The 57,671-nt window shown below is 69.3% G+C and carries 46 protein-coding genes and 2 tRNA genes (2 of these 48 cut by a window edge); 20 read left to right on the plus strand and 28 right to left on the minus strand.

From position 1 onward, the window contains the following. Positions 1-427 carry the 5' portion of a helix-turn-helix domain-containing protein gene (locus OG885_RS22835; protein WP_405734503.1) on the minus strand. The gene continues 1,553 nt to the left of window position 1, outside the view, so 427 of the gene's 1,980 nt are visible here — the first part of the coding sequence; its start codon is at positions 425-427; the stop codon falls past the left edge of the window. Positions 428-684: 257 nt separating this feature from the next. Here OG885_RS22835 and OG885_RS22840 point away from each other — a divergent pair, with 257 nt between their 5' ends. Both OG885_RS22840 and pabB read left to right on the plus strand, forming a co-directional pair. Continuing rightward, positions 685-1,416: a methyltransferase domain-containing protein gene (locus OG885_RS22840; RefSeq protein WP_405734505.1), complete on the plus strand. Its 732-nt coding sequence runs from the start codon at positions 685-687 to the stop codon at positions 1,414-1,416. A 51-nt stretch (positions 1,417-1,467) separates the two neighbouring features. Continuing rightward, the gene (pabB, locus tag OG885_RS22845) at positions 1,468-3,603 is read left to right on the plus strand and encodes an aminodeoxychorismate synthase component I (RefSeq protein WP_405734507.1); all 2,136 of its coding nucleotides are present in this window, start codon (positions 1,468-1,470) and stop codon (positions 3,601-3,603) included. Here pabB and OG885_RS22850 read toward each other — a convergent pair. Then, complete coding sequence (locus tag OG885_RS22850; protein WP_405734509.1) at positions 3,535-4,527, minus strand: transaldolase family protein; 993 nt, start codon at positions 4,525-4,527, stop codon at positions 3,535-3,537. The two genes, pabB and OG885_RS22850, sit on opposite strands and share 69 nt — an antisense overlap. Positions 4,528-4,677: 150 nt before the next feature. Further along, positions 4,678-4,750, minus strand: a tRNA-Ala gene (locus tag OG885_RS22855). A gap of 183 nt (positions 4,751-4,933) precedes the next feature. Here OG885_RS22855 and OG885_RS22860 point away from each other — a divergent pair. After that, positions 4,934-5,482 carry a DNA-binding protein gene (locus OG885_RS22860; protein WP_079312260.1) on the plus strand — a complete coding sequence of 183 codons (549 nt, stop codon included), beginning with the start codon at positions 4,934-4,936 and terminating at the stop codon, positions 5,480-5,482. 199 nt (positions 5,483-5,681) lie between these two features. After that, a complete protein-coding gene (locus tag OG885_RS22865) occupies positions 5,682-7,184 on the plus strand; it encodes a serine/threonine-protein kinase (RefSeq protein ID WP_405734511.1) in 1,503 nt (500 codons plus the stop codon). A gap of 28 nt (positions 7,185-7,212) precedes the next feature. Here OG885_RS22865 and OG885_RS22870 read toward each other — a convergent pair whose 3' ends face one another. Beyond that, a complete protein-coding gene (locus tag OG885_RS22870; protein WP_405734513.1) occupies positions 7,213-8,484 on the minus strand; it encodes a hypothetical protein in 1,272 nt (423 codons plus the stop codon). A 257-nt stretch (positions 8,485-8,741) separates the two neighbouring features. Next, on the minus strand, positions 8,742-8,870 hold the full coding sequence (locus tag OG885_RS22875; RefSeq protein WP_003999697.1) for a DLW-39 family protein: 129 nt from the start codon (positions 8,868-8,870) through the stop codon (positions 8,742-8,744). 340 nt (positions 8,871-9,210) lie between these two features. On the opposite strand from OG885_RS22875, the gene OG885_RS22880 reads away from it, so the two are divergent. Then, positions 9,211-9,549 (plus strand): DUF6344 domain-containing protein, encoded by a 339-nt coding sequence (locus OG885_RS22880; RefSeq protein ID WP_405734515.1) that lies wholly within the window; start codon positions 9,211-9,213, stop codon positions 9,547-9,549. A gap of 108 nt (positions 9,550-9,657) precedes the next feature. Then, positions 9,658-10,446 (plus strand): glycosyltransferase family 2 protein, encoded by a 789-nt coding sequence (locus OG885_RS22885; RefSeq protein WP_405734517.1) that lies wholly within the window; start codon positions 9,658-9,660, stop codon positions 10,444-10,446. Here the strand turns inward: OG885_RS22885 and OG885_RS22890 are convergent. Together OG885_RS22890 and OG885_RS22895 are read right to left on the minus strand one after the other, a co-directional pair. Next, positions 10,430-10,627 carry a ferredoxin gene (locus OG885_RS22890; protein WP_405734519.1) on the minus strand — a complete coding sequence of 66 codons (198 nt, stop codon included), beginning with the start codon at positions 10,625-10,627 and terminating at the stop codon, positions 10,430-10,432. The genes OG885_RS22885 and OG885_RS22890 overlap by 17 nt on opposite strands. Before the next feature lie 21 nt (positions 10,628-10,648). After that, complete coding sequence (locus tag OG885_RS22895) at positions 10,649-11,161, minus strand: hypothetical protein (protein ID WP_405734521.1); 513 nt, start codon at positions 11,159-11,161, stop codon at positions 10,649-10,651. Positions 11,162-11,366: 205 nt separating this feature from the next. Between OG885_RS22895 and OG885_RS22900 the strand changes: the two genes are divergently transcribed. Further along, complete coding sequence (locus OG885_RS22900) at positions 11,367-11,924, plus strand: hypothetical protein (protein ID WP_405734523.1); 558 nt, start codon at positions 11,367-11,369, stop codon at positions 11,922-11,924. A gap of 311 nt (positions 11,925-12,235) precedes the next feature. Then, positions 12,236-16,219, plus strand: a complete 3,984-nt coding sequence (locus OG885_RS22905; RefSeq protein WP_405734525.1) for a hypothetical protein — start codon at positions 12,236-12,238, stop codon at positions 16,217-16,219. Positions 16,220-16,345: 126 nt separating this feature from the next. Here the strand turns inward: OG885_RS22905 and OG885_RS22910 are convergent. The 9 genes from OG885_RS22910 to dnaA all read right to left on the minus strand — a co-directional run bounded on the left by OG885_RS22910 (position 16,346) and on the right by dnaA (position 29,282). Continuing rightward, positions 16,346-16,419 (minus strand) — tRNA-Ile (locus OG885_RS22910). An 88-nt stretch (positions 16,420-16,507) separates the two neighbouring features. Beyond that, positions 16,508-17,314 (minus strand): DUF3566 domain-containing protein, encoded by an 807-nt coding sequence (locus OG885_RS22915; protein WP_405734527.1) that lies wholly within the window; start codon positions 17,312-17,314, stop codon positions 16,508-16,510. Positions 17,315-17,331: 17 nt separating this feature from the next. Beyond that, on the minus strand, positions 17,332-19,926 hold the full coding sequence (gene gyrA, locus OG885_RS22920) for a DNA gyrase subunit A (protein ID WP_399953306.1): 2,595 nt from the start codon (positions 19,924-19,926) through the stop codon (positions 17,332-17,334). A gap of 42 nt (positions 19,927-19,968) precedes the next feature. Then, a complete protein-coding gene (gene gyrB / locus OG885_RS22925; RefSeq protein WP_399953308.1) occupies positions 19,969-22,032 on the minus strand; it encodes a DNA topoisomerase (ATP-hydrolyzing) subunit B in 2,064 nt (687 codons plus the stop codon). Positions 22,033-22,425: 393 nt separating this feature from the next. Further along, positions 22,426-22,953 (minus strand): DUF721 domain-containing protein, encoded by a 528-nt coding sequence (locus OG885_RS22930; RefSeq protein WP_405734530.1) that lies wholly within the window; start codon positions 22,951-22,953, stop codon positions 22,426-22,428. Beyond that, positions 22,950-24,071 carry a DNA replication/repair protein RecF gene (gene recF, locus OG885_RS22935; RefSeq protein WP_399953313.1) on the minus strand — a complete coding sequence of 374 codons (1,122 nt, stop codon included), beginning with the start codon at positions 24,069-24,071 and terminating at the stop codon, positions 22,950-22,952. Before recF ends, OG885_RS22930 begins: the two co-directional genes overlap by 4 nt. A gap of 53 nt (positions 24,072-24,124) precedes the next feature. Then, positions 24,125-25,000: a phosphogluconate dehydrogenase (NAD(+)-dependent, decarboxylating) gene (gnd, locus tag OG885_RS22940; RefSeq protein ID WP_405734532.1), complete on the minus strand. Its 876-nt coding sequence runs from the start codon at positions 24,998-25,000 to the stop codon at positions 24,125-24,127. Between the two features lie 183 nt (positions 25,001-25,183). Then, a complete protein-coding gene (dnaN, locus tag OG885_RS22945) occupies positions 25,184-26,314 on the minus strand; it encodes a DNA polymerase III subunit beta (protein WP_405734534.1) in 1,131 nt (376 codons plus the stop codon). A gap of 901 nt (positions 26,315-27,215) precedes the next feature. Further along, positions 27,216-29,282: a chromosomal replication initiator protein DnaA gene (gene dnaA, locus OG885_RS22950; RefSeq protein WP_405734536.1), complete on the minus strand. Its 2,067-nt coding sequence runs from the start codon at positions 29,280-29,282 to the stop codon at positions 27,216-27,218. A 375-nt stretch (positions 29,283-29,657) separates the two neighbouring features. On the opposite strand from dnaA, the gene rpmH reads away from it, so the two are divergent. From rpmH to OG885_RS22995, 9 genes are all read left to right on the plus strand, one after another. Next, positions 29,658-29,795 carry a 50S ribosomal protein L34 gene (gene rpmH / locus OG885_RS22955; RefSeq protein ID WP_015659252.1) on the plus strand — a complete coding sequence of 46 codons (138 nt, stop codon included), beginning with the start codon at positions 29,658-29,660 and terminating at the stop codon, positions 29,793-29,795. Between the two features lie 21 nt (positions 29,796-29,816). Next, the gene (gene rnpA / locus OG885_RS22960; protein WP_079307556.1) at positions 29,817-30,188 is read left to right on the plus strand and encodes a ribonuclease P protein component; all 372 of its coding nucleotides are present in this window, start codon (positions 29,817-29,819) and stop codon (positions 30,186-30,188) included. Beyond that, positions 30,185-30,562, plus strand: coding sequence for a membrane protein insertion efficiency factor YidD (gene yidD / locus OG885_RS22965; RefSeq protein ID WP_405734539.1), 378 nt, complete (start codon positions 30,185-30,187; stop codon positions 30,560-30,562). The genes rnpA and yidD overlap by 4 nt, the downstream gene beginning before the upstream one ends. 3 nt (positions 30,563-30,565) lie before the next feature. Next, entirely contained in the window at positions 30,566-31,864 is a 1,299-nt protein-coding gene (yidC, locus tag OG885_RS22970) for a membrane protein insertase YidC (protein ID WP_405734541.1), read from the plus strand. Positions 31,865-31,879: 15 nt separating this feature from the next. Further along, the gene (locus OG885_RS22975) at positions 31,880-32,392 is read left to right on the plus strand and encodes a protein jag (protein WP_405734543.1); all 513 of its coding nucleotides are present in this window, start codon (positions 31,880-31,882) and stop codon (positions 32,390-32,392) included. 127 nt (positions 32,393-32,519) lie between these two features. Then, entirely contained in the window at positions 32,520-33,239 is a 720-nt protein-coding gene (rsmG, locus tag OG885_RS22980; protein WP_405734545.1) for a 16S rRNA (guanine(527)-N(7))-methyltransferase RsmG, read from the plus strand. A gap of 319 nt (positions 33,240-33,558) precedes the next feature. After that, positions 33,559-34,632: an AAA family ATPase gene (locus OG885_RS22985; RefSeq protein ID WP_399953792.1), complete on the plus strand. Its 1,074-nt coding sequence runs from the start codon at positions 33,559-33,561 to the stop codon at positions 34,630-34,632. Beyond that, the gene (locus OG885_RS22990; protein WP_399953340.1) at positions 34,629-35,729 is read left to right on the plus strand and encodes a ParB/RepB/Spo0J family partition protein; all 1,101 of its coding nucleotides are present in this window, start codon (positions 34,629-34,631) and stop codon (positions 35,727-35,729) included. Before OG885_RS22985 ends, OG885_RS22990 begins: the two co-directional genes overlap by 4 nt. Positions 35,730-36,026: 297 nt before the next feature. After that, positions 36,027-36,644: a GNAT family N-acetyltransferase gene (locus OG885_RS22995; protein WP_329337097.1), complete on the plus strand. Its 618-nt coding sequence runs from the start codon at positions 36,027-36,029 to the stop codon at positions 36,642-36,644. Positions 36,645-36,741: 97 nt separating this feature from the next. On the opposite strand, the gene trxA is transcribed toward OG885_RS22995, so the two are convergent. From trxA to OG885_RS23030, 7 genes are all read right to left on the minus strand, one after another. Next, a complete protein-coding gene (gene trxA, locus OG885_RS23000; RefSeq protein WP_007383275.1) occupies positions 36,742-37,074 on the minus strand; it encodes a thioredoxin in 333 nt (110 codons plus the stop codon). A gap of 50 nt (positions 37,075-37,124) precedes the next feature. Then, on the minus strand, positions 37,125-38,093 hold the full coding sequence (gene trxB / locus OG885_RS23005; RefSeq protein ID WP_405734548.1) for a thioredoxin-disulfide reductase: 969 nt from the start codon (positions 38,091-38,093) through the stop codon (positions 37,125-37,127). 172 nt (positions 38,094-38,265) lie between these two features. After that, positions 38,266-39,126 (minus strand): anti-sigma factor family protein, encoded by an 861-nt coding sequence (locus OG885_RS23010; RefSeq protein WP_405734550.1) that lies wholly within the window; start codon positions 39,124-39,126, stop codon positions 38,266-38,268. After that, positions 39,123-39,848 (minus strand): RNA polymerase sigma factor SigM, encoded by a 726-nt coding sequence (sigM, locus tag OG885_RS23015; protein WP_405734552.1) that lies wholly within the window; start codon positions 39,846-39,848, stop codon positions 39,123-39,125. Before sigM ends, OG885_RS23010 begins: the two co-directional genes overlap by 4 nt. Positions 39,849-39,877: 29 nt before the next feature. Next, positions 39,878-41,596, minus strand: a complete 1,719-nt coding sequence (locus OG885_RS23020; protein ID WP_405734554.1) for a protein kinase family protein — start codon at positions 41,594-41,596, stop codon at positions 39,878-39,880. Positions 41,597-41,734: 138 nt separating this feature from the next. Next, positions 41,735-43,999 (minus strand): murein biosynthesis integral membrane protein MurJ, encoded by a 2,265-nt coding sequence (murJ, locus tag OG885_RS23025; RefSeq protein ID WP_405734556.1) that lies wholly within the window; start codon positions 43,997-43,999, stop codon positions 41,735-41,737. Positions 44,000-44,043: 44 nt separating this feature from the next. Beyond that, positions 44,044-46,416, minus strand: coding sequence for a DUF6049 family protein (locus OG885_RS23030; protein WP_405734558.1), 2,373 nt, complete (start codon positions 46,414-46,416; stop codon positions 44,044-44,046). 265 nt (positions 46,417-46,681) lie between these two features. Between OG885_RS23030 and OG885_RS23035 the strand changes: the two genes are divergently transcribed. Next, on the plus strand, positions 46,682-48,124 hold the full coding sequence (locus OG885_RS23035; RefSeq protein ID WP_405734560.1) for a CCA tRNA nucleotidyltransferase: 1,443 nt from the start codon (positions 46,682-46,684) through the stop codon (positions 48,122-48,124). Between the two features lie 113 nt (positions 48,125-48,237). Here the strand turns inward: OG885_RS23035 and OG885_RS23040 are convergent, their stop codons facing one another. From OG885_RS23040 to OG885_RS23055, 4 genes are all read right to left on the minus strand, one after another. Continuing rightward, positions 48,238-48,756 (minus strand): hypothetical protein, encoded by a 519-nt coding sequence (locus OG885_RS23040; RefSeq protein ID WP_405734562.1) that lies wholly within the window; start codon positions 48,754-48,756, stop codon positions 48,238-48,240. A 124-nt stretch (positions 48,757-48,880) separates the two neighbouring features. Further along, complete coding sequence (locus OG885_RS23045; RefSeq protein ID WP_405734564.1) at positions 48,881-50,143, minus strand: MFS transporter; 1,263 nt, start codon at positions 50,141-50,143, stop codon at positions 48,881-48,883. A 97-nt stretch (positions 50,144-50,240) separates the two neighbouring features. Continuing rightward, complete coding sequence (locus tag OG885_RS23050) at positions 50,241-51,323, minus strand: inositol-3-phosphate synthase (protein WP_405734566.1); 1,083 nt, start codon at positions 51,321-51,323, stop codon at positions 50,241-50,243. Between the two features lie 44 nt (positions 51,324-51,367). Further along, positions 51,368-52,057 carry a PadR family transcriptional regulator gene (locus tag OG885_RS23055; protein ID WP_405734568.1) on the minus strand — a complete coding sequence of 230 codons (690 nt, stop codon included), beginning with the start codon at positions 52,055-52,057 and terminating at the stop codon, positions 51,368-51,370. A gap of 366 nt (positions 52,058-52,423) precedes the next feature. Between OG885_RS23055 and OG885_RS23060 the strand changes: the two genes are divergently transcribed. Together OG885_RS23060 and OG885_RS23065 are read left to right on the plus strand one after the other, a co-directional pair. Next, positions 52,424-55,033 (plus strand): transglycosylase domain-containing protein, encoded by a 2,610-nt coding sequence (locus OG885_RS23060; RefSeq protein ID WP_405734570.1) that lies wholly within the window; start codon positions 52,424-52,426, stop codon positions 55,031-55,033. Between the two features lie 108 nt (positions 55,034-55,141). After that, the gene (locus OG885_RS23065) at positions 55,142-56,674 is read left to right on the plus strand and encodes a glycosyltransferase family 87 protein (protein ID WP_405734572.1); all 1,533 of its coding nucleotides are present in this window, start codon (positions 55,142-55,144) and stop codon (positions 56,672-56,674) included. 123 nt (positions 56,675-56,797) lie between these two features. On the opposite strand, the gene OG885_RS23070 is transcribed toward OG885_RS23065, so the two are convergent. Then, positions 56,798-57,671, minus strand: the 3' portion of a protein-coding gene (locus OG885_RS23070) for an alanine racemase (protein WP_405734574.1). Its footprint extends 158 nt past the window's final position; only the last 874 of its 1,032 coding nucleotides appear in the window; its start codon lies off the right edge, out of view — the gene reads right to left on this strand; the stop codon is at positions 56,798-56,800.

Raw genomic sequence — 57,671 nt, forward strand, 5'->3', positions numbered from 1 at the left:
CCCCGCCGGCCAGCGGCACCTCGAACCCGACGGTGATCGCGGAGGCATGACCGTCCGCGGCCCGGACCCGGGAGACGCCGTCGGCGCCGTGCAGGCTCACCCAGGACATGTCCAGGCCCATCAGCAGCCGGGCCCGCCGGGTGATCACGGCCAGCAGGGTGTCGAGGCTGTACGGGTGGGTCAGGTCGCGCGCGGTGTCGACGAGCGCGGACAGTCCGGCCTCGCGCTGCTGACGCCGCGCGAAGAGCTGTCTGACCTCCAGCGAACGGTCCTTGGCCGCGGTCAGCCTGGCCAGTTGGTCCGCGGCGACGCCGGCCGCGGCCGCCTGCCGCAGCAGCTCCTCGAAGCGCTCGGCGGGCGCCTCCCCGGCCAGCAGGTCGAGCATGGCCAGCACATACGCGTCCAGCACGCCCTCACCGGTCTGCAAGCCGCGGCCCTCCCCCAGAGCATGGACCAGATCGTTCCGGAAAACCTAGTTCAGGTTTTTACCGAGGGTCAACCATTTCTTGACCGGGCCGCATCAAAAGCGCAGGTCATCGGCGGCGACGGTGACGTGATCACCTACCCGACCGGCTCGCACTGTTGCCGGACCACCTTCCGCCGCTTCCACCCCGACCGTCACGCTCGGCAGCACAGGCAACGCACAGTGCGACGCCGCCGACCGATCGGAACGGGTGGGGACTCATGCCGTACACACCGCGGGTGCAGGACTACGAGCGCTCCCTGGAACGCAGCCGACAGTCCCTCAACCGGGCCGACCGGCCCGACGTGTTCACCCTCGCCGGCCGGCAATGGGACCTGCTCGACGAGGTGTTCGCCCCGGTGTACTCGCCGTCGACGGGCGTCGCCCTGGACTTCCTGGGGCTCACCGAGCCCGTCGCCGACGAGGTGCGTCGAGGCTCGTTCCTGGAGATCGGCTGCGGTACGGGCGTCATCGCGGTGGCCGCGGCACTGGCCGGCCACGGTCCGGTCGTCGCCTCGGACATCAACGCCCGCGCGGTGGAGAACACGGCCGTCAACGCCCGCCGCCACGGCACGACGGACCGACTCCGGGCCGTGCACGGCGACCTGTTCGCCGGCCTCGGCGCCGACGAACGCTTCGACACCGTCTTCTGGAGCTCGAACTACGTCCTCGGGCCCGACCACTACGAGTACCGCTCCGCCCACGAACGCGCCTACGTCGACGCCGGCTACCGCACCCACCGCCGCTATCTGCACGAGGCCCCGCTGCGCACGACACCTGGCGGCCGGGCCCTGCTGCACTTCAGCAGCCGGGGCGACCACCCCCGCCTGACCCGCATCGCCGAGGAGACCGGCCGTGAACTGCGGGTGCTGGAGAGCTGCCGGGTCCGGGAGGGGGAGTACGGCAACGAGATCGTCGAACACCTGCTCCTGGAGATCGTGCCGGCCGGCTGACCGGAACCCATCGCACCCCACGGATCCGACCTGCGGAGAGACCGGATTTCCATGCGCACCCTGCTCGTCGACAACCACGACTCGTTCACCTACAACCTCGTCCACCAGCTCGCGCGCGCCACCGGCGCCGAGCCGACGGTCGTCCGCAACGACGACCCGGACTGGCACCCGGCGATGCTGGCGGACTTCGACGCCGTCGTCATCTCGCCCGGCCCCGGAACCCCGCGGCGCGCCGCCGACCTCGGCATCTGCCGGGAGATCATCGAGCGGACCGAACTGCCGCTGCTCGGCGTCTGTCTGGGCCACCAGGGCATCGGGCTGCTGAACGGGGCGAGTGTCGACCGCGCGCCGGAGCCTCGCCACGGCCGCACCTCGCCGGTGCTGCACGAGGGCGAGGGGCTCTTCGCGGGCCTGCCCTCACCGTTCGAGGCGGTGCGCTACCACTCCCTCGCCGTGACCCGGCTCCCCGACCTTCTGGAGATCACCGCGTGGACGCCGGACGGCGTGGTCATGGGCCTGCGCCACCGGGAACGGCCGCTGTGGGGCGTCCAGTTCCACCCCGAGTCGATCAGTTCGCAGTACGGCGACGAGCTGCTGGCCAACTTCCACCGGCTGGCGCGGACGGGCGAGGGCCGCGGCCGCGGGACGGTGACGCTCCGGACTCCGCGACCTGATCGTCGTACCCCCACCCGCTCCCTGCGTGTGCTCACCGCCCAAGTCCCCACCCCCTGCGACGACGAGACGCTCCACGACCGTCTCTTCCGCGCCGCCGACCACGCGTTCTGGCTGGACAGCAGCCGCCGCGACGGCCAGGGCCGCTTCTCCGTCATGGGCGACGCGTCCGGCCCGCTGGCCCGGGTGGCCTACGCCGACGTGGCCACCAACACGGTGACCGTGCGGTCGGCGACGGCCGAGGAAACCGTGGAAGGCCCGTTCCTGGAGTGGCTCGACCGGGACATGGCCTCGCTCGACGTCGAAGTGCCGCCGCTCCCCTGCGACTTCGCGCTCGGCTGGACCGGCTACCTCGGCTATGGCCTCAAGGCCGAGTGCGGCGCCCCGCCCGGGCCTCGCGCGGAGGAACCCGACGCCGTCATGGTCTTCGCGGACCGGGCCCTCGTCCTCGACCACGAGACGGGTACGACCCACCTCCTGGCCCTCGCCGAGAACGACGCCACCGAATCCGCCCGCACCTGGCTCGACGCCACCGCCCGCCGCCTCACCGCCCTCACCGGCGCCCGCCCGGACCCGGCGCCCGAACCCCCGGCGCCCTTCGAGGAGTTGCGGCTGCGCCACGACCGCGCCGCCTACCTCCGGCTCATCGACGCGTGCCAGGAGGAGATCGCGGCGGGGGAGAGCTACGAGATCTGCCTCACCAACACGGCCGAAGCCCGACTGGCCGAAGAACACCCGGCCGAAACCCAACTAACCGAAGGGCCCGGCGCCTTCGACACCTGGCAGGCCTACCGCTTCCTGCGGCGCACCAGCCCGGCCCCCTTCGGCGCCCTGCTGCGCTTCGGCGAGCTGTCGGTGCTCTCCACCTCCCCCGAACGGTTCCTGCGGGTCTCCGCCGACGGCATCGTCCAGTCCAAGCCCATCAAGGGCACCCGCCCACGCGGCGCCACCCCCGAGGAGGACGCCGCCCTCGTCGCCGACCTGCGCACCCATGAGAAGGACCGCGCCGAGAACCTGATGATCGTCGACCTGGTCCGCAACGACCTGGGCCGCTGCGCCGAGACCGGCAGCATACGGGCCGACCCGGTCTTCGCCGTCGAGAGCTACGCCACCGTCCACCAGCTCGTCAGCACCGTGACCGCCCGGCTGCGCCCCGACAGCAGCCCCGTGCGCTGTCTGCGCGCGGCCTTCCCGCCGGGGTCGATGACCGGCGCTCCCAAGCTGCGCACCATGGAGATCATCGACCGCCTGGAGAACGGCCCGCGCGGCATCTACTCCGGCGCCATCGGCTATCTGTCCCTGTCCGGCGCCGCGGACCTCAGCGTCGTCATCCGCACCGCCGTAGTGACTCCGGGACGGCTGCGGTACGGCGTCGGCGGCGCGATCGTGGCCCTGTCCGACCCAGCGGAGGAATTCGAGGAGACGGTCGTCAAGGCGGCACCCCTGCTAGCGCTGGCCGGCACCGGCTTCGCCGATCTCCGGCTCGGGCACGCGCTGCCGGGAGCCGCCCGCTGACACCGCGGGCCCGGCTCCCCAAGGGGACCGGGCCCGCAGCAGTTCCTCTCCTACGACGTCGAGGTCGACGTCCCGCTCGGCGAGACAGCGCAGCTCGCGCAGGGACTGCTCATGACACCCCAGCAGAGTGTCGCCCTCCAGCGCCCGCCCGCGCGCCGCCGCCTCCACCGTCTGCGCCGTCATCACATGCCCGGTGTTCCAGCTGACCAGGGACGGCACCTGCTCGGCCCGCGTCCCCGACCACAGCAGCATCGGCGGACGGGCACCGCGGGCCCTCAACCGCTGCCAGCGCGCACCGCCCAACGCCGTCTCCCGGGCCCGGTACAGCAGCCGGGCGGTGGCCAGCGCCGCCGTGCCACGCAGCCCGCTCGCCGCGGCGCCGGGCAGCCGGTCGAGGCGCGCGTCCACCTCGTCCTCCAACGCCCCCAGTTCACAGGAGGCGGCCGTGCCCAGGCCCGCCAGGTCGACACCGCGTTCCCGGGCGCGCTCCAGCCCCGTCCACTGGGCGTCGAGGACGGCACGGTACTGCCGTACCGAGAAGACCAGGGTGGACTCGACGCCGATCCCCTCGGCGAGACATGCGGCGACGGTGTCGATCCCGGCCGGTGTCGCCGGGACGCTCACCAGCAGATTCGGCCGGTCCACCCCGCTGTGCAGCACCCGGGCCGCCGCCACCCACGCCTCCGGGTCGTCGGCCCCGTCGAGGGCGGCCGCGGCGACCGACACGAAACCGTCCCGGGCCCGCACCGCCTCACAGGCCGCCCGGACCGCTCCCAACGGCGTCCCGGACGCCATCCGAACACCGCGGAACCCGCACCGCACGGCGTCGAGCACCGCCGGCCGCTCCCCCGGACACGCCTCCCACCACGGCGCGACCCCTTCGGCGACGAGCTCCTCGATGAGCTCCCTAGCTTCAGCCGTCATCACCCCTCCACGCTAGGGGGATTGGCTGGAACACGTCACCGGTGTCATCCAGACGTTGTCAGGTCTCCGCGCACTCTGTCAGGTGCGTGCACGACAGCGGACAGAAGAACCCCCTGACCGCGTTCCCGCAGGTCAGGGGGTTCATTGTTGTGGAGCCTAGGGGAGTCGAACCCCTGACATCTGCCATGCAAAGACAGCGCTCTACCAACTGAGCTAAGGCCCCGGAAAAGGAGCGTCCGTCCGGAGGAGTCACACCACCGGCGGGCGCCGCAGACCAGAGTACCGGGTCACCCGGGGTATCTCGCAAAAAGATTGGGGGTCCCGATGGATGACCACTCTCCGTAAGATGCTCGGCGTGGTTCGCTACAGCGAACCGCGGTATTTGGGGAAGCGATGGGGAGACGCAATGGACGCCGCACAGCAGGAAGCCACCGCAAGAGCGCGGGAACTGCAGCGGAACTGGTACGGGGAGCCGCTGGGGGCGCTCTTCCGTAAGCTCATAGACGATCTTGGCCTCAACCAGGCGCGTCTCGCGGGGGTACTGGGACTGTCGGCACCGATGCTGTCGCAGCTCATGAGCGGACAGCGGGCGAAGATCGGCAACCCGGCCGTGGTGCAGCGGGTGCAGCTGCTCCAGGATCTGGCGCGGCAGGTCGCGGACGGCAGCGTCAGCGCCGCCGAGGCGACCGAGCGGATGGACGAGATCAAGAAGTCGCAAGGGGGCTCGGTGCTCAGCAACGCCACGACGACCACGAGCAGTTCGGGAGCGCCGACGGTCAAGCGGGTCGTCCGCGAGATCCAGTCGCTGCTCCGCTCGGTCGCCGCCGCCGGCGACATCATCGACGCCGCCGACACCCTCGCCCCGACCCACCCGGAACTGGCAGAGTTCCTCCGGGTCTACGGCGCGGGACGCACCTCGGACGCCGTCACGCACTACCAGTCCCACCAGAGCTGACCCGGTGAGGCGCGAGGGGGTCGCGCCTCACTACAGAGGGACCGGAGAACGACATGCGGGGGCATGTCTCCTTCCACCGGGCCCGGGCATGAGGAGTGTCACTCATCTCTGAGGGATCGGAGGGATACGACGGGAGTCGTATCCCTCGCGGTGGGGGAAGCAAGGGGGGAGACCGAAGGGGGAGGAGCGACGCACAGCCATGGGTGAGGTCTTCGCCGGCCGGTACGAACTCGTCGACCCGATCGGACGCGGTGGCGTCGGCGCCGTCTGGCGCGCCTGGGACCACCGGCGTCGGCGCTATGTCGCCGCCAAGGTGCTCCAGCAGAGCGACGCGCACTCCCTGCTGCGGTTCGTCCGTGAGCAGGCGCTGCGGATCGACCACCCCCATGTGCTCGCGCCCGCCAGCTGGGCCGCCGACGACGACAAGGTCCTGTTCACCATGGACCTGGTCGGCGGCGGTTCGCTGGTCCACCTGGTCGGGGACTACGGCCCGCTGCCCCCGTCCTTCGTCTGCACGCTCCTCGACCAACTGCTGTCCGGGCTGGCCGCGGTGCACGCGGAGGACGTCGTCCACCGGGACGTCAAGCCCGCCAACCTGCTGCTGGAAGCCACCGGCACGGGCCGCCCCCGGCTGCGGCTGTCCGACTTCGGCATCGCGATGCGGCTGGGCGAACCCCGCCTGACGGAGACCAACCTCGTGGTCGGGACGCCGGGATACATCTCGCCCGAGCAGATGATGGGCTCCGAACCGGACTTCCCGGCCGACCTGTTCGCCGTAGGACTGGTCGCGCTGTATCTCCTGGAGGGCGCGCGGCCCGACACCAAGGCGCTCGTGCAGTACTTCGCCGCGCACGGCACACCGAGTGCGCCCAAAGGCATCCCCGAACCTCTGTGGCAGGTCGTGGCGACCCTGCTCCAGCCGGATCCGCAGGCGCGGTTCCGGACGGCCACGGGGGCGCGCAAGGCGCTCGCCTCGGCCGTGGAGTTGCTGCCCGAGCCCGGCCCCGACGACGAGCTGATCGAGATCTTCGACCAACTGGGCCCGCTGCCACCGGGGTTCGGCCCCGAGGGCCCGCTCACACGGGCGCCCGGGGTGGAGACGGGGCAGGGCAGAAGGGGGGCGCAGGGAGCGGGGGCCAGCGGCACGGGTTCGGTGACGACCGGTCCGGGTCACGGCGCCGCTCGTAATCCTGATCTCACCCCACCCCGCCCTCAGCACCCTCCCGCCATGGACCCGTCGGCATCCACCGGGGCGCAGCGCCCCTCGATGTCGGACACCGGCAGCTTCCACCTGCCGCCTCCCCAGACACCGGCACAGCCACAGAGCCAGAACCGGGGCCAGAACCAGAACCAGAACCAGGGCCAGGGCCGGCAAGGCGCACCGCAGCAACCCGCGCACCCGGCCCCGATCGCCCCCCATGACCCCACGCACGCCCTGTCCTCCCCCCGTACCCACCCGGCACCCCCTCTGGCACCGCCCGTGACGCCGACGCCGACGCTGCCGCGTCAGCGCGCTGATGCCTCTACTGCTTCGTACACCGCTCAGGTCCCGCAGGTTCCGCCTCCGGCTCAGAAAACGTCCCGCCGCCGCGGCTCCCGGGCACGACGCCGCCCCGGCCCCCCGGCCAAGGTGGCGTTCCCCCTCCTGCTCCTCGCGCTGCTCTGCTACGCCGTGGGCTTCTGGGCACTGACGCGCATCTGAGCCCCGGACGGCGAACGGCCCCGCACCCCTACCCGGCGCCCCCGGCCCGCCGCCGAGCCACCGTCGTCCACACCCCGAGCACCGCCAGCAACAAGGTCCCGCCCCCGAGCCCGGCCGCGGCGACCACCGTCATCACGGCGTCGTTCCCGCCGTTCCCCCCGGCAGCTCCCCGCCCCGCCCCCGCGGCCGCCTCGAAGGGCTCCGGGGGCTCGAACCGCCCGTCGTACGCGGGCCCCGCCTCGGCCGTGCCGTCCACCCGCACGCGCAGCGTCACCGCATACGGCCCGGAGCCGTACTCCTCGCCCATCCCCTCGGCGAGATGGAGGGCCAGGTAGTACGTGCCGGCGAACCGCGTTCCGTCCACCGAGTCGCGGGAGGCATAGCGGTTGGCGTAGTCGACGGGCGGGAGAGAGCCGAGGGAGGCCGACTTCTGGTTGCCGCTGTAGCCGAGGTTCACGTCCTCGACGGGACCGCGTGCGGGGTTGTACAGCGCCATGTTCAGGGCGCCGCCCACGTAACCGCCGCGACGCGTGCTGCCCAGTTCGGCGGTGGCACCGATCCGTTGCCCCCACCCGACCGGTACGGCGTAGAAGAGGGTCTGCCCAGGGGAGATGTCGACGCTCCACACCCCCTGCTCCACCGCCGCGGCCGCACCGAAGCCCGCGCCTCCGGAGCGGGGAACGGCAGGCCCCGTAAGAGAATCGAGGGAACCGGAATCAGAACTCCCCGAACTCCCCGAGCCCTCCGGACTCCCCGAGCCTCCCGGGCTCTCCGGCGCCGTGGTCCCGACCGCCTTCTCCAGGCGCGGTTCCAGGAACGGCGCAAGCTCCAGGTCCCAGTCGTCCGGCGTCGAGCCCGTCCCGGCGATGCGGTGGACGACCACGTAGTAGGGGCCCTCGCCCTGACACGACGTGCCTCGTGCCGCGGTCTCGCGTGACCCCCATGCCACGACCGGCCGCGGACTGCGGCCCGGCCCGACGTAGGCGCTCTCGACGGAGCAGCTACGACTGTTGCCGTCCCGCACAGTCACCCTGATGCCGTCGGTCGCGGTCACCGTCGTACCCGCGCGCGGGACGGCGGTGACGGAGACGTACGCGTTCGAGGTCGCGTCGAGGTCGAGGCGGTAGGAGACATCGCCGTCCGCCGGTAGGGAGCTCTTGTAGGTCCTGCCGGGGACCAGGAGGTCGGCGTCGGCCGTACTCGACGCGCCGGTGACCGGCTGGTCGTCGGAGGCGAAGCCATAGCCGCCTGACGTCCCGTCCGCCAGCGCGGGCTGCCCCGTCAGGGTGACGACCGCCACAACCACTCCCACGAGTGCCGGACGCACAACGGTCCACGGCCGAGAACGCCACCGCACCGTACGCCGCCCCACCGCCACCCGCCACCCCACCTCGTCGCCGGACCGTGGCCCATCCTGCCCAGCCGCGACGAGGCTCACCCCCGTATTCCGCACGCCGTGTCCTGAAGGCAACGCAAAACCCCGACCGCAACGGCGGCCGGGGTCTGTTCAGAACCGGAAGTCTCAGACCGAACGTCTCAGAACCGGATGTCAGATACTCACGAACCCGTGGGCACGGAGTCAGTCGCCTCCGTCCACAGATCCTGCTCGGCGCGATCCGCCTGGATCTGGCGGTACACGAGGAGCCCGCCGATGGCGGCCAGTGCGACCAGGAGAAGCTTCTTCACCGCGCGACCTCGTCTTTCTTTGACGTAGGGGACCTCTGGCGCCCGACTATACACACCGACCGATACCGATCGGTGACCTGCGTCAGCCCCTCAACTTCCGCCCTCCACAGCTCAGTAGAAGCGGATGACGCCACTCCGATCGGAGGGTGATCACACCTCCACACACGGTGACTTTTGACCTCTCTCCTCCCCTCTCCTCCGGTTTTCTGGCGCCTTGCGCCCATCCGGGTGGTGTTCATCTGAACATCAACGCGCCATGGGCGTCGGTCCGTGCTTTCGCGGCCCTCATACACATCATGAGGAAAGTACGCAAATCGCCCAACCCGAAAGTAGAGGGGCCATGGACCGCAACAAGGCCATGAAGCTGTGGACCGCCATCGTCACCGCCTTCCTGGCGCTGTGCACGACGCTCGGACTCGTCACCACGACCGCCGCCGCGGCCGTACCGCAGACCGACACGACCCGCAGCAGCACGGAGCAGCAGAGCACGGTCGAGGAGCCGGCCCCGTGGGCATGGGCCTGGTCCCTGGCCCATGCCAGGTCCCTGCCTCCCACGATGAAGCAGCGCATCCGCGCCGAGGCCCATGGCAAGACGCCGAGCTGCCGCCACCGCGAGCCGTCGGACACGGAGTCGACCGACGAGCCGACCGCCTGCGAAGAGCCGGCCCCCACCCCCTGACGTAGCAGGTAGCAGGTAGCAGGTAGCAAGTGGCAAGTGGCAAGTGGCAAGTGGCAGAACGTACGACCGCCCCGAAGACCAGGAATCTCCGGTCGTTAGGGTGAAGCCGTGAACCGGCGCATCGTCATCGTCACCGCTGTGCACACCCCCTCTGCCCCCTTCCTTCCCGAGGCATACCTCTCGCTGTGCGAGCAGGAGTTGCCCGACGGCTGGGAATGGCACTGGGTGATCCAGGAGGACGGCAGAACAGACGCCGTCGCCCCCTACATACCCCAAGACAACAGAGTCACCTTCCGGCAGGGACGCCCCGGCGGCCCTGGTGTCACCCGTACGATCGCGCTCGCGCACGCCGAGGGCGAGTACGTGAAGGTCCTGGACGCCGACGACCTGCTGCCACCGGGCGCACTCGCCCGTGACCTGGCCGCACTCGAGGCCGACCCCACCATCGGGTGGGCGACCTCACGTGTCCTCGACCTCTTCCCGGACGGATCGACGACCGGCTTCCCCGGCGATCCGGCCCACGGCCCGATCCCGCACGGAGCGATCCTCGACCACTGGAAGGCCAACGACTTCCGCGCCCCGGTCCACCCCGCCACCCTCTGCGTACGCCGCGAGCTGTTGCTGTCGCTCGGCGGCTGGATGGCGCTGCCCGCCTCCGAGGACACGGGCCTGCTGCTCGCGCTCAACTCCGTGAGCCGCGGCTGGTTCTCCCGGGAGACCGGCCTCCTGTACCGCAAGTGGGACGGCCAGATGACGGGTCAGCCACCACACGTGGACCCGGTCGAGCGCGAAGCCCGTATGGCCGTCATAGAGGAACGAGCGCGCGCCCTCGCCGCCTTCCGATGGCGTGCGACCGCGAAAGCCCCGAGCGCCGACGAGGTCATCCACTCACGCTGATCGCCTGCGAGGGGCATCCTTCGGCCGCCGCACGCACGCGTGCCTCGTCGCCGGTCTCCGCGGCCTCCTCCCACCCCGGTATGACGGCCCCGAACCCGCCCACCACGGTGAAGACGGACGGCAGCCGGTACACACAGTCGCCGGAGCCGTAGCACCGCTCAGGGTCAACCGAGATCCTCATGCACTCTCCCTCCCAGGAGGGTCAGTGCCCTCCCTCAGGACCGGCGAACCATCGGGCCACCGTGCGCAGAGTCGTCTCGTCGAGCCGGTCGACCAGGGTCTGTACGGCGGCCAAGTCGTCCGGGGTGAGGTCGTACCGTCCCGCTTTGCTCAGCCCCGCCATCAGAACCTGATGCCGACGGTCCTGCATGCGCTCGGCGAGCCTGTCCGGCGCCCTGACCGCGGCAGCGGCAGGTTCCTCAGAAGTCTCCGAAGCGTCGGGCAAAGCAGGTGAAGCGGGCGAGGCAGAGGCAACGGAAGCCTCGGCAGCGGCGGAGGACTGCCAACCGCCGCCCTCCCCGGGCCCCCAGACCTCGACCGTCACCTCTTCCCCCCGCGCCCGCATCGTCTGGCTCATCTCGCCCACGGCGTACAGCACGGGGGCGCGGTAGGGCGACTCGGCGGCCATCCACCAGCCGCCCGTGGAGGGCCGGTGGAACATCGCGACCCAGCGCGGTTCCCCCGCCGGCTGCGGACTGAGCGGACGTGTCCCCACTGCACTCACCCCTTCCTCACCCCTACTCATCCCTACTCATCCCTTGTTCGCCCCTAGGGAAGCGGTACGGCACGGGACCATAACTGACGCTCCGTCAGATATCCAGACCCGCCACCCCTCACGCCCCTGCCCCCACGCTTCTGTTCTCTTCACGGCCCCCATGGCACACTGCCCGCGCCCGGCACCCGCCGACGAGGAGGGGCACATGCCAGAACTCCGCGACGAGCCGCAGGCCTCCACGGGCACGGAACCCCTGACGGAGACCCTCAGAAAAAACCACGCCGCCCGCGCCCGCAGCGCCTATGTCCGTGCCGAGGCCGCCTGCCGGCACGCGGGCATCGGCCCGGACGCCGTCGAGTTCGTACCGAAGAGCCCGGCGGGCCGTGCCGCCCACTCCCTGCGCCTGTCCGCCCAGTCACTGAGCGCCCTCGCCACCTCCGCCCCCGACCCGGCCGCGGACGCCCGCTGCGCCCGTAACGTCGCCGCAGCGGCGGCCCTGGCGGCACAGGCGGCACAGACCCACGGCGGCGAGAACGCCAACGGCTCAGAAGCGGCCTCCCACGCTGCCACCCGCGCAGCCTCGAACGCGGCCTCCAACGCGGCCTTCCATACGGCGGTGAAGGCGTCCCAAGCCGCAGCCGCGGCCGCGGGCGGCAGCGCGGCGGGACGGGACCCCGTCCTGAACGCGGCGGCAGAACAGGCCGAGAAGGACGCCGTGGAGGCGGCGCGAGCGGCGGGCTGGATTCAGCCCCGTCCGAGATAGCCGCGAACCCCATCGTCCGGCACCGGTCCCTCCCCTCGTGGGGACCGGTGCCGAACTGTGGGGCGGAGCGTCGGCCCACGCCAGGGCGGCGTGCGCCGGGCATGGGCCGGAACATGGCAGTCCGGATGCGGCCGGTGATTACTCCGGCGGAAGCTCAGGCAACGCACAGTCAACTGCGTCGTCGTGGCCTGATCCTGCCCCCTGGTGCCGTCGCCGGGGAGGTTCCGGACCTGAGGGATCGACTTTTCCGCAGGTCAGCCCTATAGAGTGAGTTTTCCGGTCCGGATGTCCAGCAGCGAGGGAAGTAAGGGGTGGGGGCCTTGAGTTCCGACTCAGGGGCACGCACGGCCTTCGCGGAACGCCTCGCGCTGCTGTACCGGGAGGCCGGCAACCCACCGCTCAAGAGCGTGTCCGAGGCGGTCGTACGCCTTCAGCGGGTCGACGAGCGGGGGCGTCCCGTAAGGGTCTCCGCGCAGCGGATCAGCGACTGGCGCCGGGCCAGGAACGTGCCCGCACAGTTCACCGCCCTCGCGGCCGTCCTGCACATCCTCATACCCCAGGCGCGCCGCGCCCAGCCCACCCCCGCCTCCACCGGCCTCTACGACCTCGCCCACTGGCAGCGCCTGTGGGAGCAGGCGCTCACCGGCTCCGCCGACGAGGAGCGCCCGCCGACCGAGACGCCGCCCCCGCCGACGGCCGGTGTCTGTCCCTACCGGGGCCTCGCCTCGTACCGCCGTGAGGACGCCCGCTGGTTCTTCGGCCGGGAACGCAGCACCGACGCCCTCCTCACGCAGCTCCTCGCAGCCGAGCGGACCGGGGGACTGGTCATGCTCGTGGGCGCCTCGGGAGCCGGGAAGTCCTCCCTGCTCAACGCCGGTCTGGTGCCGACGCTGACCGAGGGGGGCCGGGAGGTGGTCCAGCTCGTGCCGGGCGCCGACCCGCTCGCGGAGCTGACCCGTCGTATCCCCGCACTCGCGGCCGTCCCGGACCCCGCGGAGCCGGGCTTCGGCCGGGCCGTACGGGACTGCGTGCGCGCGTGGGCCGACGGCGACAGTGACGGCGGGTCCGGCGACGCCCGGCCGGTCCTGATCGTCGACCAGTTCGAAGAGACGTTCACCCTCTGCGCCGACGAGACGGACCGCCGCACGTTCGTGCAACTGCTGCACGCCGCGTCCGCACCCGGCGACGGCCCGGACGATCCGGCTCACGCGAACAATCTGGATGATCCGGCTCCGGTACTGGTCGTCCTCGGGATCCGCGCCGACTTCTACGAGCAGTGCCTCTCCTATCCCGAACTGGCCGACGCGCTCCAGCACCGGCACATGGTGCTCGGGCCGCTGACCACCACGGAGCTGCGCGAGGCCGTGACCGCCCCGGCGAAGGCCGTGGGGCTTGAACTGGAGCCGGGGCTCGCGGAGCTGATCGTGCGGGAGGTCAGCGCCGACGGGCCGCGCGGGGCACATGACGCGGGGGTGCTGCCGCTGCTCTCCCACGCGCTGCTGGCCACCTGGCAGCGCCGCAAGTCGGGGCGGCTGACGCTGGCCGGGTATCGCGCCGCGGGCGGTATCCAGGGCGCGGTGGCGGCGACGGCGGAGCGGGCCTGGTCGGGCCTGGACCCGGCGGCCCGTACCGCCGCGCGGCTGCTTCTGCTGCGGCTGGTCCGGCTCAGCGAGGACACCCAGGCCACCCGTCGGCGCGGCACGCGCCGCCAGCTGGCGGCGGAGTCGACGGATCCGGACAAGACCGAGGAGTCCCTGGAAGCGCTGGTCCGGGCCCGCCTGGTGACCCTGGACGCGGAGACCGTGGAGATCACCCACGAGGCGCTGCTGCACGCCTGGCCGCGGCTGCGCGACTGGATCGACGAGGACCGGGGCGGCAATCTGCTGCGCCAGCGCCTGGAGGAGGACGGCAGGTCCTGGGAGGGCTCCGAGCGGGACTCCGCGCTCCTCTACCGCGGCTCGCGCCTCGAACAGGCCCACACCTGGGCGAAGTCGGCCGGCGACACCTTCCTGACCCGCAGCGCGGTGGAGTTCCTGGCGGCCTCGGTACGGCTGCGCCGGCGCACGGTGTGGATCAGCCGTGCGGCGATCTCGGCGCTGCTGGCGCTGACCCTGGTGGCCGTGTGCGCGGCGGTGATCGCGTGGAAGCAGCGGGACGACGCCGTCTTCGAGCAGGTGGTCGCCGAGGCGGACCGCTTCCAGGACACCGACCCCTCGCTCTCCGCCCAGCTCGCCCTGGTGGCCCACCGGCTGCGCGGCGGCGACGAGGGTGCCCGCAGCCGCCTGCTGTCCACGGCGAACGCCCCGCTGGCCACCCCGCTGCTCGGCCACACCGGCGCCGTCTACCTCACCTCGTTCAGCCCGGACGGCCGCACCCTGGCCACCGCCAGCTACGACCGCACCGTCCGCCTGTGGGACGTCTCCGACCCGGCCCGCCCCAAGCCGCTCGGCCGGCCCCTGACCGGGCACACGAGCTGGGTCAGCAGCGCGGTCTTCAGCCCGGACGGGCACACCCTGGCCAGCGCCTCGGACGACGGAACGATCCGTCTGTGGGACGTACGGCGGCCGAGCCGCCCGCGTTCCCTGGGCACGCCCCTGACCGGCCACGACGGCACGATCTACCTGGTGGCGTTCAGTCCCGACGGCCGCACGCTGGCCTCCGCCGGCGACGACCACACCGTCCGCCTGTGGGACATGACGGACCCGGCCCGTCCCGAGTCGCTCGGCAAGCCGCTGACCGGCTCCACCGCGGCCGTGCGTTCCGTGGCGTTCAGCCCCGACGGGCGGACCCTGGCGGCCGGGGGCGACGACGACACGATCCGGCTGTGGAACGTGACCGACCGGCGCCGTCCCGAGGCGCTCGCCGACCCGTTGACCGGGCACAACGGCCTCATCCACTCCGTGGCGTTCAGCCCGGACGGCCGCACCTTGGCCAGTGGCAGCACGGACGACACCGTACGGCTGTGGGACGTGGCCGACCCGCGTCGCCCCGGCCCGCTGGGCACTCCGCTGACCGGGCACACCGGCCCCGTCTGGTCGGTGGCGTTCAGCCCGGACGGCAAGCGCCTCGCCGCCGCCAGCGCGGACAGCACGGCGAGCCTGTGGAACGTCGCCAACCCCGCCTCCCCCTCCCAGATAGGGGAGGCGCTGTCCGGCGCGAGCGGGGAGATGTACGCCCTCGGCTTCAGCCCCGACGGCCGCACCCTCGCCACCGGCAACGGCGACAACAAGGTCCGTCTGTGGTCGATCCCCACCTCGGACATGACCGGCAGGCTCGGCGCGTTCCGCCCCGACGGCCGCGTCCTCGCCACCGCGGCCCGCGACGAGAACATCCGCCTGTGGAGCGTCGCCGACCCCGAGCGGCCCGCGCTGCTGTCCCGGCCCTTCCGGCCAGGGGAGGGCGACGTCCGGGCGCTGGCCTACGCCCCCGGCGGCCGCACACTGGCGGTCCTGACGGGCAGTCACGCGGTGCAGCTGTGGAACGTCTCCGACCCCGGCCACCCGGTCCCCTACGGCAGCCCGGTCCTCCTCCAGACCCGTTTCCCGGGCCCGGAGGCACTGGCCTTCAGCCCGGACGGCCGTCTCCTGGCGACCGCCCACGACGACCGCACGATCCAGCTGTGGGACGTCGCCGACCCCGCCCACCTCACCCGCCTCGGCGCCCCGCTCACCGGCCACAAGGGGTACGTCAACTCCCTTCTCTTCAGCCCCGACGGCCATACGCTGGCCAGCGGCAGCGCCGACGACACCGTCCGCCTGTGGAACGTCACCCACCCGGGGCGCCCCACCCCGCTCGGCAAGCCGCTCACCGGCCACTCCGGCCCCATCGACGCCCTCGCCTACAGTCCCGACGGCCGTACGCTGGCCAGCGCCGGCGACGACGACACGGTCCGCCTGTGGAACATCACCGACCCCGGCGACGCGGCCCCGCTCGGCGAACCGCTCACCGGTCACACCGAGGCGATCGTGTCCCTGACCTTCAGCCCGGACGGCGACACCCTGGCGAGCGGCGGCAACGACAACACGATCCGCGCCTGGGACGTCACCGACCCCGCCCTCACCTCCCCCATCGGCCAGGCGATGAGCCCCAACGGCCGGACCGGCAGCTTCCTGGCCTTCAGTCCGCGCGGTGACATGCTCGGCGTCTCCAGCGGCGTCGACACCGTCCGCCTGTGGAACCTCGACACCGACACGGCGGTCCGTCACATCTGCGCGACCACCCACGGCGTCCTGACCCCCGGCACATGGCACGAGTACCTGCCTCGTCTGCCGTATGAGCCCCCATGCGACGCCTGACGTTGTTAGCCTTGGCCATAGCCCGGTCGCTGGTGCATCCCCCGTCGCCAGCGACCGGGTTCTTTCATACCCGGATTCAGACACACGAAAGAACCCCAGTCGTATCGACTGGGGTTCTTCGATCTGTGGGGCTAACAGGATTTGAACCTGTGGCCTCATCCTTATCAGGGATGCGCTCTAACCAACTGAGCTATAGCCCCGCCGCGCTCTGCGGTGTGTGTCCCGCGCGCTGACTCCTGAAGATTAGCGCACGACCGGGGCAGTCCCAAAATCGATAGTCGGGGCCGGTCACTCGTCCTCGGCGAGCGTCAGCTCGACGCCGCCGACGAAGCCCGCGGAGAGGTTGTAGATGAAGGCGCCGAGCGTCGCGAGGGCCGTCGCGAGGACGACGTCGATGACCGCGATGATCGACGTGAACAGCAGGACGTTGGGCAGCGACAGGAACGACTGCAGGTCGAAGCCGTTGGACTCGTTCGAGCCGGTGGCCTCGGAGATCGTGCCGCCGACCGTCGAGAAGACGCCCATCGCGTCCATGACCATCCACAGCACGGCGGCCGCGACGATCGTGCAGATGCCGAGCGCGATGGAGAGCAGGAAGCTGACCTTCATCACCGACCACGGGTCGGCCTTCGCCACCCGCAGCCGCGCCTTGCGGGTGCGCGGCGTGGTGCGCGCCCCGGTGCGCGGCCGGCGTACGGCGCCGGTGGCGGCGGCCTGCGCCGGGTAGGCCTGCGGCGGGTGGTAGGGCCCCGCGGCCTGCTCCGGCCGGCGTTCACCCGGCAGCGGCGACGGCGCCGGCTGCTGGGCCGACGGCTGGGGCTGGCCGCCCGGAGCGGCAGCGCCCCCGCCGGCCGCGTACTGCTGGGTCTGCGGACCGCGGTCCGTCACAGTTCCCCCCTGGGATCCATGCGAGTCGGGCGAGGGAGAGTCCTTCGCGGGCGACTTGATCGCTTTGAGCTGGGTCGTGTGCGAATCTGTCGCCCGCCCGTCCGTGCTGCGCGCGTCGGTCGTACGCGCGGCGGAGCCACGACCGCCGTCGTCCGTGTCCGTACCGGAAGGGGTACTGGACGGGCCGGCGCCCGTGGCTCCGCTCACGTGACTCACTCCTCGTGCTACTCGGCCGAGGGCGCCTCGCCCTCGTCCGTGCCGGTGGTCGCGGCACCCTCGGCGGTCTCGTCGACGGCGTCCTCGCCGTCGACCTCCTCCGCCTCGCGTCCCGCCTCGGCGTTACGTGCGATACCGACGACGGCATCGCGCTTGCCCAGGTTGATCAGTTGGACGCCCATGGTGTCACGGCCCGTCTCCCTGACCTCGTTGACTCGCGTACGAATCACACCGCCGCCCAGTGTGATGGCGAGGATCTCGTCGGTCTCCTCGACCACCAGCGCGCCGACGAGGGAACCCCGGTCCTCCACGATCTTGGCGGCCTTGATGCCGAGGCCGCCGCGACCCTGGACGCGGTACTCGTCGACGGCGGTCCGCTTCGCGTACCCACCGTCTGTGGCAGTGAACACGAACGTACCGGGTCGAACAACATTCATCGAGAGCAGCTCGTCTCCCTCACGGAAACTCATGCCCTTGACACCCGAGGTCGCGCGGCCCATGGGACGGAGTGCTTCGTCCGTGGCCGTGAACCTGATCGACTGCGCCTTCTTGCTGATCAGAAGCAGATCGTCCTCGGCCGAAACGAGCTCGGCTCCGATCAGTTCGTCGTCCGAACCGTCGTCCGTTTCCCTGAGGTTGATCGCGATGACACCTCCGGAACGCGGCGAATCGTAATCCTTCAGAGCCGTCTTCTTCACCAGACCACCCTTGGTGGCCAGGATCAGATACGGCGCCACCTCGTAGTTGCGGATGGCGAGGATCTCGGCGATCGCCTCGTCCGGCTGGAAGGCCAGCAGGTTCGCGACGTGCTGTCCACGCGCGTCACGGCCGGCGTCCGGCAGCTCGTACGCCTTCGCCCGGTAGACGCGGCCCTTGTTGGTGAAGAACAGCAGCCAGTGGTGGGTCGTGGACACGAAGAAGTGGTCGACGATGTCGTCTTCCTTGAGCTTCGTGCCGCGCACACCCTTGCCGCCGCGCTTCTGGGCGCGGTAGTCGACGGTCTTGGTGCGCTTGACGTAACCGCCGCGCGAGACCGTGACGACGATGTCCTCTTCCGCGATCAGGTCCTCGATGGACATGTCGCCGTCGTAGGGCACCAGCATGGTCTTGCGGTCGTCGCCGAACTTCTCGACGATCGCGGCGAGTTCCGCGCTGACGATGCCGCGCTGGCGGACCGGCGAGGCCAGGATCTCGTTGTACTCGGCGATCTTCGCCTGGAGTTCGTCGTGCTCCTGGATGATCTTCTGGCGCTCCAGGGCGGCCAGTCGGCGCAGCTGCATCTCGAGGATGGCGTTGGCCTGGATCTCGTCGATCTCCAGGAGCTGCATCAGGCCCGTGCGCGCGATGTCGACCGTGTCGCTCGCCCGGATCAGCGCGATGACCTCGTCGATCGCGTCCAGGGCCTTGAGCAGACCGCGCAGGATGTGCGCCCGCTCCTCGGCCTTGCGCAGCCGGAACTTGGTCCGGCGGACGATGACCTCGATCTGGTGCGTCACCCAGTGGCGGATGAACGCGTCCAGGGAGAGCGTGCGCGGCACACCGTCGACCAGGGCCAGCATGTTGGCGCTGAAGTTCGACTGGAGGTCCGTGTGCTTGTACAGGTTGTTCAGGACGACCTTGGCGACGCCGTCCCGCTTCAGGACGATGACCAGACGCTGGCCGGTACGCGAGCTGGACTCGTCGCGGACGTCCGCGATACCGCCGACCTTGCCGTCCTTCACCAGGTCGGCGATCTTCTGCGCGAGGTTGTCGGGGTTGGTCTGGTACGGCAGCTGGGTGACCACCAGGCACTGGCGGTTCTGGATCTCCTCGACCTCGACGACCGCCCGCATGGTGATCGAGCCACGGCCCGTGCGGTACGCCTCCTCGATGCCCTTGCGGCCGACGACGAGCGCGCCGGTCGGGAAGTCCGGGCCCTTGATGCGCTCGATGAGGGCGTCCAGGAGCTCCTCGTGCGAGGCCTCCGGGTTCTCCAGGTACCACTGGGCACCGGCCGCGACCTCGCGCAGGTTGTGCGGCGGGATGTTGGTCGCCATACCGACCGCGATACCGGCCGAGCCGTTGATCAGCAGGTTCGGGAAGCGGGCCGGCAGGACGGTCGGCTCCTGGGAGCGGCCGTCGTAGTTGTCCGTGAAGTCGACGGTCTCCTCGTCGATGTCACGGACCATCTCCATCGACAGCGGCGCCATCTTGCACTCGGTGTAGCGCATGGCCGCCGCCGGGTCGTTGCCCGGAGAGCCGAAGTTTCCGTTGGAGTCGACGAGCGGCATGCGCATCGACCACGGCTGGGCGAGGCGGACCAGGGCGTCGTAGATGGAGGAGTCGCCGTGGGGGTGGTAGTTGCCCATGACGTCGCCGACCACGCGCGCGCACTTGTAGAAGCCGCGCTCGGGGCGGTAGCCGCCGTCGTACATCGCGTACAGGACGCGACGGTGGACGGGCTTGAGGCCGTCCCGGACGTCCGGCAGCGCGCGGGCCACGATGACGGACATCGCGTAGTCGAGGTACGAGCGCTGCATCTCGGTCTCGAGCCCGACGGGCTCGATCCGCATGACGACGTCGCCGCCCTCTTCAGGGGTGACAGGAGTGTTCTCGTCGGCCATTGCTGGTGAAGATCCTTCCTGGTGCGGTCAGCTGAGACCGACTCAGATGTCGAGGAAGCGGACGTCCTTGGCGTTGCGCTGGATGAACGCGCGGCGGGCCTCGACGTCCTCGCCCATGAGGACCGAGAACAGGTCGTCGGCCTGGGCGGCGTCGTCGAGGGTGACCTGACCGAGGACGCGGTGCTCGACGTCCATGGTCGTCACGCGCAGCTCCTCGGCGTTCATCTCGCCGAGACCCTTGAAGCGCTGGATCGAGTCCTCACGGACCCGCTTGCCGCGCTGGCGCCCCATCTCCAGGAGCGCGTCCCGCTCACGGTCCGAGTAGGCGTACTCGATGTCGTCGCGGCCCCACTTGATCTTGTAGAGCGGCGGACGGGAGAGGTACACGTGCCCGGCCTCGACCAGCGGCCGCATGAAGCGGAACAGGAACGTCAGCAGCAGGGTGGAGATGTGCTGACCGTCGACGTCGGCGTCCGCCATCAGGATGATCTTGTGATACCGGAGCTTCTCGATGTCGAAGTCCTCGTGCACACCCGTGCCGAAGGCCGAGATCAGCGCCTGGATCTCCTGGTTCTGCAGGATCTTGTCGATCCGCGCCTTCTCGACGTTGAGGATCTTGCCCCGGATCGGGAGGATCGCCTGGTACTGCGGGTTACGGCCCGACTTGGCCGAACCGCCGGCGGAGTCACCCTCGACGATGAAGATCTCGCACTTGGTGGGGTCGTTGGACTGGCAGTCGGAGAGCTTGCCCGGCAGGGACGCCGACTCCAGCAGGCCCTTACGACGCGTCAGGTCACGGGCCTTGCGGGCCGCCACGCGCGCGGTGGCCGCCTGGATGCCCTTGCGGATGATGTCCGCGGCCTCGACCGGGTTGCGGTCCAGCCAGTCGTTGAGGTGTTCGTAGACGGCCTTCTGCACGAAGGTCTTCGCCTCCGTGTTGCCCAGCTTGGTCTTCGTCTGGCCCTCGAACTGCGGCTCGCTCAACTTGATCGAGATGATCGCCGTCAGACCCTCGCGGATGTCGTCACCCGTGAGGTTGTCGTCCTTCTCGCGGAGCAGCTTCTTGTCGCGCGCGTACTTGTTGATCAGGTTCGTCAGCGCCGCGCGGAAGCCCTCTTCGTGCGTACCGCCCTCATGCGTGTGGATGATGTTGGCGAACGAGTACACGCCCTCGGTGTAGCCGCTGTTCCACTGCATCGCGACCTCGAGCGAGAGGTTGCGCTCCTTGTCCTCGGCCTCGAGGTCGATGATGGAGGGGTGGACCGGCTCCCCCTTGCGGGAGTTGAGGTACTTCACGAAGTCGACGATGCCGCCCTCGTAGTGGTACGAGACGGTCTTGACCTCGTGCTTCTCGTCCTCGCCCGCCTCGTCCGCACCGGCGGTGGCCTTCGCCGACTCACGCTCGTCGGTGAGGTTGATGCGCAGGCCCTTGTTGAGGAACGCCATCTCCTGGAAACGCCGCGACAGCGTCTCGAAGGAGTACACCGTGGTCTCGAAGATGTCCGGGTCGGCCCAGAAGGTGACCGTGGTACCGGTCTCCTTCGTCGCTTCGTGCTGCTCCAGGGGCGCGGTCGGGGCGCCGCCCTTGTAGTCCTGCGTCCACCGGTAGCCGTCGGTCTTGATGTCGACCGAGAGCTTGGTGGAAAGCGCGTTCACGACGGACACGCCGACGCCGTGCAGACCACCGGAGACGGCGTACCCGCCGCCGCCGAACTTGCCGCCCGCGTGCAGCACGGTGAGCACGACCTCGACGGCCGGCTTCTTCTCCACCGGGTGGATGCCCACCGGGATGCCACGGCCGTTGTCGACGACCCGCACACCGCCGTCGGCCAGGATCGTCACGTCGATGGTGTCCGCGTGACCGGCCAGCGCCTCGTCGACCGAGTTGTCGACGACCTCCTGCACCAGGTGGTGCAGGCCGCGCTCGCCCGTCGAGCCGATATACATACCGGGTCGCTTGCGAACCGCGTCCAGGCCCTCGAGGACGGTGATGGCGCTGGCGTCGTACGAGGCGGTGACCTCGCCGTGCGCGCCGGCGGCGGTGGACGGGATGTTCTCGTTGGGGTTGCCGGAATCGGCCACGAAGCGCCCTTTCTGGCACAGCACGAGCCAAGCTCTTCGGCGGGTTGCCGGAGCGGCTGCGGCATGTTGCGTTGGTAAGCCTTGATCAGCGTTGCTCAGCTTGTCCCGGACGGTCCCCACGAGTGGGGCGGGATTGGCTTCCAGTCTACCGGTAGCGCCGACAGTGATGGGGGTTTGCCGGTACCTGAGTCCTCATGTGCCGCCCTGAATCCTCCTCTCCCGGGTCCCCATATACGGAGCGGGGCTCCAAGAGGCTCACAGAGGCTCCCAGCGCTTCGGACTGTCAACCCTTGGCTACTTGGGAGTCAGGTCGCAATTCGCAACCGCGTGCGGCCGTACGACACGACGGCCGCCGAGGGTCCCTAAGGACCGCCGACGGCCGTCGATGTGATGTCTGTCACCCACAGGTTTGCGGGGTCATCCGTAGGTGTCACCAGGCCCTGTGCTGCCCGGGGCACGCAGGGGACCGTAGCGCCGCGGGGGACCACCAGGGTTGAGCACTTTGATCATCCGCACGCTGCCCTGGCCCAGGTCCTCATTGAGGCGGGCGACCAACGCGGGCGCGAGGTGACGCAGCTGGGTCGCCCACGCCGTGGAGTCGCACTGCACGACCAGCACCCGCTCGTCCTCGTCGTACTTCTGCGGCACACAGTGCTTGGCGAGGTTCTCCCCGACGATCTCCGGCCAGCGCCCCATCACCCCGCCGACCGCCGCCGGCGCCTCCCAGCCCCGCTCGCTGATCAGCCGGTTGATCGCCGACCCCAGCGCCATCGGGTCGCGCCCGTCGGCGCGCGCGCCGGAGCGCAGACCGCCCCGCCGCGCCTGCTTCTTCTGCTGCGCCGCGTCCCCCCGCGCGCGTGCCTGCTCCTTGGCCGCTCTGAGCGCCACGCGCGCGAGGTCGATGCCGGAGGGCTCGGGTGTCTTCTGAGGCTCTTCGGTACTCACGCGCGCTCCACCACCCCACCCGCCACCGAGTACCGCGCCCCGGCCAGCAGATGCGGTACGTCGTCGTCGACCGCCGCCGTCACCAGCACCTGCTCCCCGGGCGCCACCAACTCCGCCAGCCGCTCCCGACGCCGGGTGTCCAGCTCGGCGAAGACGTCGTCGAGGATCAGCACCGGCTCATTGCCCTCCGCGCGGAGCAGGTCGTACGACGCGAGCCGCAGAGCCAGCGCGTACGACCAGGACTCCCCGTGCGAGGCGTATCCCTTCGCGGGCAGCTGACCGAGTTTGAGCAGCAGATCGTCCCTATGGGGACCGACCAGGGTCACCCCCCGCTCGATCTCCTGCTTACGGGCCTCCGCGAGCGCCGCCATCAGCTGCTCATGGAGATCCTCGCGCGTGTGCGCCTCACCGGGCGCCGACGGCTTGTACTCCAGGGCGATCGGCCCACCGCCGGGCGCCAGCTGCTCGTACGCCTTGTCGGCCAGCGGCTGGATCGCGGCGATCAGGTCGAGCCGCTGGGCGAGCAGCTCGGCACCCACGCGGGCGAGGTGCTGGTCCCACACGTCGAGGGTGGACAGATCCATGGACCGGCCACCGTGCCTGCGCGCGAGCGCGGCCGACTTCAGCAGGGTGTTGCGCTGCTTGAGCACCCGCTCGTAGTCGGAACGCACGCCCGCCATGCGCGGGGAGCGGGCGGTGATCAGCTCGTCGAGGAAGCGGCGCCGCTCCCCGGGGTCGCCCTTGACCAGGGCGAGGTCCTCGGGAGCGAAGAGAACGGTCCTGACGATGCCGAGCACATCACGCGGTCTGACCTGCGAGGACCTGTTGATGCGGGCGCGGTTCGCCTTGCCCGGGTTCAGCTCCAGCTCGACCAGCTGCTGCCGCTCGCCCTGCCGGACCTGCGCCCGGACGATCGCACGGTCGGCGCCCATGCGGACCAGGGGGGCGTCGGAGGAGACGCGGTGGCTGCCGAGGGTGGCGAGATAGCCGACCGCCTCGACCAGGTTCGTCTTGCCCTGCCCGTTGGGGCCGACGAAGGCGGTGACGCCCGGGTCGAGCGGAACCTCGACCCGGGCGTACGAGCGGAAGTCGGCCAGCGACAGATGCGTGACGTGCATGGTCGGGCGCCGACCTCCCCCGGCTTGTGGGCTGTTCTCAACAGCCCTGTGGATTACTTCTTCTCGACCGCGTGGCCGCCGAACTGGTTGCGCAGCGCCGCGATCATCTTCATCTGCGGCGAGTCGTCCTGACGGGACGCGAACCGCGCGAACAGGGACGCGGTGATCGCCGGCAGCGGCACCGCGTTGTCGATGGCGGCCTCCACGGTCCACCGGCCCTCGCCGGAGTCCTGTGCGTAACCGCGCAGCTTGTCCAGGTGCTCGTCCTCGTCGAGGGCGTTGACGGCCAGGTCGAGCAGCCAGGAACGGATGACCGTGCCCTCCTGCCAGGACCTGAAGACCTCACGCACGTCGGTGACGGAGTCGACCTTCTCCAGGAGCTCCCAGCCCTCGGCGTAGGCCTGCATCATCGCGTACTCGATGCCGTTGTGGACCATCTTCGCGAAGTGCCCGGCGCCCACCTTGCCGGCGTGCACCGAGCCGAAGTCACCCTCGGGCTTGAGGGCGTCGAAGACCGGCCGCACCTTGGCGACGTTCTCCGCGTCGCCTCCGTACATCAGCGCGTAGCCGTTCTCCAGGCCCCACACGCCGCCGGAGACACCGCAGTCGACGAAGCCGATGCCCTTGGCCGCCAGTTCCTCGGCGTGCTTCTCGTCGTCCGTCCAGCGGGAGTTGCCGCCGTCCACGACCACGTCTCCCGGCTCCAGGAGCTCGGCCAGCTCGTCGACCGTCGACTGGGTGGCCGCACCGGCCGGGACCATCACCCACACGACCCGCGGGCCCTTCAGCTTGCCCACAAGCTCTTCCAGGCTGTGGACATCGGCGAGGTCCGGGTTGCGGTCGTATCCGATGACGGTGTGGCCTGCGCGGCGGATCCGCTCGCGCATGTTGCCGCCCATCTTGCCGAGGCCGACGAGACCGAGCTCCATCAGTTGTTCCTTAGGTTGCTGTGGCGTGTGTGGCACCTTCGTACCTACGTCCGAGCCTAAACCCGGACGCTCACGCACACCTGTGGGCATACGCGCTCATACGTACGCCCCCCACCTGCGGATTTTCCCCAGACCCCGAGCTCGTCGTCCACGGCCTGGGGATAACTCCGGCCGCTCGGCAGCTCAGCCGCTGAGTCGCACCGGCATGATCAGGTACTTGTAGGCCTCGTCCGCCTCCGCGTCCAGCGCCGGCTTGCCGCTGAGCAGCGCGGGCTTCGTCGACGTCGTGAAGGACAGCTGGGCGACCGGGGAGTCGATGGCGCTCAGGCCGTCGAGCAGGAAGGTCGGGTTGAAGGCGATCGAGATGTCGTCGCCCTCCAGGTTGGCGTCGACACGCTCCACAGCCTGTGCGTCGTCGCTTGAACCGGCCTCCAGGATCAGCACGCCCTGCTCGAAGCTCAGCCGCACCGGGGTGTTGCGCTCGGCGACCAGGGCCACACGCTTGACGGCCTCCACGAAGGGGGCGGTCTCGATCACGGCGACGGAGTTGAACTCGGTCGGGAACAGCGTGCGGTACTTCGGCAGGTCGCCCTCGAGGAGACGCGTCGTCGTACGCCGTCCGGCGCCCTCGAAACCGATCAGGCCCTCGCCCGAGCCCGAGCCGGAGAGCGCCAGGATGACGCTGTCGCCGCTCGTGAGCGCCTTGGCGGTGTCCAGGAGCGTCTTGGCGGGCACCAGGGCCACCGCGGACGCCTCGGGGTTCTCCGGCTTCCACAGGAACTCACGGACCGCGAAGCGGTAGCGGTCGGTGGAGGCCAGCGTGACAGTGTCGCCCTCGATCTCGATGCGCACACCGGTCAGCACGGGCAGCGTGTCGTCACGGCCGGCCGCGATGGCGACCTGGGAGGCGGCGGAGGCGAAGACCTCACCGGGGACGGTGCCGGTCGCGGTGGGCATCTGCGGCAGCGCCGGGTACTCCTCCACAGGCAGGGTGTGGAGGGTGAAGCGGGAGGAGCCGCAGACCACGGTCGCCCGTACACCGTCTGTGGAAATCTCGACCGGGCGGTTGGGCAGGGCGCGGCAGATGTCGGCGAGCAGCCGGCCGGAGACCAGGACCGTGCCCTCCTCCTCGACCTCGGCCTCGACGCTGACCCGCGCGGAGACCTCGTAGTCGAAGCTGGACAGGCTCAGCTGGCCGTCCTCGGCCTTCAGCAGGAGGCCGGCGAGGACAGGCGCCGGCGGACGGGCCGGGAGGCTGCGTGCCGCCCAGGCAACTGCCTCCGCGAGTACGTCGCGTTCCACCCGGATCTTCACTGTTGCCGCCTCCTGCTGTTGCCGGCGCTTCGCTCTGCCTGGCCTCGTCGTCTGTCTCGGTGTCGTCGGCCCCAGTGCGGGGAAGGACACCGGGGAACAGTCTGACGCACCCCACTGACAGTAGGTGCCTCTCGGGGTCAAGTCGTGACGAGGGGCGGTCGGGGGCCGGACAGCGAGTTGTGCACAGGACCCCCTTCGAAACGGATTCCCAGCTCTCTCTAGTTGGGAGTAGTAGTAGGGGCTGTGGATACGGTGGATAACTCCGTTTTCCCAGGTCAGACCGGAAATTTTGTCCACTGCCCCTGTGGGCGGAGCCGGTGGACAACTCGGGGTCTCTGTGGAGAACAGAAAGTTCTGCACACTCCGTGCACAGCCTGAGGTGAGTTCTCCCCAGCTGCGTCCCCAGCTTTCCCGATGTTTCCCACACCCCGACCCGGCACCTTCGTGTGACGGCTTTCACTCGACCCGGTGAGCTGCCGCGTCGCGTTGCCGAACAGTGGACAGGCATGTGGAGAAGCTGGGGATCGCTGGGGACAACCTGGCTCAGCCTGTGGGTTGCCGGTGGACAACTTGATGCACAGCCTGTGGATCTTTTCTTCGTCCACAGTCTGTGGAGATCGCTCGTCCACGAATCCACAACCACTTGACCTGGCCTGATGGTCTTTCAACAAGCGGCCTGTGGACGGCGATCTGGACAACTTCGCAGTCCCCAGGATGTGGACGGCAGAAAGTCACCGAATCTGTGGAGAGAGGCCGTAACCCGGCGGCTAATCGAACAGCGGGCTACGAGGACATGACGGCGGACAGGGCGGCGCACTGAGGATGGAACGGCGGCGGGCATGACGAAGGGCGCCCCGGGACCGTGTCCCCGGGCGCCCTGGACGCCGTGTGTACGCCTGTGTCAGCCGTTCTTGATGCGGTTGGTCAGCTCGGTGACCTGGTTGTAGATGGAGCGCCGCTCGGCCATCAGATTGCGGATCTTGCGGTCCGCGTGCATGACGGTCGTGTGGTCACGGCCGCCGAACAGGGCACCGATCTTCGGCAGGGAGAGGTCGGTGAGCTCGCGGCACAGGTACATGGCGATCTGCCGGGCGGTCACCAGCGCGCGCCCGCGCGAGGTGCCGCACAGGTCCTCGACGGTCAGGCCGAAGTAGTCCGCCGTCGCGCCCATGATCGCCGTCGAGGTGATCTCGGGAGCCGAGTCCTCACCGCCGGGGATCAGGTCCTTGAGGACGATCTCCGTCAGGCCCAGGTCCACCGGCTGCCGGTTGAGCGACGCGAACGCCGTCACCCGGATCAGCGCGCCCTCCAGCTCACGGATGTTCCGTGAGATCCGGGACGCGATGAACTCCAGTACCTCCGGCGGGGCGTTGAGCTGCTCCTGGACCGCCTTCTTGCGCAGGATCGCGATCCGGGTCTCCAGCTCGGGCGGCTGGACGTCGGTGATCAGACCCCACTCGAAACGGTTCCGCAGCCGGTCCTCCAGTGTCACCAGCTGCTTGGGCGGCCGGTCGCTGGAGAGCACGATCTGCTTGTTCGCGTTGTGGAGCGTGTTGAAGGTGTGGAAGAACTCCTCCTGCGTCGACTCCTTGTCCGCGAGGAACTGGATGTCGTCGACGAGCAGGATGTCCATCTCGCGGTACCGCTTGCGGAAGCTGTCGCCCTTGCCGTCGCGGATGGAGTTGATGAACTCGTTGGTGAACTCCTCCGAGCTCACGTACCGCACGCGCGTGCCGGGGTACAGGCTGCGCGCGTAGTGCCCGATCGCGTGCAGCAGGTGCGTCTTGCCGAGCCCCGACTCCCCGTAGATGAACAGGGGGTTGTACGCCTTCGCGGGCGCCTCGGCGACGGCCACCGCGGCCGCGTGCGCGAAGCGGTTGGAGGCGCCGATGACGAAGGTGTCGAAGAGGTACTTCGGGTTCAGGCGTGCGGTGGGCTCACCGGGGCCGCTCGCGGGCGCGGGCTTCGCGGCGAGCGGGCCGGGAGCGCCGCCGGCCGAGGGCAGTGCGGAGCCACCGTGTCCCCCGCGGTGCGCGTGCCCGCCGCCGGAGGGCGACTCGGGCAGCTCGCGGCGCGGACCGGGCTGGTCGTAGTCGTCGCGCCGGGGGCCGGGCTGGTCGTAGTCGTCACGGCGCGGGCCCGGCTTGTCGTAGTCGTCGCGCCGGGGCTGGTCGTAGTCCGCGCGCTGCTGGTCGTAGGACGGGCGGTCCATCGGCTGCGGGCGGTAGTCCTGGGACGGCGAGCCGTACGCGTCCTTGGGGTACGGCTCCTGGGAGTACGGCTCCTGCGCGGACGGCGTGGCGTACGGGTCGCGCTCGGGGAAGCCGAGGCGCGGCTGCTGCCAGCTGTACTCGTCCTGCTGGGGACGGGGCCAGGCGCCGGGCTCGGGACGCTGGTACTCGCCCGGGTAGGCGGGGCGGGCCGTGGGGAGCTGGTCGCCGGGGCCGCCGGGGAGCTGCTCGGCGCGGCCCGGCTGGCGGTCGTCGGCGCGGTGGCGACCGTAGCCCTCGTACGGATGGTCGTACTGGCCGCCGTCGTACTTGTTTCCCTGGCCGCCCTGGTTGTCGTACTGGCCGCTCTGGCTGTCGTACGGACCGTTCTGGCCGTCGTACTGGCCGGCGGGGAGCTCGGGCTCCTCGTAGCGCGACTGAGGGCGGGGCGGCTGGGGTGTCGGCGGGGCCGGGGGTTCGCCGGCGGAGTCGTCGACGGTGATCGCGATGCGGATCGGGCGGCCGCACTCGCGGCTCAGGGTGTCGCTGACGATCGGGGCGAGGCGGCCTTCGAGCACGCCCTTCGCAAACTCGTTCGGTACCGCGAGCAGGGCAGTGTCCGCGACCAGCGCGAGGGGCTGGCAGCGGCGGATCCAGTGCTCGTCCTTGACCTCCACGCCCTGCCCGCGGCCCTCGCCGAGGAGCTGCTCCAGTACTCGTGGCCACACTGCGGCAAGATCGGCAGGTACGTCAGCCACAGGGCACGCTCTCTCACAGGTCCCACGAACGTGTGATGGTGGGACGGGTCGGGATCTACACCGCGGGGCGCGGGGGACAAAGGAACGAATCGGAGTTCAGCCACGGTAGTCAGGGCGACGGGTGCGGTTCAAGTTGTTGTCCCCAGCCTGTGGATAGTGTCTCCCGGTGACCGCTGGTTTGACCGGATGGCGTAGCCGCGCGTACCGTAACCAGGTCGAGTTGTCGATGGCTGCTGCCGCCTGCCTCCGATGGGCACAGATCGCGTCAGGTGATCGGGAAGCGGTGCACTCGGGCGTAAGCGAGAGCTACTCGTGGGCGCACGGTGACAGCCAGGACGGCACCCGCCACCACCGATTGATTTCTGGAGCCCCCGAGTGAGCAAGCGCACCTTCCAGCCGAACAACCGCCGTCGTGCCAAGACCCACGGCTTCCGCCTGCGGATGCGTACCCGTGCCGGTCGCGCGATTCTCGCGAACCGCCGTGCCAAGGGTCGCGCCAGCCTGTCCGCCTGATTCCGGTCAGGTCATGCCATCGTGCTGCCCACCGAGAACCGGCTGAGGCGGCGCGAGGACTTCGCGACCGCGGTACGACGAGGGCGCCGGGCAGGCCGCCCGTCCCTCGTAGTCCATCTTCGTAGCGGTGCAACGGACCCGCACGCGCCTGGGGAGAGCGCTCCCCCGACGCGTGCGGGTTTCGTCGTGAGCAAGGCCGTGGGCGGCGCGGTGGTGCGCAACAAGGTGAAGCGCAGGCTTCGCCATCTGATGCGCGACCGGGTCGACCTGCTGCCCCCCGGTAGCCTGGTAGTCGTACGAGCGCTGCCCGGTGCGGGTGACGCCGACCATGCACAGCTGGCCCGAGACCTGGATGCCGCCATCGAACGGCTACTGGGAGGGGGCGCGCGATGAAGTACCCGCTGCTGGCTCTGATCAAGCTGTACCAGTGGACGATCAGTCCACTGCTGGGGCCTGTGTGCAAGTACTACCCGTCGTGCTCCCACTACGGCTTCACAGCCATCGACCGGCACGGTGCGGTCAAGGGCACGGCGCTCACCGCCTGGCGCATCCTGCGCTGCAATCCGTGGTCGCTGGGAGGCGTGGACCATGTCCCGCCGCGCAAGCGTCCGCGGTGGCACGAAATGCTGCGTGACGCCTGGCGTACACGCAGGGGCGGGCACTCCGCCGCCGAAACGGCCACCGAGGAGAATCCCTCTTCGACCACCGAAGAGAACCCTCCTTCGAGCCCGGCCGCAGAGACTCCGTCCCATGCCCAAGGAGCATGATTAGTGGACACGATTGCCAGCCTGTTCAGCTTCATCACGACACCCGTCTCCTGGGTCATCGTCCAGTTCCACAAGGTGTACGGCGCCATCTTCGGCCCTGACACCGGCTGGGCCTGGGGCCTGTCGATCGTGTCTCTGGTGATCCTGATCCGTATCTGCCTGATCCCGCTCTTCGTGAAGCAGATCAAGTCGACGCGGGCCATGCAGACGCTCCAGCCTGAGATGAAGAAGATCCAGGAGCGCTACAAGAACGACAAGCAGCGTCAGTCCGAAGAGATGATGAAGCTGTACAAGGAGACGGGTACCAACCCGCTCTCCTCGTGCCTTCCCATCCTGGCGCAGTCGCCCTTCTTCTTCGCCCTGTACCACGTGCTCAACGGGATCGCGACGGGCGACCAGATCGGCGTCATCAACGAGTCGCTGCTCGCCAGCGCCCGTAAGGCGCACATCTTCGGTGCCCCGCTCGCCGCGAAGTTCACCGACAGCCAGTCGACGGTGGAGGCGCTCGGCGCCACCCTCATGGACGTCCGGGTCGTCACCGCGATCATGATCGTCATGATGTCGGCGTCGCAGTTCTTCACGCAGCGCCAGCTGATGACCAAGAACGTCGACACCACGGTGAAGACGCCGTTCATGCAGCAGCAGAAGATGCTGATGTACGTCTTCCCGGTCATGTTCGCCGTCTTCGGCATCAACTTCCCGGTCGGTGTCCTCGTCTACTGGCTGACCACCAACGTGTGGACCATGGGCCAGCAGATGTACGTCATCCGCAACAACCCGACCCCGGGTTCCAAGGCTCAGGCCGCCTACCTGGAGCGCCTGACCAAGCACGTCACGCACCACGGCAAGGTCCGCCGGCGCAGCGAGAAGACCATCGTCAAGGCGATCGTCGCCAAGGGCCGCGACCGCAACGAGTTCGAGCGCAAGTTCATCAACGCCCTGAGCAAGGCGGGTCTCGCCGCCCAGGCCGACGGCGTCGTGATCAAGAGCGAGAGCCAGGCCGTCGCCCAGGCCGAGGACGGTACGCCGACCGCGGGCGGCACCGGTACGCCGAAGCGCCAGCAGCCCAAGCGGCAGAGCAAGTCCCAGCGGCAGTCGGGTGGCGCCACCGCCGGTGCGGCGAAGTCGGCTGATGAGCAGGTCTCGCTCAGCAAGTCCGACGACGAGCCCGAAGACGCCAAGCCCGCCGCCCCCGCCAAGAAGGCCGCGCAGAAGCAGCAGCCCGGCGCCGGTACCCGCAGCAAGGCCCAGTCAGGACAGCGCAAGGGCCCGCAGCGGCCCAAGTCCCCGTCCAAGAAGTAAGAAGGAGTCCAACCCGTGACGGAAGGCACCACCTCCGCCGCTGCCGAGGGTGCAGACACCCTGACCCGCCTGGAGCAGGAGGGCGAGATCGCGGCGGACTACCTCGAGGGTCTGCTGGACATCGCCGACCTCGACGGCGACATCGACATGGACGTCGAGGCCGACCGCGCCGCTGTCTCGATCATCAGCGACGCGGGCAGCCGCGATCTGCAGAAGCTGGTCGGCCGTGAGGGCGAGGTGCTCGAGGCCCTTCAGGAGCTCACGCGCCTGGCCGTGCACCGGGAGACCGGTGACCGCAGCCGTCTGATGCTGGACATCGCCGGCTACCGCGCCAAGAAGCGTGCCGAGCTCTCCGAGCTGGGCGCCAAGGCCGCTGCCGAGGTCAAGAGCAGCGGTGAGCCCGTGAAGCTCCAGCCGATGACGCCGTTCGAGCGCAAGGTCGTCCACGACGCCGTGAAGTCGGCCGGTCTGCGCAGCGAGTCCGAGGGCGAGGAGCCGCAGCGCTTCGTCGTCGTGCTGCCCGCCTGATCGGTCCGTACGTTCCTCCGGCCCCGTCTGCCCGGCAGGCGGGGCCGAACTTTGTCAGCCTGTTAGTTCTGGTGGTTGTGGTGATCGGCGCCGGGTGCGCCCATCGCGGTACGGAAGGACGGTCCCCGTGACGGAGGCAGCGGAGCTTCCCCCTGCGCCCGAACAGGCGCGCACGGTGTTTGGTGATCGCTACGCGGATGCGGTCCGGTACGCGGAGCTGCTCGCTGAGGCGGGCGTGCAGCGCGGCCTGATCGGCCCGCGTGAGGTGCCCCGGCTGTGGGAACGGCACCTGTTGAACTGTGCGGTGCTCTCGGAGGTCGTCCCCGAGGGAGTGACCGTGTGCGACGTCGGCTCCGGTGCCGGCCTGCCGGGCATTCCCCTGGCGCTGGTCCGGCCCGACCTGAAGATCACGCTTCTGGAGCCCCTGCTGCGGCGTACGACCTTCCTGACCGAGGTGGTGGAACTGCTCGGCCTGGACCATGTGACGGTCATGCGGGGCCGTGCCGAAGAGGTCATGGGCAAGCTGCCGCCGGTGCATGTGGTGACGGCACGAGCCGTGGCCCCGCTGGACCGCCTGGCCACCTGGGGCATCCCGCTGCTGCGTCCGTACGGCGAGATGCTGGCCCTCAAGGGCGACACCGCCGAGGAGGAGCTCAAGGCGTCGTCCACGGCCCTCAGCAAGCTCGGTGCGGTGGGGACGTCTGTCCTCCAGGTGGGTGAGGGAATCGTGGATCCCCTGTCCACGGTCGTCCGGGTCGAGGTCGGGGAGAGCCCCGGCGGAGTGCGCTTCGCGGCCAAGCGGGCGAAGGCGGCCCGTACGGGGCGTGCGCGCCGGCGTCGCGGATAGGCGAGGGGTCGCCTCCGCTGACCCGTCCTGACGACGAGACGTACTCCACACAAGCTGCCAAACCTATGCATGCCGGAGTGTCGCGGCAGTTCGGCTCCAACTGCTGTGCATCGTGTTTCACGTGAAACGTCGCTCACTGCTGCACGGCATCATCAGCCGTGGCCGCGCCGCGGCCGAACCTCGCGAACGCAAGCCTCTGGGTTCTCTTGGAGAAGGCCGCTCGGATGACACTCCGTCCCCATCAAGGGGCACGGAGTTGTCCACAGAGGTGGATTTCTCCACAGAACACCAGGCCTCACTGGTTCACGACCCCGAAGACATGGGAGGCTCTGTTCATTGCGAGCCTGAAGTCGAGGAGAGTGAATCCTTGCGGTCCGACGCCAACATCGCGGGACCGATGACCGATCCGGTCCCCGGTCCCCGAACCGAGTCGATGGGGGACGATGTTTCACGTGAAACACCGCCCCCGATGGACGACACTCCCATCGGTCGTGCTGCCCAACAGGCGGTAGAGGCACTGGGGCGCGCCGGTGAGGGCCTGCCACGGCCCGAGCAGACCCGCGTCATCGTCGTCGCCAACCAGAAGGGTGGCGTGGGCAAGACGACGACAACGGTCAACCTCGCCGCTTCGCTGGCTGTGCACGGAGGCCGGGTCCTGGTGATCGACCTCGACCCGCAGGGCAATGCGTCCACTGCCCTGGGGATCGACCACCACGCCGAAGTGCCCTCCATCTATGACGTGTTGATCGACAGCAGGCCACTGGCCGAAGTCGTCCAGCCGGTCCCGGATGTCGAGGGGCTCTTCTGCGCTCCCGCCACGATCGATCTCGCCGGTGCGGAGATCGAGCTGGTGTCCCTGGTGGCACGTGAGAGCCGGCTGCAGCGGGCGATCGAGGCGTACGAGCACCCGCTGGACTACATCCTCATCGACTGCCCGCCCTCGCTCGGCCTGCTGACGGTCAACGCCCTGGTGGCCGGCGCCGAGGTCCTCATTCCGATCCAGTGCGAGTACTACGCGCTGGAGGGGCTGGGCCAGCTGCTCCGCAACGTCGACCTGGTACGGGGGCACCTCAACCCCAACCTGCATGTCTCGACGATCCTGCTCACCATGTACGACGGCCGGACGCGGCTCGCGTCCCAGGTCGCGGACGAGGTGCGCACCCACTTCGGCGACGAGGTGCTGCGGACGAGCATTCCCCGCTCGGTCCGTATCTCCGAGGCACCGAGCTATGGGCAGACGGTGCTGACCTACGATCCAGGATCGAGCGGCGCCCTCTCCTATCTTGAGGCGGCACGAGAAATCGCGCTGAAGGGCGTGGGCGTCGCCTACGACCCGACGCAGGTCCATATCGGCACTCAGAGCAACCCGAGCATGGTGGAGGGCATTCAGTGAGCGAGCGACGGAGGGGTTTGGGCCGTGGGCTCGGCGCACTGATCCCTGCTGCCCCGACGGAGAAGACGCCGACTCCGGCCGCGATGGGAGGCGCCGGTTCGGCGTCCCCGTCGGCCGTGCCGGTGCTGACGAGCGACCGTGGGGTGGCCGCGGCGAAGGTGGCCACGCTGCCGCCTGTTTCACATGAAACGGAGGAGCCGTCGCTGAACGGCGCCGTGGAGACATTCCCGTCTCCGGTCGGTGCCCACTTCGCCGAGCTTCCCCTCGACTCCATCACGCCGAACCCGCGCCAGCCGCGTGAGGTCTTCGACGAGGACGCGCTGCAAGAACTGGTCACCTCCATCCAGGAGGTCGGCCTCCTCCAGCCGGTCGTCGTACGGCAGGTGGGCCCCGCGCGCTACGAGCTCATCATGGGCGAGCGGCGCTGGCGGGCCAGCCGTGAGGCCGGCCTGGAGGCGATCCCTGCGATCGTCCGGGCCACGGATGACGACAAGCTTCTGCTGGACGCCCTTCTGGAGAACCTGCACCGGGCACAGCTGAACCCGCTGGAAGAGGCCGCCGCCTACGACCAGTTGCTGAAGGACTTCAACTGCACCCACGACCAGCTGGCGGACCGCATCGGCCGGTCCCGCCCGCAGGTCTCCAACACCCTGCGTCTGCTGAAGCTCTCGCCGGCCGTTCAGCGCCGGGTGGCCGCCGGGGTCCTCTCCGCCGGGCACGCACGGGCGCTGCTCTCGGTGGAGGACTCCGAGGAGCAGGACCGCCTCGCTCACCGGATCGTGGCCGAGGGGCTCTCGGTGCGTGCCGTCGAGGAGATCGTGACCCTGATGGGCTCGCGTCCGCAGACGGCTCAGCGCGCCAAGGGCCCGCGGGCCGGCACTCGGGTCTCCCCGGCGCTGAGCGATCTGGCAGGGCGTCTCTCGGACCGCTTCGAGACGCGGGTGAAGGTCGACCTGGGCCAGAAGAAGGGCAAGATCACGGTCGAGTTCGCCTCGATGGAGGACCTCGAGCGGATCCTCGGCTCCCTCGCTCCGGGCGAGGGACCGGTCCTTCAGAAGAGCCTTCTGGACGGGGACTCCGAGGACACGGAGGACTGAGCGTCCAGCTCGCGGTGCGGGCTGTGTCCGGTCTCCTCCGGACACGGCCCGCTCTTTGCTTTCATGCGGTGTCGATGCCCTCACATCGTGGATACGATGCGTTCGGTACGGCGCATCCACCCGGCAGCACCTCTCAGGGGAGGAAGGTGTCATGCGAACGGTGAGCCGCAGCGGACTGGTGAGCGCGGGTCTGGGACTGGGCGCGGTCGGCGGCTTCGTCGGCAGTCTGCTCCGCGAACGGAGCGCACTGACAGCCGCCCGCGATGCTGCGGGCGAGGGAAGCGAGGAACAGCCTTCATGGGGCGACGGCTCGTACCGCTCACGCTGGACAACCTTCAGGACATTCCCCAGCGCTGTCGCTCGTGTGTCTTCTGGGAGTTGGACCCCGTCAGCGGTGAGGCCGCGGTAAGAGCGGGTACAGCCGCCCTGGAGAAGGAGTCCTGGATCTCCGCGGTCCTGTTGGACTGGGGCTCGTGCGGCCGGGTCGTCTACGTCGACGAGGTACCGGTGGGCTATGTGCTCTACGCGCCTCCGGCCTACGTGCCCCGCTCGACGGCGTTTCCCACGAGCCCTGTCTCACCGGACGCGGTGCAGTTGATGACGGCGTTCATCATGCCCGGGTATCAGGGGCAGGGGCTGGGCCGGGTGATGGTCCAGACGGTGGCCAAGGATCTGCTCCGTCGGGGCTTCAAGGCCATCGAGGCCTTCGGGGACGCCCGTTGGAAGGAACCGGCCTGTGTGCTGCCCGCCGACCATCTCCTGGCGGTGGGCTTCAAGACGGTCCGTCCTCATCCCCTGCATCCGCGTCTGCGGCTGGAGTTGCGCACCACGCTCTCCTGGAAGGAAGACGTGGAGATGGCGTTGGACCGGCTTCTGGGCGCGGTACAAAAGGAGCCCGCCTTGCGACCCCTCTGACGGGTGCTTCCGCTGAACACCGATGGGCCAGCCCTTTCGGGCTGGCCCATCGGTGTTTCACGTGAAACATGCGCCAACGACGCGACGGTTCAATGCGTCACTCGGCGATGAAGTCCTCGAGGTCACGCACGATCGCGGCCTTCGGCTTGGCGCCGACGATGGTCTTGGCGACCTCGCCACCCTGGTAGACGTTCAGGGTCGGGATGGACATGACGCCGTACTTGGCGGCCGTACCCGGGTTCTCGTCGATGTTGAGCTTCACGATCTCGATCTTGTCGCCGTACTCGGCGGCGATCGCCTCGAGGGACGGAGCGATCTGGCGGCACGGGCCGCACCAGGCAGCCCAGAAGTCCACCAGGACGGGCTTGTCGCTCTTGAGGACGTCCTGCTCGAAGGAGTCGTCGGTCACGTTCTTCAGGGTGCCGGCCACGGCGGGCTCCTTAATTCTTGTGCGTGGGGTGGTGGGTGGGTGGAGAGGGGTCAGACAGAGGTCTTCTCGGGCTCGGCCTGCTCCTCGTCCGCGAGGGCGGCGAGGAAACGCTCGGCGTCCAGAGCGGAGGAGCAGCCGGTGCCGGCCGCGGTGATCGCCTGGCGGTAGGTGTGGTCGACCACGTCACCAGCGGCGAAGACGCCGGTGATGTTCGTCCGCGTCGAGGGCGCGGCGACCTTCAGGTAGCCCTCCTCGTCGAGGTCGAGCTGGCCCTTGAAGAGCTCGGTGCGCGGGTCGTGGCCGATCGCGATGAACAGGCCGGTCACCGCCAGGTCGGAGAGCTCGCCGGTCTTGAGGTTGCGCAGCTTGAGCCCGGAGAGCTTCTGGTCGCCCTGGACCTCGGCGACCTCGCTGTCCCACACGAACTTGATCTTCGGGTCGGCGAAGGCGCGCTCCTGCATGGCCTTGGAGGCGCGCAGGGTGTCGCGACGGTGGACGATCGTCACCGACTTGGCGAAGCGCGAGAGGAAGGTGGCCTCCTCCATCGCGGTGTCACCGCCACCGATCACGGCGATGTCCTGGTCCTTGAAGAAGAACCCGTCACAGGTGGCGCACCACGAGACACCGCGGCCGGAGAGAGAGTCCTCGTTCGGCAGGCCGAGCTTGCGGTGCTGCGAGCCGGTGGTGACGATGACGGCCTTCGCCTTGTGGACCGTGCCCGCCGTGTCAGTGACGGTCTTGATCTCGCCCGTGAGGTCGACGCTGACGATGTCGTCCGGGATGAGCTCGGCGCCGAAACGCTCGGCCTGGCCGCGCATGTTGTCCATGAGCTCGGGGCCCATGATGCCGTCCTGGAAGCCCGGGAAGTTCTCCACCTCGGTGGTGTTCATCAGCGCACCACCCGCGGTGACGGCGCCCTCGAACACCAGCGGCTTCAGCGACGCGCGCGCGGTGTAGAGCGCCGCCGTGTAGCCGGCAGGCCCGGAGCCGATGATGATCACGTTTCGGACGTCGCTCACGGCTTGTTTCCTCGTCTCTGGACTGCGTCAGTACGACCGGTGGGAGCCCTTCTCAGAACTCTCACCCCACCCAACGGATCCTACGGGGCGCGCATTCCCGGTGTGTCCGGGCACACGGAGAGGCGGCACCGTACGGGATACCACGCAGAAGAGAGACGAAGCGTCAGTGTGCCTAGCGCGCGTAGGAGTGCGTCAGCAGAACCCTCGCGGAGGAGGACGGGTCCTTCTCACAGCCGGCGTCGACCACATAGGCGTCGACTCGGCTGTTGTCCTTCGCGTTGAGCATCAACACCAGGTAGGCCGCATCGCCGTCGTAGGTGCCCTTCTTCGCTGCCAGCGCTTCGTCGTCACGACCGATGCCTCGCAGCACACAAGAGGGGACCTGGGGCACGGGCTGGTTCTTGAGGTGGTTCTCGGGGACGGTGTTCGCACCCAGACTGCGCGGAGCGCGGGACCCCTCGCCGGAACCCTGTGCCAACAGTTCGGAGACCTGGGTCCCCACCTTCTTGCCGGAGAAGGCGTCGGCCTGTGTGGTCGGGGCGGAAGGCTTGCCGTCGTTGAAGGACGACAGCAATACCGAGCCGAGCCCGAGGGCGGCGACGGTGAAGACGGTTCCCAGGACGGCGATCCTGCGACGCCCGCCACGGGAACGGCCCTTGCGACCCGGGCCCGTGGTGGCAGCTCGAGCGTGGCCGGCAGGACGGTCCGCCGCCACCGATGTTTCACGTGAAACATGCGCATCGGCGAGTGCGGGGGCTTCGACGGACTCGGGCGCTGTCGCGTTGAGAAGAGCCTCCGCGGCGAGAGCGGCGTCGATACGGCCCGCGATCTCGTCCGGCATACGCGGCGGCCCCGGCAGCGAGCCGAGCAGCCCCCTGATCTCCTCCAGAGAGGCGTGGACGTCCGCGCAGAGCTCGCACTCGTCCAGATGCTGACGCACATCCGCGCTGCGGGTGGGTGTGAGCAGACCTTCGGTGAGGTCGGAGATCTCCGCGACGTCCGGGTGCCCGGTCGTGTCTGTCGTGGATGTCACGCTCGCCCACCTCCGCCCTTCACAGCAGCTGAATCGCCTGGACCTGTCTCACGGGGACCTGGGTCAGGGGATCCCGCTGCCGGTGGGACGGATGTCCCGTGCACCCGGTTCCGTCCTCCGCCCGGTTCTCTGCGGTCACCGGTGTTTTCCGGCCGCAGATGGGTGAGAAGGGGCAGGAGTCTGGCCCGGCCGCGGGCGCAGCGGCTCTTCACCGTGCCGGTCGGCACGTCGAGCATGCGGGCGGCTTCGGCGACGGGATATCCCTGCATGTCCACCAGAACAAGTGCGGCCCGCTGATCGGGCGGCAGCGTGCCGAGAGCCTCCAGGAGCTGGCGGTGCAGGTCGTTGCGCTCCGCCGGTGCCGAGGCCTCCTCGTGGGGCTCCAGGAGCTGTTCCAGGCGCTCGGTGTCGTCGACCGGCGACGTCTTGCGGGAGGCCGCCTTGCGGGCCCGGTCGAGACAGGCGTTCACCGTGATGCGGTGCAGCCAGGTCGTGACGGCCGACTGGCCGCGGAAGGTGTGGGCGGCACGGTAGGCGGAGACCAGGGCGTCCTGGACGGCGTCAGCGGCCTCCTCGCGGTCCCCGAGGGTGCGCAGGGCCACGGCCCAGAGCCGGTCGCGATGGCGCCGCACGAGTTCGCCGAACGCGTCGGGATCGCCGTCCACATGACGGGCGAGGAGGTCCTGATCGCTTGCGTCGCCGAATGCGGTGCCATCTGCCATCGGACCCCCTCCCCTGGGATGTGGTGCGCTCAGCCCTTGAACGTCACGTCGGTGACCGCCTGCTTGTAGCCCGAGCCGCTGTAGCCGTCCGTCGGCGCGTACGGCACGGCCGTGATCCACAGCAGCACGTACCGCGTCTTGACCGACTTCGACGCCTTCACCGTAAGAGACTTGCCGCTCGTGGTGGCGGTTCCGATCTCCGTCATCCCGCCGATGCCGGAGGAGGGGGACAGGGAGTCGGCGGCGTAGAGCTTCACGGTCGTGTCGTTGCCGTCGTACCGGAGCCCTATCGAGGAGGCCGAGACCTTCTGGGCCGAGCCGAGGTCGTACACGATGCCCACACCCGGCTTGTACGGGGCGAGCGTCGGGCCGTCGTTGTAGCGCTTGGTGCGCCAGTACGTGGAGCTGTCGCCGTCATACGTCAGCTTCACGTCGCCCGGGGCCTGTGCGTCACCGCTCGCGACGTACTCCCGGGCGTCGGCGATGCTGAGCGTCTTGACCGGCTTGGCCTTGTCGCCGCTCTTGTCGTTGTCGTCCGTGGTCTGCGTCTGGTTGGTGTCCTCGGACTTGTTGTTCTGCTCCATGAGGGCGTCCGCCAACTGCCAGCTGCCCAGGCCCAGGGCGGCGATGAGGAGCGCCGACACGGCCCACTTGAGGGCCTTGCCGGTGCGGCTCTGCAACGGAGGCGGAGGAGACGGCAGCGGTTGGGTGACGCCGGGATGCGGCGCCGGACGGCCGTACGTGCCCTGCTGGTACGTCGTGCGCTGATACTCGGGCGGCGCGGTGAACGCGGGCTCCGGCGGGCGGATGCGGGGCATCTCGCCGATCGCCTTCACCAACTCCTCGGGCGTGATGCACGCCGACTCGTGGCGGGAAGCGGTCGCGCCGTCGTTGGCGAGCGCGCGCATCGACAGCTCGGACAGCCCGCGGTGGACACCCGCCCGCACCTGGTCGGGCGGGATCAGTCCGATGTCCTTGGGCAGCCCGGACAGACCGTAGGCGTCGTCCTCGTACGGCCAGCGCTGGGTCAGGCCCGCGTACAACAGCGCGCCGATGGCCTCGGTGTCCGTGCGCTGAGGGGTCTCGGAAGTGATGCCGCGCAGCGCGGCGTTCACAGCGAGGCCGCGGATGCGCCACTGGCCGCTGGAGGTCCGCAGGACCGCGTTCGGGTTCAGGCGCAGATGCGCGAGGCCCTCACGGTGGGCGGCGGCCATGGCGGAGGCGACCTGACTGACCATCTGGTACGCGTCGTGCGGCTCCAGCGGCCCGGGGGCCAGGAGCGCCGTCAGCTCGGTGGCGTCGGGCAGCCATTCGTGGACGACGTAGACGAGGTCGTTCTCCTCGACGGCGTCCAGGACCTGGACGAAACGCGGATCACCGAGCAGCGCGGAGGAACGGGCCGCTGCCAGGACGGAACGGGCCCGTGAGTGGTCGGCCGGCAGGATGTGCACACCGACGGCGCGACGGAGTTTCTCGTCGACCGCGCGCCAACTGCTGAAGCCGTCCAGCCGGGTGACACATTCCTCGAGCCGGTAGCGTCTGGCGAGCTTGTGGCCGCTGTGCAGCTCGGGCGGTGAGGCCTTCCCGGGACCCTCGGTCCCGCCACTCCCCTGTGCCTCTTCGTTGTCCGTGTCCCGCTCCCGGTTTGTGGCCACCCCGTCGGCCGTGGACTGGTCCGCCTGTGCGGTCAGCGGCTCATCGCCGCTGTTGTCTGCCACGTCGACGGCAGCCGTGCTCCGTTCCGCCACCGTCGTTCCTGCCTCCCCATTCCTTGCGCGCCGACCGACATCCGTGCGCGCCGTCCGACGCCGAGACCAATTGTGCCCACAGTCCGCCGCTATGCACGACACACGGTGGCGGACGATGGTTGTGCGCGTACCCCCTTATCAGCGCCCCAGCCGTCCGCGCACCATGCCGACCAGGGAGTTCAGCTCCTCGATACGCATCTTGCGGGCTGCCACGAAGAAGATCCCGAGCAGGACCGCGCCGCCGACGATCAGGGCGGCGAAGGAGCCGATGACGCCTTGGCCGAGGGCCTGTGCGATGCCGTAGCAGGCCGCGCCGCTGAGGATCGCGGCCGGCACCGAGGCGATGCAGAGCCTGGCGTAGGTCCGCATGACACGGACACCGTCCAGGTCGCCGCCCAGCTTCTTGCGCAGTCGGCTCCAGGCGACCCCGACGCCGATGGCGTAGGCCAGACCGTACGAGGCGGCCATGCCGACGACCGCCCAGCGCGCCGGGAGGACGAAGTAGCAGGCGGCGGACGCGGCGGCGTTGACGGCCGCCACGATGACCGTGTTGTAGAAGGGGGTGCGGGTGTCCTCGTAGGCGTAGAACGCGCGCAGGACGACGTACTGCACGGAGTAGGGGATCAGGCCGAGGCCGAAGGCCATCAGCATGTAGCCCATGTTCGTGGCGGCGCCGGTGCCGGACGAGCCGAAGATCAGGGTGCACATCGGGATGCCGAGTGCGACGAAACCGAACGCCAGGGGCACGATCGCGACCGCGGTCGTGCGCAGCCCCTGGGAGATGTCGTCACGGACGGCGCCGGCGTCGTCCTCCGCCGCGGAACGCGAGATGCGGGGAAGCAGCGCGGCCATGAGGGACACGGTGATGATGGCCTGCGGTAGACCCCAGATCAGCTGGGCGTTGGCGTAGGCGCTGAACCCGGTACCGGCGATCTTGGTGTCGGCGACCGCCCCGGTGGCCAGCTGGGTGACGACGAGGGCGCCCGCCTGGTTGGCGAGGACGAACAGGATCGTCCACTTGGCGAGCATGGCCGCCTTGCCGAGGCCGTGGCCCTTCCAGTCGAAACGCAGCCGCAGCTTGAAGCCGGTCTCGCGCAGGTACGGGATCATCGCCAGGGCCTGGACGACCAGGCCGAGCAGGATGCCGATGCCGAGGAGGCGCTGGCCCTCCGGTGGGATGGTGGCGACGTCCATGCCGGAGTGCTTGGCGGTGCCGTACACCCAGAGGAACATCCCCAACGTCACGATGATGACGACGTTGTTGAGGACCGGGGTCCACATCATCGCGCCGAACTTGCCGCGGGCGTTGAGGACCTGCCCCATCACCACGTGGATGCCCATGAAGAAGATCGAGGGCAGGAAGTAGCGGCTGAAGGTGATGGCGACGTCGTTCGCGGCAGGGTTGGTCGCGACGGGGTTCGACAGAGCGCGCACCAGGAGCGGCGCCGCGAACATCGCGATGGCCGTGAGCGCGGCGAGCGCGACCATGACGAGCGTCAGCAGCCGGTTGGCGAACGCCTCACCGCCGTCGTCGTCCTCCTTCATGGCGCGCACGAGCTGGGGGACGAAGACGGAGTTGAGACCGCCACCGACGGTGAGGATGTAGATCATGGTCGGCAGCTGGTACGCCACCTGGAAGGCGTCGCCCAGAAAAGCCGTGCCCAGCGCTGCCACGATCAACGCCGACCGGATGAACCCCGTGAGCCGCGACACCATCGTGCCCGCCGCCATCACCGCACTGGACTTCAGCAGTCCGCCGGCCTTTCCGCCCTTCTTCGCGGCAGCGGCCGGAGCCGGCGAGGACGGAGGCGGGACGGGGGCGGTGCCCAGGTTCATGGTCCGGTCCGCGGACGGCGGCATCGGGGGCTCGGCACCCGGTACGGGGCTCGGGGCCGGGGACGGAGCCGGTACCGACGGGGGCTGGTACGGCTGCTGACCGCCCTGCTGCTGGTCGCGGAAGAGGTGGGCGAAGGCGTCCGGCTCGTGGCGCTCCTCGGCGGAGTGCGTGACGAGGTCGTCCACCCCCACGTACTGCGTGTTGCGCGGGTCGTCGCCGTACGGCAGGTACTGGGTCGCCCCGTCCGGCTCGGGCGCCGGAGTCTGCGCCCACACATGCGGGTCGGGGGCGTACGGGGACTGCTGGGGCTGGGCGTACAGCGGCTGCTGCGGCTGGTACGTGCCCGGGGGCGGCGGGGGGTGCGCGGCGCGGTCGTAGAGCGCCTCGGCGACCGGGTCCTGGGCGGAGAGGTCCTGCGCCCGATAGGGGTCCTGGTCGTAGGCGTCCTGGAGGTACATGTCCGCGGGGGGCTGCGGCGGTACCTGGCCGTGCTCGGGCGGCGGGCCCTCGGGGTGGCCCGAGCCGCCCGCGGCCTGGCCGCGGTCACCGTCGTACGGCGCGTTCATGGTTACCCCACCTCATCGTCCCGGGCCCACCGGCCACGACATCCTCAACGGTCCACTCTCTCACCCGTGCCGGACGGGCCGGTGCTTTCCGCTGCGGTGTCCGGTGTCAGGTCACTCGGCTGCTGCGGGTCGTCTGCCCCGGCCCGGGTGCCGGACTCCTCCGGGAGACGGTCATCAGGGCCTTCGGGGTTCTCCGGGCCGTCCGTCGGCTCGTCGGCCGCATCGTGATCCCCGGACCCGCCTTCGTCGGCCTCCCGCTCGGCAGCGCGCTTGCGCTGCTTGTACATCCGGAAACCGGCCAGGACGAGGAGGAGGAAGCCGCCGCCGATGACCAGCATCACGGTGGCCGTGAACTCGGTGACCCTCACCTTGAACCGGACCGGGTCGCCGTACGCCTGGCCGTCCTCGGTGAACAGCTGGGCGACGACCTCCGCCTGGCCGTTGGCCTGGGCCGAGGTGGTGAACTTCACCGTCTGGCTGTGTCCGCCGTTGACGGTGACCTGCTGTTCCTCGTAGTCGTCGTCGCCGATCTTCAGACGCGTCGGGCTCGTGGAGGTGAGCCGCAGGACGAGGTGGTCGACGCCCTGCACCAGGTTGTTCTGCACGGTCACGGGGATCGTCGCGCTGCGCCCGGAGAGCTTGACCTCGGACTTGTCGATCAGCTTGACCTGGTTGGTCAGCCTGTCGAGGTAGTTCCGCACACCGTCGCGGTAGCTCTGCGCCTCGGCGGCACGGCCGCGCCACGACGTCGACATCTCACGGTTCATGGCCCGCCCGAAGGGGGTCACCACGCGGGACTGGTCGGTCAGGATCACCTTGAACCGGTCGAGCTTGTCCTGTACAGCCGCGATCTGCTCGAAGGCGGGCTTGGACAGCTCCTGCTTGCGCAGCTTGGCAGGGTAGGCGGAGGCCGACGGGACCTTGGTGGTGGCGCTCGCGTCCGGCTTCGAGGCGGCCGCCGACGTCAGGTCCTGGGTCTGTGTCCAGTTGCCGCCCTGGAGGGCGGCCACAGCGGCGGCCATCGCCTGCGCCTGGCTCGTCGTCGGCGTGCGCTGCGGGGCGACGACGATGCTGCGCTGCTTGTCCACCTGCTGGTTCAGCGCCAGGCTCGAGGCGAGGAACTTCTGCACGGCGAGGGTGGAGGCTGAGGCTGAGGTCAGGTCGCCCTGGAAGGCCGTGGACAGCCGTGCGTCGGCGACCACCGCGGTTGTGCCGCCACCGATGGGGCGGGCCGCGGAGGGTGTGTACGGCAGGCCGGCGGTCTCCTCCAGGCTGTCGCTGCGCGCGATCACCTTGTCGGCGCCCGCGGAGGTGGCGACCTTGACGATCGACGGGTCGACAGCGCCGTTCACGGGCCAGGCGAAGTCGGTGTCCGGCGTCACATGGAGCAGCGTCTGCACCGTGGTGGCCGCGACGTCGGTGGCTTCCTTGAGGTGGCTCAGGGAGCCGGTGACGGTCGTGCCGTTGTGGGCGAGGGAGGCGAGGTCGGGGTCGGCGAAGGGCAGCGCGACGACCTCCTTGTCCGTCACCGCGTCCTGAAGCTCGGCCAGCCACTGCTTGGCGACCGCCTGGTGCGTGCCCGCCACGGTGGTGTTGCCCGACTCGACGCGATAGGTACCGGTCATGGCGTCGACCGAGGCCAGCAGGTCCGGGTCGATCACCCAGGTGACGTCCAGGGACTTGCCCAGCGAGAGCATCTGCTCCAGCCGGCCGCCCGCCGAGATCTCCTTGGCCAGGTCGTCGTTGAGAAAGACCGGCGTCTGTTCTTCGTTCGACCCGGTCTCCGCCGTCATGTGGGCGGTGGAGATCAGCGGCCACAGGACCGCCGTCTTCGTCGTGGTGTCGGCGTCCTCGGGCTGCCAGGGCAGATACGTCCGCTGGATGCCGAGAACCTGCTGCCACTGCTGTGCGGAGGTCTCACCGGTCAGGGAGACCCCGAGCTGGTAGACGCCGTCCGAGCCGAGGTCCAGCTCGTCGACCGGGACGGAGATGCTGAAGGTCTGGGCGACGCCGGGTGCCAGCTTGGAGAACTTCTCGATGTACTTGCCGCCGACGATGGTGCCGTCGAGGCCTGGCTGGAAGTCGGTCCGCTGGGCGACGCCGTCGACGTCCGAGCGGGTGCTGAGCTCGGGGCCGACGCGGAGGTCCACCTGGGCGTCCGTGACCGTCTGCTTGCCGTCGTTGGTCACGGTCCCGGACACGGTCACCGTGTCGCCGTCCGTGGGGACGCTGGGGGTGAGCGTGTTGATGTCCACGGACACGGTGCTGGAGCCCGACGCGGCGTTCGCGGGCTCGGCGGCGGGCAGCTGCAGCAGTCCGGCCAGCAGAGGCGCTCCGGCGAGCAGTGCTCCCGTGCGCCGCAGCCACCGGCGGGCAGGTGAGGGACTCATCCCCTGGAAGTCTGCCGCCTCGGCCACGCGCTCGCCCGTCCCTCGTCGTCAGTGGTCGTCAGTGGTCGTCGCAATGTGCGTCCACGCATGGTAACGATGCGCGCTGAGGGGAAGTGCCGCGGACTGCTCCACAAGATCGGCGGACAGGGCCGGACCGTCCTGTATGTGTGCGTATAAAGGGGAGCGAATCCGTGCGACCGGCAGGCGGTCCTTGCCCGCAGCCCCGCGGATCGGCCTGTGCAGATTTAATGGAGGCGCTCACGGTGGCCGGGGCCACGTACCCTTTTCTGTTGTGCCGAACGCCAACGAAGACAAGCCCAGCGCCCTGAGCCAGGTGCAGCACCGCGCGGTCAGTGAACTGCTCCGGGTTGCCCCTGTCGCCGACGATCTTGCCCGCCGTTTCCAGGAGGCCGGGTTCTCCCTCGCCCTGGTCGGCGGCTCGGTCCGGGATGCGCTGCTGGGCCGGCTCGGCAACGACCTGGACTTCACGACCGACGCGCGCCCGCAGGACGTACTGAAGATCGTGCGCCCGTGGGCGGACGCCGTATGGGAGGTCGGCATCGCCTTCGGCACGGTGGGCGCACAGAAGGATGGCTATCTGATCGAGGTGACGACCTATCGGTCGGAGGCGTACGACCGGACCTCGCGCAAGCCTGAGGTGTCGTACGGCGACTCCATCGAGGAGGACCTCGTCCGGCGGGACTTCACCGTGAACGCGATGGCCGTCGCGCTCCCGGAGAAGGAGTTCATCGACCCGCACGGGGGCCGTGAAGACCTCGCGAAGCGGGTGCTGCGTACTCCTGGCACGCCCGAGGAGTCCTTCTCCGACGATCCGCTGCGGATGATGCGGGCAGCGCGGTTCGCCGCGCAGCTCGACTTCGAGGTGGCGCCGGAGGTCGTCACCGCGATGAAGGAGATGTCCGGACGGATCGAGATCGTCTCCGCCGAGCGGGTCCGGGACGAGCTGAACAAGCTGATCCTGTCCGCGAACCCGCGCAAGGGGCTGACCCTGCTGGTTGACACGGGCCTCGCGGACCGCGTCCTGCCCGAACTCCCTGCTCTCCGTCTGGAGCGCGACGAGCACCACCGCCACAAGGACGTCTACGACCACACGCTGATCGTCCTGGAGCAGGCAATGGAGCTGGAGTCGGACGGCCCCGACCTTGTCCTCCGCCTCTCCGCCCTCCTCCACGACATCGGCAAGCCCCGCACGCGTCGCTTCGAGAAGGACGGCCGGGTCTCGTTCCACCACCACGAGGTGGTCGGCGCGAAGATGACCAAGAAGCGCATGACGGCGTTGAAGTACTCCAACGACCTGGTGAAGGACGTCTCCCGCCTGGTCGAACTCCACCTGCGCTTCCACGGTTACGGCACCGGAGAATGGACGGACTCCGCGGTCCGCCGCTACGTCCGTGACGCCGGCCCGCTCCTCGACCGCCTCCACAAGCTGACCCGCTCCGACTGCACGACCCGCAACAAGCGCAAGGCGACGGCGCTCTCGCGTGCGTACGACGGCCTGGAGGAGCGCATCGCCCAACTCCAGGAGCAGGAGGAACTGGACGCCATCCGCCCGGACCTGGACGGCAACCAGATCATGGCGATCCTGGGCATCACCCCGGGCCCGGCCATCGGCCGCGCATACAAACACCTCCTGGAACTGCGCCTGGAGAACGGCCCGATGGGCGAGGAGGCTGCGGCCGAGGCGCTCAAGGAGTGGTGGGCGGAGCAGAGCTGAGAGTGTGAAACGGGGTCATGTTTCACGTGAAACATGACCCCTGGAAAGCATCGAGGGGCGACGTTTCACGTGAAACGTCGCCCCTCGCGCTGTCTGCGATATCGCAGGAGCTACTACTTGTCCTTGAGGCAGAGCAGGAAGTCGGTGCCGTCACCGGACTCGGTGTAGGTGTACTGGAAGTCCTTGGCCTCGGCCGTGCACTTGGTCTCGGCAAGGGTGCCGCTGAACGTGCCCTCGATCTTGGCCAGCACCGTGAACTGGGCCTTCGAGGAGCTGCAGTCGACGACCTCGAGGTCCGGGTCGTTGTCGTTGGTGCTGCCGCGGTGCATGCAGTCGCCGACCGACGCGGTGTTGGCGTCGTCACGGCTGGAGATGTAGCCGCCGATGGCGATACCGGCGACGGCCACGACGATGACTATGTTCTTGATCGTCTTGAAGCTGAGCTTGCGCTTGGGCTGCTCCGGCGGGACCGGCGCGTAGGGGACGCCGCCCTGCTGCGGGAAGCCCGGCTGCTGGCCCTGGGCGTAGGGGTTGCCGTCCTGGGGCGGGTACGGGGCCTGAGCCTGGGGCTGGCCGTAGGGCTGCTGGCCCTGGGCGAACGGGTTCTGGCCCTGGGGCGGCGGAGTAGACACTTGGGGGTCCCCCTAGAACATGGGTGAGTGATGCGCAATGCGGCGCGAGTAAGACGCACGTAAGTTACCGGCACCCACTGACAGCCTTGTACTCGAGGGGGACTCTGTGGCATTGATGTGACACTTACTGGCGCTCAAAGCGGGCCATAGCCACCGCAACTGCCCCGTAGATAACGGCCACTGTTATCACCAACACCACAGAGCGACCGTCCGGCGGCAGCATCAGGGCGGCGACGCCGGCAGCACCCACGAAGGCGATGTTGAACAGCACGTCGTAGACGGAGAAGATCCGGCCCCGGAAGTCGTCGTCGACGGAGGACTGCACGAGCGTGTCCGTCGCGATCTTCGCGCCCTGCGTGGTCAGGCCCAGGACGAAGGACGCCACGAGCATCGGCGCGACGGAGAAGGGGAGGCCCAGCGCAGGCTCCAGGACCGCTGCGGCTGCCGCGCACACGACGATCCAGCGGCCGGGCCCGAGACGCCCCGCCGCCCAGGGCGTCACCACGGCCGCCACGAAGAAGCCGCCGCCCGAGATGCCCAACGCCAGCCCCAGCAGGGCGAGTCCGTCATCGGTCGTCGCGGAGAACTCGTACCGGCACAGCATCAGCAGCATGACCAGCAGGGCGCCGTAGCAGAAGCGCATCAGCGTCATCGCGGCGAGCGCCCAGGCGGCCTCCCGGCGCGGTGCTCCGGTGAGATGGCGGACGCCCGCCGCAAGGTCACGAGCGGTGCCGGAGAGGGCCGCCGTGAGACCGGGGTGCGCCACTGCGCGGTCGGGGCCGAGCAGTTCCTTGGGGATACGCAGTGACGCCAGCGCGGCGCACAGGTACAGGAGCGCCCCCAGGAGCACCACGGCCGCGTCGGAGTCCGCCACCAACAGCCGTACGACGAAGGCGAGACCGCCGCCTGCGGTCGCCGCGAGCGTGCCGGCCGTCGGGGAGAGGGAGTTGGCGACGACCAGTCGTTCGTCGTCGACCACGCGGGGCAGTGCGGCGGAGAGTCCGGACAGGACGAAGCGGTTGACGGCGGTGACGCACAGGGCGGAGGCGTAGAAGAGCCAGTCCGGCGCGTGGCTGACCATGAGGACGGCGGTCGCCGAGGCCATCGCCGCGCGCACCAGGTTGCCGTAGAGGAAGACCTGGCGGCGGCGCCAGCGGTCCAGCAGGACGCCGGCGAAGGGGCCCACCAGAGAGTAGGGGAGCAGGAGTACGGCCATCGCGGAGGCGATGGCGGCGGCCGAGGTCTGTTTCTCCGGGGAGAAGACGACGTACGCGGCGAGCGCGACCTGGAAGACGCCGTCGGCGCCCTGGGAGAGCAGGCGTACGGAGAGCAGACGTCTGAAGCCCTGGAAGCGCAGCAGGACGCGCAGGTCACGGACGACGGCCATGGGGCACAGCCTCACATACGGGAAGGGCCCCCGGGCGGTACAACCCGGGGACCCTCGACACAGCCCTGGCAGGAGCGTTCTTGAGCGATGGTGAGCTTTAGCGCTCGACTTCACCCTTGATGAACTTCTCGACGTTGGCGAAGGCCTCGTCGTCGAAGTACTGGACCGGCGGGGACTTCATGAAGTACGAGGACGCCGACAGGATCGGGCCGCCGATGCCGCGGTCCTTGGCGATCTTCGCGGCGCGCAGGGCGTCGATGATGACACCCGCGGAGTTCGGGGAGTCCCAGACCTCGAGCTTGTACTCCAGGTTCAGCGGGACGTCACCGAAGGCACGGCCCTCGAGGCGGACGTAGGCCCACTTGCGGTCGTCGAGCCAGGCCACGTAATCCGAGGGACCGATGTGGACGTTCTTCTCGCCCAGGTCGCGGTCGGGGATCTGCGAGGTGACGGCCTGCGTCTTCGAGATCTTCTTGGACTCGAGGCGGTCGCGCTCCAGCATGTTCTTGAAGTCCATGTTGCCGCCGACGTTGAGCTGCATGGTGCGCTCAAGACGGACACCGCGGTCCTCGAACAGCTTCGCCATCACACGGTGCGTGATGGTGGCGCCGACCTGCGACTTGATGTCGTCGCCGACGATCGGGACGCCCGCCTCGGTGAACTTGTCCGCCCACTCCTTGGTGCCGGCGATGAAGACCGGGAGGGCGTTGACGAAGGCGACCTTGGCGTCGATGGCGCACTGGGCGTAGAACTTCGCCGCGTCCTCGGAGCCGACGGGCAGGTAGCAGACGAGAACGTCGACCTGCTTGTCCTTGAGGATCTGGACGACGTCGACCGGCTCCTCGGCGGACTCCTCGATGGTCAGGCGGTAGTACTTACCGAGACCGTCGAGCGTGTGACCGCGCTGGACCGTGACGCCCTTGTTCGGGACGTCGCAGATCTTGATGGTGTTGTTCTCGCTGGCACCGATGGCGTCCGAGAGGTCGAGGCCGACCTTCTTCGCGTCGACGTCGAAGGCGGCGACGAACTCGACGTCACCGACGTGGTAGTCGCCGAACTGGACGTGCATGAGGCCGGGGACCTTGGTCGCCGGGTCGGCGTCCTTGTAGTACTCGACTCCCTGGACCAGCGACGCGGCGCAGTTGCCCACGCCAACGATGGCTACGCGGACCGAACCCATTCCGGTTGCTCCCTGTGTGTATGAGTGAGGCCCTGACTGGGCGCTCACGTGGCGGTGTCGTCGGGCAGATCGGTCCGGGGGGTGTCCCCGGGCCGTGGCAGGTTGCCCGTCGCTCCAGTGGTGTTGTTCTGCTGAGAGGACTGAGCGGGCCCCCCGGTGGAACCACGAAGGTCCCGTCCGGCCCGCTCGCTCTCGATGAGCTCGTTCAGCCAGCGCACTTCGCGCTCCACGGACTCCATTCCGTGGCGCTGGAGCTCAAGCGTGTAGTCGTCGAGGCGCTCCCGGGTGCGCGCGAACGACACGCGCATCTTGTCCAGGCGCTCCTCCAGCCGGCTGCGGCGGCCCTCCAGCACACGCACGCGCACATCGCGCGACGTCTGTCCGAAGAAGGCGAAACGCGCGGCGAAGTGCTCGTCCTCGTACGCGTCGGGGCCCGTCTGGGAGAGCAGTTCCTCGAAGTGCTCCTTACCTTCCGCCGTCAACCGATAGACGATCTTGGCGCGACGCCCCGCGAGTGATGCGGCGAGTGCGTCCTCAGGAGCGTTCCCCGGCTCCTCGATCAACCAGCCGTTGGTGACCAGCGTCTTGAGGCAGGGGTAGAGCGTGCCGTAGCTGAACGCACGGAACACACCCAGTGACGTATTGAGTCGTTTGCGCAGCTCGTAGCCGTGCATCGGGGACTCGCGCAGCAGACCGAGTACGGCGAACTCAAGGATCCCGGAACGCCGGCTCATGGTCGCCTCCTCTCGGTCTTCGGCTCGCTTATGTCGCTCTGATGTATCGACTCGATACATCACGACGATAGAACGGCCTTCCGCATGCGACAAGTGCGGAGACGGTGAACGGGATCACATCACCGATTCGTTGCAGGCAAGTTGCCTGATTTGGGGTGAACTTCGGGGCTAGGCGGGTTTTGACGGTGCGTAGTCTGTGCGGCATGCACACCACCGGGAACCGAGTGACGCCTGGGGGCGTCGTCGTCCTCGGTGCAGTACGGGTGAATGCGAAAGCGACCACATCCGTACTTCGGGGGGACCGGAAACCAGCAGCCGCCGTTTCCAGGCGCGCAAAGGTGCGCCTGCCCGAGGAGTAGTCGTTCGATGAGCGAGCACCGTCGCAAACCGCCGCAGCCGCAGGGAGGCGGACGTGCCGCGGCCCGACGCGGCCAGTCCGGCTCGTCCTCCGGCCGCCGTGCGGCACCGCGTGGCGCCACCGGATCTCCTTCCGACGCGTACGGGTCGGGTTCACACGAGTCGGAGGCAGAGGAGCGGCCGTACGGCGGCCGCGCCGACGCCCGCCGCGCGGCACAGAGAAGCGGGGGCAGTCGGCGCAGAGCCCCCGAACCCACGGGCCGTGGCGCGCGCCGCGGCTCCACCGGCCCTGGACGCGGCCGAGCCACCGCCTCCACCAAGAACCGGTTCATCGACTACCCGCGCGCCGGCAAGTACGGCTGGCAGCGCTGGGTACCCTCCTGGAGACTCGTCTCCGGGCTCAGCCTCGCCTTCTTCGGCAGCCTGGTCGCCATCGCGGGCATCGGCTACGCCATGGTGAGCATCCCCAGTGAGAACGCCGCGGCGAAGTCCGAGAACAACGTCTACTACTGGGAAGACGGCAGCCAGATGGTTGCCACGGGTAGCGGCGCCAACCGGCAGAACGTCGACATCTCCAAGATCCCCAAGGCCATGCAGTGGGCCGTGATCTCGGCTGAGAACAAGAGCTTCTACACCGACTCCGGCGTGGACCCCATGGGTATCGCGCGAGCGCTCGCCAACATGGCGCGCGGCGGTGACACACAGGGTGGTTCGACCATCACCCAGCAGTACGTGAAGAACACCTACCTGAGCCAGGAACAGACGGTCTCCCGGAAGTTCAAGGAGATGTTCATCTCCATAAAGGTGGGGACGAAGCTCACGAAGGACGAGATCCTCCAGGGCTACTTGAACACCTCGTACTACGGTCGCGGCGCCTACGGCATCCAGGCCGCCGCGCAGACCTACTACGGCGAGGACGCCGAGGACCTCACCGATTCCCAGTGCGCCTTCCTCGCCGCGCTGCTCAAGGGCCCGACGTACTACGACCCCATCGACAACACGAGCATCGACCCCTCGGCGACCAAGGACGCCAACCTCAAGCGCTCCCGGGAACGCTGGGGCTGGATCCTGGAGCAGATGCACGACGACAAGCATCTGACGGACGCCAAGTACCAGACGGCCATCAAGAAGTACCCCACGCCCCAGGGCCTCAAGGCGACCAAGGGCATGACCGGCCAGATCAGCTACCTCGTCGACACGGCCAAGAAATACGTGCTGTCCCACTCGAAGATCTCGCGGGCCGACTTCGACAAGGGCGGGTACCAGATCTACACGACGTTCGAGAAGAGCAAGGTCAACGCGCTCGCGACGGCCGTCAAAAAGATCGAGAAGGAGAACATCGACCCGGACAAGCGGGAGAAGGACAAGCACGTCCAGTTCGGCGCGGCGTCGGTGCGGCCCAAGGACGGTGCGATCGTCGCGCTGTACGGCGGTGCGGGCTACGAGAACGACCACTTCAACAACAACGCGGACACCTCGGGTGTGCCCGTCGGTTCGACGTGGAAGCCGTTCGTCCTCGCAGCGGCCATGGAGTACGGGACGTACAAGGACCCGGACGTCGGAGTCTCGCCGCTGAGCAAGTACAACGGCAACGACCATCTGAAGGTCCGGAAGCCGGACGGCTCCTACTACCTGCGCAAGGACAACTCGACGTTCTACCAGGAGAACGAGAGCGACTATCCCTGGGGCTACATCAGTCTGCGCAAGGCGATGGAGCAGTCCATCAACACGCCGTTCGTGCAGCTCGGTGTGGATGTGGGGCTGGGTAACGTCGCGAGCGTGGCTGAGAAGTCCGGCATCCTGAAGAGCACCTTCGCCGACATCAACCCCTCCTTCGCCCTCGGTACGTCCACCCCCAGCGCCATCCGCATGGCGGATGCCTACGCGACGTTCGCCGCCTCCGGTAAGCACGCCGACCCGTATTCGGTGACCGGCGTCAAGCAGAACGGCCAGGACGTCCCAGGCTTCAGCAAGCCGAAGGTCACCCTGGCGATGCCCGAGAACGTGGCGAACAACGTCACGGACACCCTCGAGAACGTGATCAAGAACGGTACGGGTAAGAACGCGCTGGCCCTGGGCCGTACGGCGGCCGGCAAGACCGGTACCACCGACAGCAACAAGTCGGCCTGGTTCGTCGGTTACACCCAGCAGCTCTCGACGTCGGTCGCGATGTTCCGAGAGGACCCGAAGAAGGGCAAGCTGCTGTCCATGAACGGCACGGCGGGTGTGGAGTCCATCCACGGTGGTGACATCCCGACGTCGATCTGGACCGAGTACATGAAGGCCGCTCTCAAGAACGACAGCGACACCGGCTTCCCGGACGCCGAGAAGATCGGTGAGATCCAGGATGAGGTGGGCGCACCGTCTCCGACGCCGTCCGTCACCGCGACGCCGAGCGAGACGGCAAGCCCGACGCCGAGCCCCACGCCTACGCCGACCCTGACCTCTCCCTCGCCCTCGCCGAGCGAGTCCTGCAAGTTCAGCTGGCAGTGCTCGGAGACCGGCGGTACGGACACCGGCGGCACGGACGGAGGCGTGACCTCCACACCGACAGCCACCGAGACAGACACCACCAGAGGCAACGGCAATGGAGGCATCTTCGGCGGATCGTCCGGTTAGCCTCCCTATCGCCCGCCGAGGGTGTTTCACGTGAAACATGGGCCGTCGTACCTACCAGGTGCGGCGGCCCTCGGCGTATTCCTAGGCAGGTACGGCAGGATGTGCCCCATGCCCAGTGCAGAATCCACGCAAGCGAGCGTGCACGAGCAGGACCCGGTGCAGCCGACCAGGGACGACGAGATCGCCGCGAGTGGCAGTGAGCTGATCGGTGGTCCCATCGGGCGGCGCGCCCTGCTCGGGACGTCCTGGTGGACTCCCGTGCGGATCATCGCGCTGGTGGCGATCGGTATGTTCGCCCTCGGCTTGATCCAGAAGGCGCCCTGCTACAACGGCGGCTGGTTCTTCGGCGCCAGCTCGCAGTACACGCACGCCTGTTACTCGGACATCCCGCACCTCTACGCGGGGCGCGGCTTCGCCGATGGGCTCGTGCCGTACTTCGACAAGCTCAACGGCGACATGGAGTACCTCGAATACCCGGTGCTGACCGGTGTGTTCATGGAAGTGGCGGCCTGGCTCACACCGGGCAGCGGCAGCATCCAGGACCAGGAACAGTGGTACTGGATGGTCAACGCGGGGATGCTGATGGCCTGCGCGGCCGTCATCGCCGTCTGTGTGACCCGTACGCACGCCCGGCGCCCCTGGGACGGTCTGCTGGTCGCCCTGGCCCCCGCGTTCGCGCTCACGGCCACCATCAACTGGGACCTCCTGGCGGTCTCCCTGACGGCCGCCGCGATGCTGATGTGGTCCCGGGGCCGTTCGCTCGCGTTCGGCGTCCTGCTGGGCCTCGCCACGGCCGCCAAGCTCTATCCCGTCTTCCTGCTCGGCCCACTGTTCGTGCTCTGCTGGCGCGCCGGCAAGTGGCGGGACTTCGGGAAGGCGTTGGGTGGCGCCGCGGTCTCCTGGCTCGTCGTGAACCTGCCGGTGATGCTGCTCGCCTGGGACGGCTGGGTGAAGTTCTACGAATTCAGCCAGGAGCGAGGCGTCGACTTCGGTTCCTTCTGGCTGATCCTGGCGCAGAACTCGTCCGACCCGCTGAGCACCGACACCGTCAACACGCTCGCCACGCTGCTGGTCCTGCTGAGCTGCGTCGGTATCGCCGCGCTCACGCTGACCGCCCCGCGACGGCCGCGCTTCGCCCAGCTGGCCTTCCTGATCGTCGCGGCGTTCATCCTCACCAACAAGGTCTACTCGCCGCAGTACGTCCTGTGGCTGGTGCCGCTGGCCGTGCTGGCCCGGCCCAAGTGGCGGGACTTCCTCATCTGGCAGGCGTGCGAGGTGGCGTACTTCCTGGGCATCTGGATGTACCTCGCGTACACGACCAGCGGGGACGCCCACAAGGGCCTGCCCCAGGAGGGCTACCACTGGGCCATCGGCCTGCATCTGCTCGGGACGCTGTACCTGTGTGCCGTGGTCGTCCGTGACATCTGGATGCCGGAGCGGGACGTGGTTCGTCGGGCCGGCGACGACGATCCCTCGGGAGGCGTGCTCGACGGCGCGGAGGACGTGTTCGTCCTGGGCCCCGCGGCTCATCCCCCGCGCCACGCCGCCCACTTCGGCGGGCCGCAGGTGGAGTGGGGCGACCGGGCCGCTCCCTCGGACCGCTGGGGCGATTCACCTGCCCCTTCGGACCGTTCGCTCTGAGCGAACAGTGCCTAGGCAGTCACGCGAAAGGCCGTACACGGGGGCCCGTGTACGGCCTTTCGGCTGTCTGTGTGCGGCTCTTCAGCCGGTGGGTACGTCGCTCAGCGGTCGTCGGTACGACGCTCAGCGGTCGACGATGCGGTCGAACTGCGTGGTGGTGTGCCGGAGATGGGCCACCAGCTCCTCGCCGACCTTCGGCTCGGCGGCGTCGGAGGGCACGAACAGGATCGACACCTGCATGTGCGGCGGCTCCGCGAACCAGCGCTGCTTGCCGCCCCAGACGAACGGAGAAAGGTTCCGGTTCACCGTGGCGAGGCCCGCGCGGGCGACACCCTTGGCGCGCGGCATGACGCCGTGCAGCGCCTTGGGGGCCTCCAGGCCCACCCCGTGCGACGTACCGCCCGCCACAACGACCAGGAAGCCGTCCGAGGCCGCCTTCTGCTGCCGGTAGCCGAAGCGGTCGCCCTTGGCCACGCGCGTGACGTCCAGGACGGCCCCGCGGTACTCGGTGGCCTCATGGTCGCCCAGCCACAGCCGCGTGCCGATCCGCGCGCGGAAACGGGTCTGCGGGAACTGCTGCTGGAGCCGGGCCAGATCCTCGGCCTTGAGGTGGCTGACGAACATCGTGTGCAGCGGCAGACGCGCCGCGCGCAGTCGGTCCATCCAGCCGATGACCTCCTCGACGGCGTCCGAGCCGTCGGTGCGGTCGAGCGGCAGATGGATGGCGAAGCCCTCCAGGCGGACGTTCTCTATGGCGGCGTGCAGCTGCGGCAGATCCTGCTCGCTGATGCCGTGCCGCTTCATCGAGGACATCACCTCGATGACCACCCGGGCGCCCACGAGGCCGTAGACCCCGTCGATCGACGACACCGAGCGGATGACGCGGTCGGGCAGCGGCACGGGCTCCTCACCGCGCCGGTACGGCGTCAGCACCAGCAGGTCACCGCCGAACCAGTCCTTGATGCGCGCGGCCTCGTACGTCGTGCCGACGGCGAGG

Origin of the sequence: Streptomyces sp. NBC_00028 (assembly GCF_045041065.1) — a bacterium.
Taxonomy (GTDB): domain Bacteria; phylum Actinomycetota; class Actinomycetes; order Streptomycetales; family Streptomycetaceae; genus Streptomyces.

What these genes read in the sequence shown, in the direction of transcription:
- OG885_RS22860 (WP_079312260.1), top strand. Translation starts at nt 4,934, where the DNA reads ATGGACGCCGCACAGCAGGAAGCCACCGCAAGAGCGCGGGAACTGCAG.
- OG885_RS22840 (WP_405734505.1), top strand. Translation starts at nt 685, where the DNA reads ATGCCGTACACACCGCGGGTGCAGGACTACGAGCGCTCCCTGGAACGC.
- recF (WP_399953313.1), bottom strand. Translation starts at nt 24,071, where the DNA reads ATGCACGTCACGCATCTGTCGCTGGCCGACTTCCGCTCGTACGCCCGG.
- murJ (WP_405734556.1), bottom strand. Translation starts at nt 43,999, where the DNA reads ATGAACGCGCCGTACGACGGTGACCGCGGCCAGGCCGCGGGCGGCTCG.
- OG885_RS23050 (WP_405734566.1), bottom strand. Translation starts at nt 51,323, where the DNA reads ATGGGTTCGGTCCGCGTAGCCATCGTTGGCGTGGGCAACTGCGCCGCG.
- OG885_RS22985 (WP_399953792.1), top strand. Translation starts at nt 33,559, where the DNA reads ATGGGAGGCTCTGTTCATTGCGAGCCTGAAGTCGAGGAGAGTGAATCC.
- sigM (WP_405734552.1), bottom strand. Translation starts at nt 39,848, where the DNA reads ATGGCAGATGGCACCGCATTCGGCGACGCAAGCGATCAGGACCTCCTC.
- yidD (WP_405734539.1), top strand. Translation starts at nt 30,185, where the DNA reads ATGAAGTACCCGCTGCTGGCTCTGATCAAGCTGTACCAGTGGACGATC.
- gyrA (WP_399953306.1), bottom strand. Translation starts at nt 19,926, where the DNA reads ATGGCCGACGAGAACACTCCTGTCACCCCTGAAGAGGGCGGCGACGTC.
- OG885_RS22850 (WP_405734509.1), bottom strand. Translation starts at nt 4,527, where the DNA reads ATGACGGCTGAAGCTAGGGAGCTCATCGAGGAGCTCGTCGCCGAAGGG.
- OG885_RS23045 (WP_405734564.1), bottom strand. Translation starts at nt 50,143, where the DNA reads ATGGCCGTCGTCCGTGACCTGCGCGTCCTGCTGCGCTTCCAGGGCTTC.
- gnd (WP_405734532.1), bottom strand. Translation starts at nt 25,000, where the DNA reads ATGGAGCTCGGTCTCGTCGGCCTCGGCAAGATGGGCGGCAACATGCGC.
- OG885_RS23055 (WP_405734568.1), bottom strand. Translation starts at nt 52,057, where the DNA reads ATGAGCCGGCGTTCCGGGATCCTTGAGTTCGCCGTACTCGGTCTGCTG.
- OG885_RS22865 (WP_405734511.1), top strand. Translation starts at nt 5,682, where the DNA reads ATGGGTGAGGTCTTCGCCGGCCGGTACGAACTCGTCGACCCGATCGGA.
- pabB (WP_405734507.1), top strand. Translation starts at nt 1,468, where the DNA reads ATGCGCACCCTGCTCGTCGACAACCACGACTCGTTCACCTACAACCTC.
- OG885_RS22900 (WP_405734523.1), top strand. Translation starts at nt 11,367, where the DNA reads ATGCCAGAACTCCGCGACGAGCCGCAGGCCTCCACGGGCACGGAACCC.
- OG885_RS22995 (WP_329337097.1), top strand. Translation starts at nt 36,027, where the DNA reads ATGGGGCGACGGCTCGTACCGCTCACGCTGGACAACCTTCAGGACATT.
- OG885_RS23065 (WP_405734572.1), top strand. Translation starts at nt 55,142, where the DNA reads ATGCCCAGTGCAGAATCCACGCAAGCGAGCGTGCACGAGCAGGACCCG.
- OG885_RS22890 (WP_405734519.1), bottom strand. Translation starts at nt 10,627, where the DNA reads ATGAGGATCTCGGTTGACCCTGAGCGGTGCTACGGCTCCGGCGACTGT.
- OG885_RS23060 (WP_405734570.1), top strand. Translation starts at nt 52,424, where the DNA reads ATGAGCGAGCACCGTCGCAAACCGCCGCAGCCGCAGGGAGGCGGACGT.
- OG885_RS22880 (WP_405734515.1), top strand. Translation starts at nt 9,211, where the DNA reads ATGGACCGCAACAAGGCCATGAAGCTGTGGACCGCCATCGTCACCGCC.